Genomic DNA, 57,671 nt, shown 5'->3' with positions numbered 1-57,671 from the left:
GATGGCGCGAGTATAGGGTGAATTCCGTCGAAGTGAAGAATTGCGCTACTTGCAGCTATGTCGCCCACGCGCGTTCATGGGTTTCCAACGACCGCCGTCTGGCGCTCTGACGAGCCCCGGATACTCACAGGCGGCTGCGACATAGCGCCCCGCAACGATTGCCGCCTCCTTCCCGCCGGGCTGAATCGCCGACGTCGATCCGCAGGCAAAACCGGTTCGGCATTTCGTGTCTGCCCACGCGATCATGACCGGGAATCCGCAATGATTTTCCCAGAAGCTGACCCCGGTATCGTTCGCTGCGCTCAACGCGATGCAATGCGTCCCATCGCCAAAGTCGCGCGCCGCCTTGGTCGCAGGATTCGCTTTTGACGTACCGGCCGCCCGATTCACCCCCAACGCTTCCTCTGAGTAGCGCTTGACGCACTGGAAGTAAGCGATCTCGTCCGGATCGGTGTGTCTTTTCAATTCCTGGTCGGCTTCTGCCAGTAGCTTTTTCGGATCCTCGGCGCTCAAATTACCCGGATATCCCCAGGCCTGTCTGGACTCCTGCTCACACGGCCCAGCCGATGCGTGAGTACTAAGACATGTCAGCGCCAGAAACGCGAGCACGACACCTAAAGTGATTTTCATTGTTTTCTCCCGTCCAAAGGTCTCCCCGGACCTGGTCGCCCGCCGACGGTCCTGGGTGACACGTATTCGACCAAGCTCCGCGACGGCGATCATCCCCAAATCTGGTGATGCGGGAAGAAATTGGTGATAATCCGGCACAGCCCCCCAAAAAATCGAACGACGTCGCGCCAACGCGAACGTCGAGTGCAGCGATTTCCGGAGCGTGTCATGACGATTTCTGCCAACAGTGGCGAATTCGCCCCCCTGATCGACGATCTCTATGCCGCTGCACTGGGCGACCAGAGCTGGGACGCCGCGCTACAGCGGCTGCGACGCATGACCGGGACACGCCTGGTTTCGCTTCTGGCACACGTAGGGGCGCATCAACAGACGATCGTCAGTGCCTCTGCGGGCGACGATGATCGCTGGGCCCTGGAAGCTCAAAGCGCATACGCCACGCAATACCAAAGCACCGACCCCATGCTCTCGCGACTGCCGACCTGGCAACCCGGGCAGTGGGCAATCGACACCGAATTCACAACCGAACGTGAGCGAAGCCGAAGCGAGTTCTATCAGGACTACATGTGCGCCCACGAGTTGGGCAGTATTTCCGCGCTGCTCGCCACCGGCGATCAGCAAACGAAGGCATTTCTGAGTCTCGTCGGCGCCCCCGGCGCTGGTGGTGTCACCGACGAGTCACGTCGCCAGATCGCTGCGCTTTACCCGCATATCAGTCGTGCCCTACGTGTGCACCACCGGCTCGGTGAGCTAGCGGCCCGAGCCGATGTCGCTGAAGCCAGCCTACAGGCGTTGACCTTCCCGATCTGGCTGTTCGACGGGGAGCGAACGCTGGTCTGGATGAACCCTGCAGGTACTGCTTTCGCGCAGCAAGAATCTGCCCTGAGGTTCTCCAAGGGACGTCTGGCTATTCCGGGATGTTCAACAGGGACAGAGTGGCAGTCGGCACGCAATCTGGGAGGCGTACTTTTGCGCAGGACGAACGGGATGCTGCTACCGCTCGCGCTACTCCCCGTGCCGGAGCGATCGCAATTGAGCGGCGCCGGTCGAGGGCCCTTGACGATGATGACGGCGGCGGAACTCGGTCAGCCCCGTGCACGTCAGGAACGGCTGCGCGTGTACTTTCAGCTTACGCCCGCAGAGTCGGAGCTGGCCGTCCTGCTGTGTTGCGACGGGATGACACCCGAAGAGTGTGCCGCCGCAAGAGACGTGTCGATCAACACGGTGCGCTCGCAAATAAAGACCATCCAACAGAAAGTGGGCGTCACGCGAACGAGCCAACTGACGCGTCTCGTTGCCCAGATCTGACGCAGAGGCCATCGACTCGCGCCAATTCGCCCCCACGGGAGGTTGCGCGGCGTTGCGACACGCTGCGCAACGTCTCTCGTTATCGAATGCGAGAGGCGACGGCCACCGTATTCGGCGAGTCAGCCAGCGGGACGAACTTGCGGGTCTCACCGTCAAGCGCGTCGATGCCGCCGGTTTCGATGTCATACACCCATCCGTGCAGGTTCATCCGGCCCTGCTCAAGCGCAAGGGCTACCGACGGATGCGTGCGAATGTTCGCCAACTGCGCGATCACATTCTCTCTGACCAGCCCGTCCAGCTTCGCGCCAGGCGTGTCGTAGGAATGCGCTGCATTGATTGCCTTAGCGGCGTCGGCGTGACGCAGCCAGTTGGCCACTGCGGGCATATGGTCGAGGCAGGTGCAGCGCGAAATCGCGCCCATCGCGCCGCAGTCCGAGTGGCCGCAGATCACGATGTCCTGCACTCCCAGCACCGACACCGCGTACTCGACCGTGGCGGAAACCCCTCCCGGCTCCGGTCCGTATGACGGAACGATATTTCCGGCATTGCGAATGACGAATAGCTCGCCGGGCTCGCGCTGCGTGAGCAACTCGGGAACGACACGGCTATCCGAACAGGTAACAAAGAGGGCTTTGGGGTTCTGACTCGTGGCGAGCCGCTTGAAAAGCTCGACGCGCTGAGGAAAGGCTTCCCGCTGGAAACGCAGAAAGCCGTCAATGATGTCACGCATAGGAAATCTCTGAGTTAACACGTCAGTGCGAGGGCGATCATTTTGCGCAGTGATCCGCCCTCGAACGGTGCCCATTATCCCTCATCCGCCGCCACAAGCCCAATGGGCTGTCACCGCAGCCGTCGGCCATGAGCGCTGGTCGCCCCGGTGCCAATGCCGGTCACACGGCGCGAAGACCGCCGAATTCAAAAAAACGCGTCAAATGTGCATCCGGCGACGCCCCATCCTCGTATACATCGCAACGACACTCACCTGCCGGACATGTCACCGATGCTAACGACTGCCGTGATGGCCCTGTGCGGACTGATCATCGCCTTCGCTTTGGCCTGGGTATTACAGAAACGGACGAAAAACGCTGGCATGGTCGACCCCATATGGGCCGCCGCACTGGCCGCAGTGGCCATTTTCGTGGCGCTTCAGGGCACGGGGGATGCCCTCAACCGGATTTTCGTCGGTGTGGCCGGTGGTGTCTGGGGCGCGCGCCTTGCCATGCATCTGTGGCGTCGAAATTGGGGCAAACCGGAAGACGCACGCTACCGGGCCTTCCGCGACCGATGGGGGGCGGCGGCCGACCGCAACATGTTCTGGTTCTTCCAGCTCCAGGGCGTGATTGCGATGTTGCTCGCGGTCGCGTTCTTTGTACCGGCATTCAGTGCACAGCCCGCCTCGCCACTGAATGTGGGCGTCGCGGCGCTGGTCTGGGCGAGTGCGATCGCAGGAGAGACGACTGCTGATCACCAGTTGCGCAGCTTCGTATCCGATCCTGCACATCGGGAACAGGTCTGTCGCGCGGGCTGGTGGCGGTACTCGCGTCACCCCAATTATTTCTTCGAATGCCTGCACTGGTGCAGCTACACCGCGCTCTCCATCTCGATGCCGTGGGGATGGGCGACCCTCTTTCCCCCGTTGCTCATGGCATGGCTGCTGCTCAAGGTGTCGGGCATCCCGCTGCTGGAGGCGCACCTGATGGCCACCCGCCCGGCCTACCGGGAGTACATGAAGACCACCAGTTCACTGTTCCCCTGGCCGCCGAAAGCACCTCGCCAGATGTGATCTGACATGACAAACATTCGCAAGCACGGAGTTCGACGCTATGACTGTCTCTCTTACGCGGCCGCCTTCGCTCAGCGCCGGTGCCACAGAAGCATCGGGATTGATCCGGCTTTGTGAACTGGGTGTGGTGCCCGACGCGATGTTGCGCGCCGGAATGCGCCGATTGATACGTCAGCGGCTCAGGCAGGAGCACGCGTCCGACGTCGAACGCGGCGTGTCGGCGCTGGCCGAGCTCGTGACAGAACTGCGCGCGAGTCCCATTGCCATTGCGTCTCAAGACGCTAACGCACAGCACTACGAGGTGCCGAGCGAGTTTTTCCAAGCCCATCTGGGGCCTGCCATGAAGTACTCCTGCTGCTACTACGAGCACGAGGAGACAACGCTGGCACAGGCCGAACAAGGGATGTTGACGCGTTATGCCGAGCGCGCACGGCTTGCCGACGGACAGCGCATCCTCGATCTCGGCTGCGGATGGGGATCGCTCGCGCTGTGGCTGGCCACACGTTACCCCAACGCACAGATCGTTGGGCTTTCCAATTCCCATGGTCAACGGCGGTTCATCGAAGCGACGGCCGAAAAACGAGGGCTGCGCAACCTTCGGATCGTGACGGGCAACGTCGCCGACTTCGACTTTTCCGACGACGTCCCTGCCTGTTTCGACCGCGTCCTCTCCATCGAGATGTTCGAGCACATGAAGAATTACGGCGCGCTGATGCAGAAGATCGCGCACTGGCTCGATGATCGAGGAATGTTGTTCGTGCACATCTTCGCGCATCGCTATCTGGCCTATCACTTCCAGGATCGAGACGGCTCCGACTGGATGTCGCGGCATTTCTTCACTGGCGGCACCATGCCGAGCGCCGATCTGCTGCTGCACTTTCAGGACGACCTGCGCCTGACCGACCGGTGGTGGGTCGATGGGCGGCACTACGCACGCACGGCCAACGACTGGGGCAACGCGCTCGATGCCTCCCGGCCGGAGACAATGCCGCTGCTGGAAGCGGCCTACGGGGCACAGGCTCGTCTGCAATTTCAGCGCTGGCGCATGTTCTACATGGCCGTCGCGGAGCTGTTCGGCTATGCCCGGGGCCAAGCATGGGGCGTGGGCCATTACCTGTTCGATAAGCGCAGAGAGACCATCGGAGGCACGCCGTGATTCGACATTCGGCCGCAAGCGCGGTGCTCGCTTTCGCGACGCTGGCCGGTTGCTCCGGCTCTCAACCCAACCCGAATCCGCTCGCCGACGTGCCGCTCAAGGTCGCAGCGGTCGATTTGCCACGCTATATGGGCCGTTGGTATGTCATTGCCAATATTCCCTATTTCGCCGAGCGCGATTTCGTCGCAAGCCGGGCGGAATGGGCGCTACGCGAAGACGGACGCATCGACGATCACTTCTACGGTCGCAAAGGCGGGTTCGACCAACCCGAGCGCCACTACCAATTTGTCGACAGCGTTGTGCCCGGCAGCGGCGGCGGCCATTGGCGGGTGCGGCTCTTTTGGCCGATTTATGTCTCGCAACTCACTTTGTACGTGGACCCGGATTACCGCTACACGCTACTCGGCTATCCGGACAAATCGCTGGGCTGGATATTTTCGCGTACCCCAACGATGGACGACGCGACGTATCGCTCGCTACTGATGCGCTTGTCGGCCATGGGCTATGACACATCGCGCTTTCAGCGCGTGCCTCAGTTGCCGGAACAGCTCGGGAAGCCCGGCTTTGCCCCATCGGAAGGATCTGACTGACGGAGATCGTGCCATGAGTCCAACGACGGTTTTGCCTCCTGGGCAACGAATTGCGGTGATCGGCGCAGGGATCTCGGGGCTGGCGAGCGCCTATCTGCTTGCGCGCAAGCATCGGGTGACGGTATTCGAGGCGGGCGAACACGCGGGTGGCCACACCAATACCGTCGATGTCGAGCTCGACGGCATGCGCGCGCCCGTCGACACGGGCTTTCTCGTGTTCAACGAGCGCACTTATCCGAACCTCATCGCACTCTTCGACGAGCTTGGCGTGCGGTCCATCGCCAGTGACATGTCGTTCTCCGTCTCCATCGGCAGCGGCGCGCTCGAGTGGGCGGGGACCAATTTGAATACCGTCTTCGCGCAACGCAGGAATCTCTGTTCGCCGAGTTTTCTCGGCATGCTGCGTGACATCATGCGCTTCAATGCTGCGGCGCAACGCCATCTCGAGAGCGCGTCGCGCGACCGACAGTCCGTCGGCGAGCTGCTGCTCGCGCATGGTTATGGCCAGCCGTTCCAGCAGCACTACCTGTTGCCCATGGCGGCGGCTATCTGGTCAAGCCGCGCGACCGATATTCTGCGATTTCCGGCGGTCACGTTCCTGCGGTTCTGTCTGAATCACGCACTGCTGCAAATCCGGGATCGACCGCAGTGGCGCACGGTCGCCGGTGGTGGCCGCGAGTACGTCAGGCGGATTGCCGCCACGCTGGAGGACGTTCGACTCCGAACGCCGGTGAGGCAAGTGGCGCGCGACAGCAATGGCGTGACGATCCGTTTTGGCGACGCACAGACCGAACGCTTCGACGCAGTGGTGATGGCCAGCCATACGCCGACGAGTCTTCATTTGCTTGCGGACGCCGATCCCACTGAACGCTGCGTGCTTGGCGGCGTGCGCTATCAGCCCAACATTGCCGTGCTCCACACCGACCCGACGCTGCTCCCCCGAAGCCGACGCGTGTGGTCGGCATGGAACTATGTGAGCCACGCGAGCCGCACGACCGCCGACGCTCCCCCGGTTTGCGTGAGCTACCTGATCAATCAGCTCCAGGCCTTGCCATTCAGCACGCCGGTCATCGTGACGCTCAACCCGGTAAGGGAGCCCGCTCCGTCTACGGTGCTCGGCCGTTATGCCTACGAGCATCCGCTACTCGATCTCGCCGCAGTGGACGCACAGTCGCTCCTTCCCGCGTTGCAGGGCCGCCGACGCACCTGGTTCGCCGGGGCATGGACTGGCTATGGGTTTCACGAGGATGGCCTCAAATCCGCGCTGCGTATCGCCCGGGATTTTGACGTTCTGCCGTCATGGGCCTCCCTATGAACCCCACCAGCCCGACCGCACCGACCGATCCGAAGGACGCCCCGTCCGTCTGGCTGCTCAAGGGGCGTGTCATGCACGAACGTCTTGCCCCCGTCGCACATCGGTTCACGTACCCCTTGTTTCAGATCGCTTGTGACGTTGCGCAGATGAACACGCTGGTGCGTTGGTGGTTCGCCGTGGACCGACGTCGCCTCCTGAGCTTGAAGTCGGCCGACTACGGGCCGAGGGACGGCCGTTCGCTGGACATCTGGATGCGTGCGCGTCTCACCGAAGCCGCGATTCCTGCCGACGGCGTCATCTGGTTGCAAACCATTCCACGCATCGCAGGTTACGCGTTCAACCCGGTGAGCTTCTGGTATTGCCACGATCGCGCGGGGGACCTGCGCGCGATCTACGCGGAAGTGAACAATACGTTCGGCCAGCATCACGGCTACTTGTTGTGCGCACCAGGTGCCGTCCCCATTCGAGGCGATGTCGCGCTCCAATGTCGCAAGGAATTTCACGTCTCCCCGTTCTGCAAGGTCGAAGGGCAGTATGCGTTTCGCGTCAACCGACACGGGCGGGTGTGGTCGGTCGGTATCGATTACTACGTGGACGGCAAGCGGCTTTTGCAAACCGCCATCGGCATGCATGCCGAGCCGCTGACCGGCGTGGCAGTGCTCAAAGCCTTGCTCGGCGCGCCGCTCAACGCCCTGAGCGTCGTTATTCGAATTCATTGGCAGGCACTACAGCTATGGCGCAAAGGGGTGCCGTTCCACGGAAAGTTGCCATCCGATCAGGAAATCAGATCATGACCCTGCTTCGCCTTCTTTCCCCTCAGGCGGCAGTCCCGCTGGGTGCCCGCGTATTCTGTGCCCTGTTGCAGCGTCTTCGCACGGGCCATCTGACGCTCGTGACCCCCGACGGCGCGGTACAAGTTTTCGGCATATCCAGCGACTCGCCCGGCGCCACGCTTCAGATCCACGACTGGCGCGCCTGTCGTCAGATCCTGCGCGCAGGCGATATCGGCTTTGCCGAAGCCTATATCGCGGGATGGGTCGATACGCCGGACATCGCCGCACTGCTGCGCCTGGCGCTACGTAATCGGTCGTCGATTGAAAGACCGATCGTCGGATCGCGATTGAGTCGGATCTGGTTTCACCTGCGGCACGCGATGCGCCGGAATTCGCGCTCAGGCAGCCGCCGCAACGTCCATGCGCATTACGATCTGGGCAACCGGTTCTACGGCCTGTGGCTGGACCCGACCTGGACCTATTCGAGTGCGCTGTTCGAGGGCGACGCGCAACGCTCGCTGTCCGACGCGCAATGCGCCAAGTACCAACGCATTATCGATACGCTCGGACTGCGCCCTGGGGACGAAGTACTGGAGATCGGGTGCGGCTGGGGCGGATTTGCCTTGCACGCAGCGCGGCAAGGCATTTCGGTCCACGGCGTCACGCTGTCGCAGGAGCAGTTGACGCTCGCGCGCCGCCGGATCGCCGACGCCGGTCTGGCGCACGCGGCAACCGTCTCGCTCACCGACTACCGTGACGTTCGAGGACAGTTCGATGCCGTGGTGTCCATCGAGATGTTCGAGGCGGTCGGGCAGGCCTACTGGACGCCGTTCTTCAACTTACTGGCGCAACACCTTCGCCCTTCTGGCCGGGCGTTGATCCAGACCATCACGATTGCGGACGAGGCGTTCGAAGCCTATCGCGACTCCAGCGACTTCATTCGGGAATTCATTTTCCCGGGCGGTATGCCGCCGAGCGTGCCGCGCTTCGTCGCCTCAGCGCGAAGCAGCGGCTTGCATGCCCGCGAGACACTGGCGTTCGGCCCCGACTATGCCCGCACACTGAATCTTTGGCATGCGGCGTTCTCGTCCCGAATCGATGACGTCCTCGCGCAGGGATTCGACGAATCGTTCATCCGCACGTGGCGCCTGTACCTGAAATATTGCGAAGCGGCGTTCGACGAACGGCGCATCGACGTGAATCAGTTTCTGCTCACGCGAGACGACTGACTCGGTGACATCGGGAGCATTCCCCCCATTTTCGGTAAACTATCGGTTTCCGGGCGGCGTTGCCTCCCGCAGCTTATTCAGTTTCCCATGTCGAATACCCACGAAATCCGTCCCGGCCAGTCCATCGAGCTGCTCAAGGAACTCCACATCCTGACGCGCGACGGCAAGATGAATCAGGACAGCCGACGCAAGCTCAAGCAGGTCTATCACCTGTTTCAGTTCATCGAGCCGCTGCTCCAGGAAGTCAAGAACGACAACGGCCGCGTGACGCTCGTCGATCACGGTGCCGGGAAGTCCTACCTGGGCTTCATCCTCTACGATCTGTTCTTCAAGGCACTGGCGGACGACTCGCATATCTTCGGGATCGAAACCCGCGAGGAACTTGTCAAGACGTCCACGGCGCTGGCGCAACGCCTCGGCTTCCCGGGCATGTCGTTCCTGAATCTGTCCGTCGCGGATTCGATCACCTCGCCAGCGTTGCCCGAGACGGTCGACGTCGTCACCGCACTTCATGCCTGCAATACCGCAACGGACGACGCCATCCGCTTTGCGCTGGCCAAGCAAGCGCGTCATATCGTACTCGTGCCGTGCTGTCAGGCCGAAGTCGCCGCCGTCCTGCGCAAACATAAAGGTCAACAACTGGCGGGCAATCCGTTGACGGAAATCTGGCGTCACCCGTTGCACACGCGCGAATTCGGCAGTCAGGTCACCAACGTGCTGCGCTGCCTCCAGCTCGAAGCCCACGGCTATCAGGTCAACGTGACCGAACTGGTCGGCTGGGAGCACTCGATGAAGAACGAACTGATCGTCGCCCAGTACAAAGATCTGCCGCGTCGTCGGCCTGCCGAGCGCCTGGAAAGCGTGCTGGCGTCGCTGGGACTCGAAGAAATGCGTGACCGTTTCTTCACCACCGACGCGCCAGCCTCCGCCGCCGAAGCCTAAATCTCCACCGCGCGATACCCCGGTTGCCGGAACGGATGCGCTTCGGCAAATTCCGGCATCGCGAAGCAACGCTGCGTCAATTCAGCGACCCGGGGAAATTCGTCCATGTCGACCTGATACAGATCGGCAATGATTTTCTGACCGGCGATGCAGATGTCCGCAAGCGTGGGCGTCGTGCCGACGACGAATGGCTCGGCCGGGCGCGTCATCAGCATCCGCTCGTAGGTCGCCAGCCCTTCCCGTCCCCAATGCGCGCACCAGGCCTCGACGGCGTCCGTACCCACGCCGTACGTCTGCACCAGATGCTTGCGAACGCGCGGCACGACAAACGGATGTGAATCCGCTACGTGGACCTGCGCGACCGCACGGACATACGCGCGCTCACGCGCCGTGTCCGGCATCAGTCGCGGCTCGGGATACACCTCGTCCAGATACTCCATGATCGCCATCGACTGGAAGACGCGATGGCCGTCGTGAACCAGCGTCGGCACCACGCGCTCGGCGTTGACGTGCGCGTAATCGGTGTCGAATTGGCGTCCCGCAAGAATGTCGACCTCGATCTCCTCATACGGGAGTTGCTTCAATGCGAGCGCAACCTTCACGCGAAACGCAGCGTTCGAACGCCAGAATCCATAGAGCTGAATTGTCATTGCGATAGTCCAATCGTCGAGTTGTCGAAGAGGTGCAAATGCACCGTGCAGGCCTCAACGTCACGCACGATTGCATTTGCAATTCATTCGAAAGGAATGATGCCATTTGACGATTGCATATGCAACAGATAGCGCCCAACCGACAATCCCCTGCCTTCTCCATGGGCTTCTTGCATTGAATTCTATATTTCCATATTATTGGAAACATCAAATTTAACGCTAACGCCCTTTATGTCAATCGTGCCGCCTCAACCGACCGCTGCTCTGAAGCCGGAGTATCTCGACGAAACCATCGCGACCAGGCTCGGCCTCCCCGCCGACCCGCCGGTTCGCATCCTGATGTTGTACGGCTCCTTGCGCGAACGCTCTTACTCACGTCTTGTCACCGAGGAAGCGGCTCGACTCCTCACACGGATGGGCGCGGAGGTCCGCATCTTCGATCCGCGCGGTCTGCCGATGCCCGACGAGACGACTGGCGAACCCCATCCCAAAGTCAAAGAACTCCGTGACCTGTCGCTCTGGTCCGAAGGCCACGTGTGGTGCAGCCCCGAGCGGCACGGTACGATTTCCGCCGTCATCAAGAACCAGATCGATCACCTTCCCCTATCGATGGGCGGCATCCGTCCAACGCAAGGCCGGACGCTCGCCGTGATGCAGGTCAGCGGTGGATCGCAGTCGTTCAATTCGGTCAATCAGTTGCGGCAACTCGGCCGATGGATGCGGATGTTCACGATCCCGAACCAGTCGTCAGTGGCCAAAGCGTTTCAGGAGTTCGATGAGGACGGTCGCATGAAACCGTCGGCCTACCACGACCGCGTTGTCGATGTGATGGAGGAACTGGTGAAGTTCACGCTGTTGCTGCGAGGCAAGCGCGATTATCTGGTCGATCGTTACAGCGAGCGCGTGGAAGCCGGAACGCCGATCGATCCGGTGACAGACTTGTCCAGCATCGCCCCGCGCGCCTCACCGACCGCCAAGTAAGGCTGCGCACATCGTCGTCACATCAGCATTTTCGCGGCGACACCGGCTCGCACAGCCCCGGTACGCCGCCACAGCAGTTTTCGGTCAGGAATCCGATCAGCGCATTCATCTTGTCGATGGACGCCGCATAGTAGATATACCGGCCTTCCTGTCGTGCAGTAATCAGCCCGGCGTTCGCGAGTTCTTTCAAATGGAAGGACAGCGTGGCGTTGGCAAGGCCCAGCGATTCGGCGATGTTGCCGACGCTCAACCCGTCCGGCCCGGCAACGACCAGGAGCCGGAACACGGCGAGGCGATTGCCTTGCGCCAATGCAGCAAGGGCTTTTACGGCGTCAGTATCGTTAAGAGCAGTTTGCATAGCGTCAGACATTGAGGTCATCCGCATTCATCGCGGATTCATTATTTCTATATTTCCGGAATTTTAGATCAAATGATACAAGCAGACACCCCAAAGCGCCACGTGCTGTTCCTTTGCACGCACAACTCGGCCCGCTCGATTCTTGCCGAAGGCATTCTGAACGACCTCGGTAGCAATCGCTTCGTCGCCCACAGTGCGGGCAGCCAGCCATCCGGACAACCGAACCCATATGCACTGGAGTTGCTGTCGTCGCGCGGCATCGAGACATCGTCGATGCGAAGCAAGTCGTGGGACGAGTTCGCACAACCGGACGCACCGCGCATCGACTTCATCTTCACCGTCTGCGACAACGCGGCTGGCGAGACCTGCCCGATCTGGCCCGGGCATCCAGCCAAAGCACACTGGGGTGTGCCCGATCCGTCGCAAGCACAGGGCGAGCCGGAGGACGTGCGCAAAGCCTTTCTTCAGACGTATCTGCAACTCCGCACGCGCATCGAGCTGTTCCTCGACCTTCCCCTGGAAAAACTCGAATTGGCAGACGCACAACAACGTCTCCAGGAAATGGCGAAACGGCTGCGCGCCCAGGGACAGTGATGACCGATACCTCCCATCACAGTGTCAGCGACAACGGTGCGACGCCGCCCCCGATGCGTGCCTTCGAGCGATATCTGTCGATCTGGGTGCTCCTGTGCATGACGGTGGGCGTGCTTATCGGGCACGCTGCACCTGGGCTCGCCGAAATCGTGGCTCAGCTCGAATTCGCTCACGTCAACCTCGTGGTCGCCGCATTCATCTGGGTGATGATTGTTCCGATGCTGCTCAAAATCGACTTCAGCGCGCTGGGCCGTGTGTCAGAACACTGGCGCGGTGTCGTCGTCACGGTAGCGATCAACTGGCTTGCCAAGCCATTCTCGATGGCGCTTCTCGGCGGGTTGTTCGTCCGTCACCTCTTCGCGACGTGGTTGCCGACGGAATCGCTCGACAGCTATATCGCAGGCCTGATCCTGCTTGCCGCTGCACCTTGCACCGCGATGGTTTTCGTGTGGTCGCAACTGTGCCGGGGCGACGCCTACTTCACACTGTCGCAGGTCGCGCTGAACGACGCCATCATGGTTGTCGCGTTCGCGCCCATCGTCGCGCTACTGCTGGGCGTGTCCTCGATCACGGTACCGTGGGAGACGCTCGTGGTGTCAGTGTTTGCCTATATCCTGATTCCCGTTGGGATCGCACAGGGATTGCGTCGCGCCATGCTCCGACGCAGTCGCAAGACGCTCGATACCGTCGCGGCGGCCACCGCGCCATTCTCCATGGCGGCATTGCTCGCGACGCTCGTCCTCTTGTTCGCCTTCCAGGGAGAAACGATCGTCGCAAATCCTGTCGTAATCGGATTGCTCGCCATTCCTATCGTGGTTCAGGTGCTGCTGAACGCCGGACTTGCCTACCTGCTGAATCGCAAGCTCGGCGTCGCGCATTGTGTGGCTGGCCCGTCGAGCCTGATTGCAGCAAGCAACTTCTTCGAATTGGCGGTCGCAACGGCCATCAGCGTGTTTGGGTTGCGGTCCGGGGCAGCATTGGCGACCGTCGTCGGCGTGCTGGTCGAAGTCCCGCTGATGCTTGTCGTCGTTCGTGTCGTCAATCGTTCGAAGCATTGGTACGAACGAGCCTCGCGAGACACGTCGTCTGCGGCGCCCCGGGGAGACACGGAATGACGGAAATTCATCAGATCTTGAAATGGATGACAAACACGGGCATTTCAGACAGAATTTCCCCGGCTCGCTGGATTCGGTCAGAAGTGCTCGGCGTGCCACTTCCCGATGCACCGACCAATTCAGCAGAAGGCTCAAGAAATGTCACATCCTGTGTTTCTCGAGAGTCCGCCGTGGCCACGCATGCCGGAGGGCCGTAAGGGCGAATTGAAGACGTATTTCTCCGCCGACGGCCCGTCGTTGGAAGCCAACGCCTATCTCCCGCTGTTCTGGCGGGTGCTCTTTTCCGTCGAAGACATTCACTTTGTCTACGTCATCGACGAGTTCGACCCGGAAGACGAAGCCGTAGAAATCGAAGAGTTTCTGGAAGGCGCGACACAAGCGGAAAAGGATGCGAAGTACCCCTATCTGGTGACGACAAAGACGCTGGCGCTCGAACGTGCCGCCCGTCGTCGCGACCACGTGATCGAGCTGCTGGGCGAACGTTACCGGTCGATCTTCGACGCCTTCGTCAACTACCTCGGCACCGCGTACGGCGGCTTCATCCTCGTACGTACCGGTGGCCTGCCCGACGTGACCGACGCCACCGAGTGGATGACCACCGAGCTGGAACAGGTCACTGCACTGGATCACGGCACACACATCCAGGCCGCACTCGCAGACGAAATCGAAGACCTTCGGCGTATCCCTGATACCGATGCCGTCTGGCGCTCGACCGGCACCGGCAATCCGCGCGCCGAGGTGAACCCGTGGCCGAGCTTGTCGCTGGTGGAGGCCTTCCCGGCATGTGCACCACGCGCGCGTCCTGCGGCAGCAGAGCGCCCGCCCGCCGTCGGGAAGCATCAGTACCGGGATCCCAACGGGCTCGACAAGGCGCTCGAATGGGTGGCGATTCTAGTGTTTGCGGCGGTTGCCGTCGGTACCTGGGCGGTCACCCGGTCGGTCTGGAAGGCGGTTGTCGCGACGGTCGTTGTCACCGGCGTCATGGCGTGGCTGCTGGTGCGCGTGCGACGCAAGTGACGCACAACACCACGCTCGAATTGTCCGGACAGATCAGTCCGCGCCGATCATCCCATCGAGCGCTTTAAGCCATTGCACGCGGGCGGTCGTCTCTCTCGCCGCCTGTGCACTGCGGCACGTCTGCGCCTTCGGATTACCGTCCGACGGGCACACGGCGGCAATCAATCCCTTCTCAGCAGACGTAAAGTCGCGCCACTTCTCGTTAGACGTCCGCACGATATCGCGCGACGCCGACGGTAATCGCCGCGCCATTCGACGGCCCCAGCGCTCGACATCGGTAGTTTGTGCATGACCCGCCGCCTTCACGGACGCCGGGCGTGAGCGCTCCGACGCGGCCGACGCAACCTCGTCACGATACCGAGCGAGGGTCTGCGCCCGACGTTGTGTCAACAGCATGACGTCATTGGCGTTCGCCGGGGCGTACATCGTGCCGTGCACGGTGGCATAGACGGCGGCGATGAGCTTCAGATCGGCGTCCCGGCTCGCAAGCCATGCACGCTGCGCTGCGAGTAACACCGGGCGAGCTGTTTCCGGCAACGCATCGCGCAGCGATTGATAGGTCGAATTCAGACGGGCGTCCCAAGCATGGGTGGCGTCAACGATGCACTCGTCCTGCCCGCCAGTCGACTGCTTCTCAGGGTCGGCAAGGCATCGGGTGAGCGTTTGATCGATGTCAGCCGCAGTGCCGGACACCGGCGCATCGGCCGCCCCGGCCGCACAAGCTAGGCAGAGGGCCAGCGCAGGCAGGCCGAACAGCAGCAAGCGATTCACCATATCGGTCGTCGTTCCCGCAGGAATATCGGATTAGCGGATTCAAGCGCGTACACCATAAAAAATCAAGCATCCCCCAAATGGTGGATGCAACGAGCCCTCGCCCGCGACTATCCTCCTGTCAAAACAGCACCACAAAACGCAGGGGGAAAATATGGCACACGTACACAAGCGCGCATACCAAGCCTATCGCGCAAAACTCGCCTTGGCTGCCGCAAGCGCAGTCGGGCTATTTGCCATCGTCGGCAATGCACAAGCCGAGGACGGCGCGTTCATTCAGGCGGACGGCCCAAACCACTGCAAGGTCTGGTCGGACGCCAAGCCGGAAGAGCGTCCGGAGTGGACTTCCACCTGGACCGGGCCGTGCAACAAGAGTGGTATCGCCGATGGCCCCGGGGTCCAGGAATGGAGCCGTAACGGCGCCTTCTCGGCTCGCTTCGAAGGCACCATGGTCAATGGCAAACGCGGGGGTGTCGGCGTCTACACATGGGCGTCCGGCGACCGCTACGAAGGACCGTTCGCCGCCGACGGACGCACCGGCAAAGCCAAGTACTACTGGCCGAACGGCGACTTCTACGATGGCGACTTCATCGCAGGCAAGCGCACGGGCAAGGGTGTCTATGTCTGGGCCAGCGGCAAACGCTACGAAGGTGACTTCATCGACAGCGATATGACCGGCGAAGGCTATCAGTTGGAAACCAACGGAAACACCTATCGCGGCGGATGGCTGAAGAACCAGTTCAGCGGCAACGGCGTGATCGTCTTCGCGCAGGACGGTTCGATCCGCGCAGGCCAGTTCGTCAACAGCAAGATCGTTGAGGGTACCGATAGCCAGGCGGACGGCACGCTCATCGCGACGTACTCCAACGGCGTGCGCACCAAGGCGGCATCGGCGGATAGCGGCCCCGGCGTGTTCTCGTTCGTCGCCGGTCTGCTGGGCGCGGCCGCGCAAGGCGTTGCCAGCGGCGGCGGACGCAACGCCGCGCAGTATCAGGCCGCCGCCACTGCACTGCAAGCAGTCTCAGGCACGGGATCGTCCGGCGGCGGCACGATGCCGATGGCCCAACCGATACCGACGATGGCGTCGGCAGGCAATGGCAGCGTCGGAAGTGCGGTGGCAGGAACTGGGAAGACCTCGTCCAACGATCCGTTTGCCGGTCGCAAAGCCACCGAGCCCGTCCAAGGCTGCATGGAGCAGGTGCGCATCAAGCGTGGCGCGTCCGGCTGGGGCGGCTGGTACGACTACGAAACCGGCATCGTCAACAAGTGCGGCTACATCGTGAACACCGCCTGGTGCGTGACCAGCCTGAAGGGCGAAAGCGATACGGCGCAGTGCGAGAAGCATTACACCGGCATGTACGGCCTGAACCCGGGGCAGCAATCGTCGCTGCAAGCCGACCGGTTCGGCGAGCTGCAAATGCTCTCGTGCAAGGAGCCCGCCATGCCGCTCAAGATCCAGTGGAACGGCACGCGCTTCACCGGCACGTGCTACCTGCCGCCGGGGCAGTCATAACGTCAGTCGTAAGGCGACCTGCCCGGCTTGTCCGGCTTATCCCTTGCGCCCGGGGTTTCGGCACCGGGCGCATCGGACATGCGCCCGCCACTCCCCGCCTTCCCTCGCTCGCGATGCCCGTGATGGCTGAGCGCTTCGGCTAACGCCACACGCGCCGCCATCAGCATGGCGGTGAGTTCCTCTGCGCGCACGCGCAACGCACGATTTTCTCCTTCCAGACGCTGTAATCGCCGGTAGGCATCCATTGCGTCGAACGGGGCATCCGCAGGCGGATCGATCGCCGGGCGTCCTGTGCCGTCCGGGCCAAGCAGCGCCATGACACGCGCGACGTGCTGCGCCAGCGTCTGCTGTTCTGCGGCACGCATGCCGGGAGACATCCCATCACCTGCCGGTGAAATGCCGCCCGCCCCGAGCCGTGCCCGCGTAATCGCCCGCTGTACCGTGCCGGCACTGGGCAAGCGCTCGATGCCCGCGCCCGCCAATACGCGCAAGTAGGTTTGTGCGCTGTGCAGGCGATGCGTTGCGCCAGTGGCGTCGCGAATGAACTGGTCGAGAAATGCCGTGTTGGACTCGCGATGTGCTGCGTTGGCCCGTCGGGCAGCTGCGTGAAGGACTCCCAGCGTGACGTCGTCGAAGTGGGGGGAAGAACGTGGCATCGGAGCTCCTCGTCAATTGGGAGAGCGACGGCTGGGGCGGTGCGGCGGCACCGGGGCGTACAACGGCGGCAGATCGTCCGATGTGGACGACCGACGCGACGCTCGGATCATTTGTGTACGGACGACTTTCAATCGCTGCGCGAGCTGCGGGTCGACGGGAGCCTCGTGCGACGCGCCGGGCGCATACCGCGCATACACCGCACTACGAAGCGCCACCATGTCCTCCGAGCCATCCATCGTCAGCCCGCTTGAAGCATCTGTCCGGCGATCCAGCCAGGCGTATAGCGCCCCCACGAACGCGGGCCATGACCTGCCTCGCGCGGCATGCATCAACTGCCGCCACGCATGTGGTTCCCCGGTCGTCATCGTCCTACGCCAGACGGCAACGTGCTGCCTCGTACGGCGAGCCGCGCTCAGCAGCCGAGGGCCGAGCCACACAAGGGCAAACACGAGCGCGAGGCCCGCGCCTGCGATCCACAAGTCGGAGCGATCCAGCACAATCACGCGATGCGCCGCGCGGCCGACGGCATCGACTGGAATCTCGAACAGCGGCGTTTCATGGGCACCCCGGGCGCTCAGGGAAATCGCTGGCAACGACACGTGCTCGCGCCGGTGCGCCGTGGTGTTCCACCACTCGATCTCGATGGCCGGTAGCTCAATATGGCCGGACCGGTTGACGACGTACATCGCCGAGTCCGTGCGCACCCCGGCAACGAGACCGCGGCTGCCTTGCAGATCGTCGGACGTCTGCGCGGGTCGCATGTAACGCTGGAGACCATCGACCTCCTTCAACGGCGCGGGCGGAATCAGGATCGACTCGGTCGCTGTTGCCCGCTGGGTAATCGTGCGGGTGATGGTGTCGCCCACCTGAAGGTGCGACGGCGACGGTTCGATCTTCTGGCTCACGCTCAGCCCGCTCGTCGGGAAGAACACAGCCATGCCCTCCGCGCCGGGCGGCACGGTGGCGACGAAGGAAAGCGATGGCGTGTGGAGCGCGACCGGGCCCGTCGCGCCGCCCGGCAACACATGGATCACGAACGACGGCACGGTGTATCGCTGCCCTGCCTGCGGTGCGATGCGATACGCACGGCTCACGCCGAACCAACGCTCGTCGCCGATCATCTCGCTGAGGTTGCGGGCCTGCTCGTCCGGCAATGTGACGATGGCACCTGGCATGTCGAACAGCGGCCAGTCGGGGGCGTCGGTCAGCCACGTGGTGGTCAGAACATCGACGACGAGTTTGACCTGCGTCCCCGCCACCACATTGCCCGCCGGTTCGAGATGCGCACGAATCATCGTCTTCGGCGGCTCGTCGGCGTGGGCGCTGAGCACGAACAACGCGCTGACGGCGAGACACACCGCGCAAAGCCAACGTCCGATGGCTGGCCTCACGATGTGCACCATCACGCGTCGCATGATCGGCTGCATGATCTTCGTCATGGTGCGGCCGCCTTTGCACCGCCGATCGATGCAGACGATCCTCCCGCCACGGGCTTGACCGATGGCGTCGCGGCCTCCTGTTCGAAGCGCTGACGCAGGAACATCGCGGGCGACGTGTTGAGTCCCCGCAGCCAGACGTCCTCCGTCGGCGCCATCGACACCACCGTCTGCTGAGCGCCCTTCCCCTTCTTCGTATCTTCCTTGTCCTGCCCCTGAGATGGCTGCTGGTGGGCTTCTTCCGTCTGCTCGTCGGCCTTGAGCAGGTCTTTCATCAGCGCGATGTTCGCCGTCGCCTCCGCCCAGCCGGGATGCAGCTTCAACGCGATCTCGTAGGCCTTGATCGCGCCTTCGTAGTCGCCCAGATGCGCCAGCGAGTTACCCATGTAAAACGCGGCTGTCTCGTTCTTTTGCTGCGTGAATATCTGCGAGAACGTGGCGAGCGCGTCGCCGTAGTCCTTCGCCGCGTATTGGGCGCGACCTTTCCACATCGGATCCTCGAAGCGTGCCGCGGCCGTCGCGAAATCGCCTCGCTCGTAATACCAGCGGCCCTGCTGATCGCGCGTTGCGAAGGCGTCGATCCATCGCCAGCCGCTGTGTTGCGGCGCTGCATCGGCGGCACGAACGCCATCCGGCGTTGCCGCAAACGCCAGCGACAGCACTACGACCGGCAACCACTTCACCGTCCAGCCGCGACGAAACGACAGCAATACGAGCAACAGCACAGGGACGACCAGCCAGAACCCGTTCTCCTGCCAGCGCGCTTCGCGATGCGCTTCGTCCATCTCCGCGAGATAGGTCTGCGCGCGGCGCTGCACCCAGACGACGTCGTCGCCGTCCGCTCGCAAGCTCGCCAGCGGTATGCCTGCGGCGCTCGCCAGTTTGCGGATGCCGTCCGCATCGAATCCGGCAGTCACCGGCACACCGCTCGCATCGGTGGCGACAGTGCCATCGGCGTTGCGCACGGTTCCGCCCTTCGACGTGCCCGCCGCGAGCCATAGCAGTTGCTGCTTCGAGGCTTTCGCCCGTGCGACGAACGCCTCGCGCGACGCCGCATCCAAACCGTCCCCGATGAACACGATGGTGCCTGCGGCCTCGTCGCGTGAAAGCAGTCGCTCGGCCACGTCGAGTGCGAGATCCATGCGCTTGCCGTCCTTGGGCATCAGTCCTGTGGCCAGTGCAGGCGCGTAGAGTTCAAGCATCGCAGGGTCTTCCGTCGGCGGTACGACCAGATGCGACGTCCCGGCGTAGACGACGAGCCCCGTGCGGGCACCTTTGCGCGAGCGCGCGATATCCAGCACCTTCGCCTTAGCACGCTCCAGCCGCGTAGGCGGCACGTCGGTGGCGTCCATCGAACGGTTCAGCGCAAGCGCAATGACCATCGGAGCCTTGTCCTGACTGAACGGTGGTCGGACCTGCTCCCACGTCGGCCCCGCCGCAGCCACCGCGCCGAGCGCCAGCAGCACAGCCAAAGAATGCACCGGCTGAAGGCGGTACGTCCGCGTGTCCCCGACGAGCAGATGCTCCAGCAGTTCCGGCGCGATGAATTTGCGCCAACGTGCGCGAACATCGTTGCGTCGTCGCCAGACCAGCGGCAACAGGACAGCGGGCATGAGCAGCCACAACCAGAGCGGACGCAAAAAGTGGAACGCGCTCAGGTCAATTTCCATGCGCGGCTCCTGCCACTATTCGCCGCCGTGCCGCGCCGCGAATGATCGCGATGAGCAGCGCGCACAGGTGGTACGTCGTCACGATCAGCAAGGCCAGCCCCAACGGTATCCAGAAATACTCCGTCTGCGGTCGATAGACCTCCTGCTTGATGCGCTCGGGCGTCAGACGGTCAAGCTGGGTGTAGACGTCGGCCAGATCCTGTTCGCGGCCGAACGCCTGATACGACCGGCCACCGGTCGCCTTCGAGATGCGCTGCAAGGCCGCCAGATCGACGCGATCTTCGCCAGTCGCGTCGACGTCGCCGATGCCAATGGTGTGAATTACCAGCCCGTGCTCCTTCGCAATGCGCGCCGCCTGATCCGGGGGAATCTTGCTGGCGGTGTCGTTGCCGTCCGTCAGCAAGATCAACACCTTTTCCGGCGCTTTCGAGTCGGCCAGCAACTTGACGGTCAGCCCGATGGCATCGCCAATCGCCGTACGTGGACCGGCCATGCCGATCTGCATCTGATCGAGCAGGATCATCACGCTGTCGTGATCCAGCGTGAGTGGCGCCTGCGGGTACGCGGCGTCGCCAAATACCACCAGTCCGATGCGGTCGCCGCGCCGTTTTGCAATGAAGTCGGCCACCACGTGTTTCACCGCCGTCAGCCGGTCGGTCCGCTCGCCCGTGGCCGCACTGACGAAATCCGTCGTGCCCATCGACTGCGACAGATCGATGGCCAGCATCAGGTCGCGCGCAGGTGTCTCGCGCGTAATCGGCGCTTCGACGTGCACCGGACGGGCTGCCGCCATCACCACCAACAACCACACAAGCGGCAACAGCAGCCATTGCAGCCAGTTGCGCCGCAGACGCACACCGCCCGGCGACGGACGCTCTCCGGCGGCATCCGCCATCTCGTGGAAGAACGGCGTACGCAGCGCCAGCGCCATCGCCCGGTACGGCGGCACGAGCCACGCGACCAGTATCGGCAGCGGCAACAACGCCACCATCCACGGCAGCTCAAACTTCCACATGGTGGTCACGGATCCATTGACGAGCGCGCTGCATCAGCGCGTCGATATCGCCCTGCGGGCTGTCGTCCACGCCTCGCGGGGCATAGCTGGCCATCGCCAGGTAATGACCATCGGCCACCACGAACCGGCCGCGATGCCCGTTCAGGAATTCGATCCATGCGGCACCGCGCAGGCGGCCGACACCCGCGCCCGGGTAGGCGGCCAATGCCGTACGCTTGAGCAACGCGGCAAGCGATGCGACGGCAATCGTGCGGCGGGCCGGATCACGGGTCATCGACACCAGTGTTTCAAGTTCTGCCAGCGCCAGACGACGGTATCGGTCACGACGGTATCGCCGCCATGCGCGCCAGCCGCACCACGCCATGCCGAGCAGCAAGAGCAGCGCTACCACGCCACATCCCCACGTCTGCGGCGCATACGACACGGATGGCGGCAGCGAAAGTTCGTCCAGACCCGTCAATGCGAGCGAGGCATCCATCGTGTCCGGCACGTCGTCGGGCATGTCGTCCGCGATGTTGGGGGCCTGGGTGGCTGTCTGGGCAAGAACCCACGTAGTGCTCACAATCCACCTCCGTGCGTGCCCGAATGACGCGCGCCCAGCAACCGACGTACCTGATCTACCGCCGCTTCCGCACTGGAGAGTGGCATCCATGGCACACCGCTCGTGCGCAGCAGTTCTGCAACCTCGGCGGTGCGTCCTTTAAAAAATGCCGCGACGGGTGTCCGCACCCGTTCATTCGCGACGCGCAGCTCGACCTGCAAATGTCCTTCGCTCACGACCAGCGCACTGCGCTCGTCGACGTGCTGCCAAAGCGGGTCGAAGACCAGTCCGGCGACGACGTCGTTATGCACGCTCAGTTGCCGTAGTAACGCCTGTGTGCGCGCGTCAGCACCTGCGAAGTCGCTGACGATGCAGATCAGATGATCGTGCGGGGCCATATGCAGCAACTGACCCAGCGCCTGATTCAACTGCGCGTAGTCGGTCCGCACCGGACTGTCCGCGCGCAATTCGGCATTCATTTCAGCGATGGCGCCGAACAGTCGGGCAATACGGCTCAGACTCCGCAGGGGACGCACCCGCTCGATGCGCGCGTCGTTGAAGACCACGCCACCGACACGGTCCCCGGCCGCGTAACCCATCCATGTCGCCAGAGCCGCTGTCTCGGCTGCAACGACCGACTTGAACGCACGTTGCGAACCGAAATGCATGCTCATGCGCTGATCGACGACGACCTGCACGGGCCGGTCTCGCTCTTCCGTATAGGCACGCACAAGCGGTCGCGCAACGCGCATCGATGCGCGCCAGTCGATGTGCCGGATGTCGTCACCCGGCACGTAGCCACGAATCTCATCGAAATTCAGCCCCCGCCCACGCAGGCGCGACGCGTGATTGCCGGACAACACACTCCTGACCGGTGCAGGCGCGACGAAGCTCAGTCCGTGCACGCGGAACCGCAACCGCATCAGATGCGGCACGTCGACGTGCACCCTTCCGAGCATGTCGACGGAAACTTCGCGACGGCTGGCAGGCAATGGCGGCGATGCAGGCATGCGCACGCTCCCCCGAAGGTGTTCTGCTACCGGCGCAACGGTTTGATCGATGCGCCCGATCCACTCGTTACCCACGCTTTCAGGCGGGTACGGGCGTCGTCTCCACCAGACGGTCGACGACGCGATCGGCGTCGATGCCGTCCGCGTTCGCGTCGTAAGACAACACCAGACGATGGCGCAATACCGGATGCACGACCGCACGAACGTCGTCCGGCGTCACGAAATCGCGATCCTCCAGCCAGGCGTGCACGCGCGCCGCGCGGTCGAGTCCGATGGCCCCGCGCGGACTTGCGCCCACTTCGATCCAGCGCGAAAGATCGGCATCGCTGGCGATCCCGTGACGCGTGCCATTCACCAGCGCGACGATGTACGCGTCGACTGCGGGCGACACGCTGACGTCCTCAATTTCCCGTCGCGCGGCGAAGACTTCTTCCTGTGACAACGTCCCGCCCACGGCAGATGGCTGCTTCGTCTCGTTTCTAAGCAGTTGCAACATCGCCTGCTCGCTTTCCTGCGTCGGATACGTAATGAGTATTTTTAAAAGAAAGCGATCCATTTGTGCTTCCGGCAATGGATACGTACCTTCCTGCTCAATCGGATTTTGCGTAGCCATCACCATAAACAGATCAGCCATCGCATGCGTTTTCCCCGACACCGACACCTGTCTTTCCTCCATGGCTTCAAGCAATGCCGACTGCACTTTAGCGGGCGCACGATTAATTTCGTCCGCAAGAATCAGATTGCCGAAGATCGGCCCGGGCTGAAACTGAAGCACTCGTTCCGTTCCCGATTGAAGCAGCGTTTCGCCGCCGGTGATATCGGATGGCAGCAGGTCCGGTGTGAATTGAATGCGACGCATCGTGACGGCCAGACGCGCCGCAATCGCCTTCACTGTGCGGGTTTTGGCAAGCCCGGGCAGGCTTTCCAACAGGACGTGCCCGTCAGCAAGCAACGCGATCAGGATCTGACGCACCACCGTCTGCTGCCCGACAACGGCATCGCCGATATTTTTTTCGAATTCAATAATGGTATTTTTCATAATGCCGATAATTTAAATTACTTTAAAAATAACTCGGCAATTCGCAATTCAATCAGATGCCATACGAACCTTAAGCAAACAAACTAATCGCGTCAAAGATTAATTTTCATAAGCATTGAAAATTTCAATTGAGTTTACGTAAATTAGATAATAGTCTTTAAGCCAATCATCAGGCGGGCGACTCACTGTTTCCATTGCGACGGCATTTGCCTCGCGCATGCCCACATGAAAAGGGCCAGGTACGCCAGCGCGTATTGCGGGAGCTTCAGCACATGTCACGACGCAAGCGAATCGCGCAACACGACACGTCATCCGGCAAAGCACCTGCCGCATCGCCTCCGGTGCGCGGCCGTCGGACGTTTCTTCTTTGGGCTGGCGCAGCGCTTGGCGTCTCTGTCGCAGCGGGCGGTGCGATGTCCTGGGCGATGACGCGCAACGACGCCGCGAGCCCGCGCGATATCAAAATCGTCATGGGCGACGGCGTCCGTGGCCCCGAAGGCATGGCGTGGATTCCCGGCGGCGGGTTCCTGATGGGCAGCGACAGCCGTATGGCGCAGCCCAACGAGAAGCCCGCCCATCCTGCACGCGTGCACGGCTTCTGGATGGACGCACATCACGTCACGAACGCGCAGTTCCGTCGCTTCGTCGCGGCGACGGGCTATGTCACGACCGCCGAGCGAAAGCCGGACTGGGAGACGCTCAGGGTGCAGTTGCCGCCGGGCACGCCGCGTCCGCCCGAGAGCGCACTGGTTGCCGGAGCGATGGTGTTCGTCGGCACCGACAAGCCCGTCCCGCTACAGGACTATTCGCGCTGGTGGCGTTTTGTGCCGGGTGCGGACTGGCGGCATCCGGGTGGACCGGACACCGGCATCGCGGGAAAGGACGACCATCCCGTCGTGCAGGTCTCGTTCGAAGACGCGCAGGCCTATGCAAAGTGGGCAGGCAAGCGTCTGCCGACCGAGGCCGAATGGGAATTCGCCGCGCGTGGCGGACTGGAGCAAGCGACCTATGCGTGGGGCGAATCCTTTGCACCGAACGGCAAGCAGATGGCCAACGTCTGGGAAGGCGAACAGGCGCAGCCGTTCCCCGTCGTCAACCCGAAGGCCGGTGGCGCTGTCGGTACGAGTCCGGTCGGCACGTTCCCGCCGAACGGGTATGGCTTGTCCGATATGACGGGCAATGCCTGGCAGTGGGTTGCCGACTGGTACCGCGCCGATCAATTCCGGCGCGAAGCGGCAGCCAGCAAACTCGCGGACAACCCGACCGGTCCGTCCGACTCATGGGATCCGGCCGATCCCGGCGTTCCCGTGCAAGCCCCCAAGCGCGTGACGCGCGGTGGCTCGTTCCTGTGCAACGAAGCGTACTGCCTGAGCTATCGCCCAAGCGCACGACGAGGCACCGACCCTTACAACAGCATGTCGCATCTCGGCTTCCGACTGGTGATGGACGAGAGCGCGTGGCAGGTATCACGCCGTGCGTCCCAGAACAAGCTCGCATCGGTGACATCGAGTACGCCTTCGCGCTGACGCTTCACCGCTTCACGCCGACAGACCCGCACCATGACAACGATCAAGGATTGGGGGATGGAGAGACTTCGCTCGCGTTTTTGTCGGGCAGCCGCCGCCGTCGTGGTGGCGCTGTCCCTTGCCGCCTGCGCTACACAGACGCCGACGCCGCCTGAGCAGCAGGCCACCGCACCTGCATCGTCGCCTGCCCGCGCGGCCGACGCCTTACCCTCCTGGCGTGACGGCGCGGCCAAGCAGGCCATCGTGCGCTTCGTGGCCGACGTCACTCGCAACGGTTCCGCCAGCTATGTCCCGCCGGCCGAACGCATTGCCGTGTTCGATAACGACGGCACGCTGTGGAGCGAACAGCCGATGTACTTCCAGATTGTCTTCATGGTGGATCAGGTGAAGGCGCAGGCAGCGGCACATCCGGAATGGAAAGACAATCCGGCGTTCCGCGCCTTGATGACCGGTGATCTGCGCGAGCTGAGCGCACAGAAAGAGCCCTTCCTGCAACTGCTTGCGCAGGCGAGCAGCGGCATGACCGTCGACGACTACGACGCGCGCATCGACACATGGCTCGCGTCGGCAAAGCACCCGACGTTGCACCGCCCTTATACGTCGCTAGTGTTTCAGCCGCAACTCGAGCTGCTGACGTATTTGCGCGCGAACGGTTTCAAAACGTACATCGTCTCCGGCGGCACGACGCAGTTCATGCGCGCATGGGTCGAGCGCGTGTACGGTGTGCCGCCCGAACAGGTGATCGGCACCTACGAAGGCCTCAAGTACGAAAGCCGTAACGGTCAGGGGCAACTCATTCGTGAGCCCAAGATCGACTTTGTCGACGACGGTGCGGGCAAACCGATCGGCATCTACCGCCGCATCGGACGCAAGCCGATCCTCGCGTTCGGCAACTCCGACGGCGATCTGGAAATGCTCGAGTACACCACCACGGGCCAAGGTCCGCATCTGGCGCTGCTCGTGCATCACGACGACGCTGCCCGCGAGTTTGCCTACGACCGTCAGTCGAAAATCGGCCAGCTCGACCGCGCATGGGATGTCGCCGTCACCCGAGGTTGGACAGTCGTGAGCATGAAGGACGACTGGGCCACCGTGTTCCCGCGTTCTTCCCAATGACCTCACCGGAGACGACGATGTCATTCTCACTCAGACGAGTCTTCAGCTTCACCAGCACAGCGATGGTCGCCGTAACGGCCGCGTACGTGCTGGTTGCGCCCGGCGACGCGCCAGCGCAAAGCGGCACCAAGCCCCCGAACATCCTTGTCATCTTTGGCGACGATATCGGGCAGAGCAATATCAGCGCCTATTCCAACGGGCTGGTCGGCTATCGCACGCCGAACATCGACCGGGTCGCCAAGGAAGGCATGATCTTCACCGACTACTACGCCGAGAACAGCTGTACGGCGGGACGCTCCTCGTTCATCACGGGACAGTCACCGTTGCGCACGGGCTTGTCGAAGGTCGGCATGCCGGGCGCGACGGTGGGCCTCCAAAAGGGCGACATCACCATCGCGGAAGCGCTTAAGCCGCTCGGTTATGCGACGGGGCAGTTCGGCAAGAACCACCTCGGCGACCGTAACGAGTATCTGCCGACCGCGCACGGCTTCGATGAGTTCTTCGGCAACCTGTACCACCTGAACGCCGAAGAGGAACCCGAACGCCCGTACTGGCCCAAGGATCCGAACGACCCGTATGTGAAGAACTTCTCGCCACGCGGCGTCATTCACAGCACGTCGGACGGCAAGGTTCAGGACAGCGGCCCGCTCAACAAGAAGCGCATGGAAACCATCGACGACGAGACGGGCGCCAAGGCCGCCGAGTTCATTCAGAAGCAGGTCAAGGCCAACAAGCCCTTCTTCGTCTGGATGAACTTCACGCGCATGCACATCTACACGCACGTGCGGCCGGAGTTCAAGGGCAAGAGCGGCATGCCCGGCAACGAGTACGCCGACGGCATGTGGGAACACGATCAGGACGTGGGCAAGCTGCTCAAGCTGCTGGACGATCTGAAGATCACGGACAACACGATCGTGATCTACACGACGGACAACGGCCCGAACATGTTCACGTGGCCCGATGCCGCCATGACACCGTTCCGCAGCGAGAAGGACTCGAACTGGGAAGGCGCATTCCGCGTACCGGCGATGATTCGATGGCCGGGCAAGATCAAGCCCGGCAGCGTCTCTAACGACATGTTCTCCGGCATGGACTGGTTCCCCACGCTGCTCGCAGCTGCAGGCGACGACGGCATCAAGGACCGGCTGCTCAAGGGCTGGACGCCCAAGGGCAACAAAACCAAGTTCCGCAATCACCTGGACGGCTACAACCAGTTGCCGTATCTGACGGGCAAGGCACCCAAGGGTGCGCGTGACGAGTTCTACTACTTCAACGACGACGGCGAACTGGTGGCCATGCGATTCGGCAACTGGAAGGCAGTCTTCTGCGAACAACGTGCGCCGGGCAACCTGAATATCTGGCAGGAGCCGTTCATCTGCCTCCGATTGCCGAAGATATTCAACTTGCGCATGGATCCTTACGAGCGGGCGGATATTACTTCCGACCAATACAACGACTGGTTGGCCAAGAATGCGTATCTGACGGCCATCGCCTCGATGAAGTCGACCGCGTTCCTCCAGACGTTCGTCGACTATCCGCCGAGCCAGCGGCCTGCGAGCTTCAGCATCGATCAGGTGCGCAAGCAGGTCGACAAGAAGATTGATCAGTCCTTCAAGAACCGCGGACTGGAGTAAGTCCGACCGTAGACCTCGCCGTGCCGGAATTTGACGTCTCTCCGGCCCGGCGGGGTTGTTTCACCCGCCTCACATCCGACCTCCACTGCGCGCCATGACCGATATGCTGACTTCTCCGTCGATTTCCGCGCCTCGCGGTCGCCGCAAGGACGCATCGCCGTCTGCGTCACCTGCCATTGGCTTACCTGATTCTCCCCCTGTGCCCACAAGCACGCCTGCGCCGTCGCTTGCATGGCCCGCGTTGTTGCTCGTGCTCTCGGGCGCATCGGCACTCGTCTTTCAGATGGTATGGATTCGGCAGCTCTCGCTCGTCGTGGGCGTCGAAGTGCATGCCGTGTCCATTGCGATCAGCGCCTTCTTCGGCGGCCTCGCGTTCGGTGGCTGGTATTTCGGACGGCGCGCCGATGGCGTTGCCAACCCCATGCGGCTCTACGCCGCGCTTGAAGCTGCTGTCGCGCTGACGGCTATCGTCAGCACCCTGATCCTCGCGCGCGCCGCAGCGCCCTTCGCCTGGCTCGAAGCCCATGTGGGCCTCGCCGCGTGGGTGTTGCCGTTCGCGCTTGTCGGTGTGCCCGCCGTTTTCATGGGCGGCACGTTGCCGGTCCTCATGCGCTCGCGCGGCGGTATCGACGGCTACGTCGGACATGCGGGTGCGCGTCTGTACGCGGCCAATACCGTCGGCGCAGTCGTCGGCGTGCTGGCGGTCCCGTTCTGGCTGATTCCGGCGTTCGGTATGCAAGGCGCGGCGAGTGCTGCGGCCGGGCTGAACGTCCTGCTGGCGCTGGCGGCGGTCGCGGCGTCGCGACGTCCGTCGGCGACGATGTCAGAGGCGTCGGCAACGGTCGAAACGCTTGCCGACACCACCGACGCAGCCACATCGCGTGCGCGTCGTCGGGGCGCGCTGGCCGTCTGGCTGTATGCCGTCGCTGGCGGCGTCGCGCTGGGCTACGAAGTCATGTGGTCGCAAGCCATCGTCCAATTCGTCAGCACCCGCGCATTTGCTTTTGCCATCGTGCTCGCCACCTATCTCTGTGGGCTGACGCTCGGCAGTGCCCTCGTGTCACGACGCGTGGAGCGTTCCCGCGATCCGTGGGGCGTATTCGCGCTGCTGATCGCCGGTGCGGGCGTGGTCGCCGCCGTCACGCTGTACGGGCTGGGCGACTGGATTTTCGTCGCTCAGGGCAAGCTCGGGAGCATGGTCTATGCGACGTCGCAAAGCGCCACGCTCGCAATGTGCGCCCGCTTTCTCGTGGCGGGTCTGGGTATTGTCTTCCTGCCGACGCTGCTGCTCGGCGCGGCCTTCCCCTACGTGCTGCGTCTGGCGGTGGACGCCGGTTACGTCGGCCAAGGGGTCGGCCGGGTCGTCGCGCTCAACACGGCGGGCGGCATCGTCGGCTCGCTCGCGACGGGCTTCTGGCTGGTCCCGTCATTCGGGCTCGTTCGAACGCTCGGCGTACTCGCTGGCATTGCGTGTGTGGTGGCACTGATCGCCGTCTGGCGCGGTGCAGGTGTTGGAAAGGTAGCGCGTGTGGCTGTCGTCGGACTCGCCGTGCTGCTGGGTGTCGCCACCGTCGCCACGCCGCCGCAGCGGCTCGCGACCTTGCTGACCGACGCACGCGGCGGCGAACTGACGTTCTATGAGGAAGGCCGGGGTGCCACGGTCGCCGTGCTGCGTCAGTCGTCCGGTTCGAACCGATTCGAGCGTCTCTATATACAAGGCGTGTCGAATTCGGGAGACGCCATGACGTCGCTGCGCTACATGCGGCTTCAGGCGCTGCTGCCGCTCATCGTCGCCAAGACTCAGCCGCAAAACGCGCTGGTCATCGGCCTCGGCACTGGCATCACGGCCGGTGCCCTGCTCCAATATCCGGGACTCACACACCGTGTGACGGCAGAACTCCTGCCTGCGGTCGTCAAGGCGTCGTCTCACTTCAAAGGCAACTATGGCGTGGCCGACGACAAGCGCATGGACATTCGCGTGCGCGATGGCCGTCGCGAACTGCTGCGTAGTACGGATCGCTACGATCTCATCACGCTGGAACCGCCGCCGCCGAGCGCTGCGGGTGTGGCTAACCTCTACTCCACCGACTTCTACAAGCTGGCGTCGTCGCGACTGAAAGACGGAGGCGTCGTCGCGCAATGGCTGCCGTTGCCGACACAGAACGAAGCCGAAACAAAGGCGCTGATCGCTAGTTTCATTGCCGTCTTCCCGCATGCAAGCCTCTGGACGACCGAACTGCATGAAATGTTGCTCGTCGGCAGCCAGTCGCCGCTGGTACTCGACGCCGCATCGATTCGCCAGCGCTTCGCGCAGCCGGGCGTGGCGCAATCGCTTCGGGAAGTCGGCATCGATTCTCCGGGCGCGCTACTGGCGACATGGATGACGGATCGCTCAGGGCTCGCCTATTACGCGGAAGATGCCGCGCCCGTGACCGACGACCATCCGCGCATCGAATACGCGCCGTGGGTCGGACGTCAGGCCTTCGCCCCGACGCTGCGCAACCTGCTGGCACTGCAAAGCGAACCGCCGGTGACCGGTGCCGACGCGGCACTCACCGCCGAGATCGCCCGGTCGAGACAGGCATTACTGGCGTTTTACGGCGCGTCGCTGTCCGCCCTCGACGGCGACCGCAATACCTGGGCGCGCCAGTTGGGTACCGCATTGCAACTGGAGGCCGATAACCCTTACTTCCGCTGGTTCGCCGGACAACGATAAGACACTGACAGCCGTTCCCACTCATGCCACCCGACGCCAACAACATGCCGCTATCGCGCCTCTCGCCTGCTTCATCGACTCACAACCCATCCGCCACGCGTGACCGGCGACGCCTCACTCCGCTGGCGCTCGCAGCGACACTCGCCGCACTGGCCGCCGTCCTACCGCACGCCAACGCCACGGAAGGCGCGCTCGGGCGTCCGGTCAGCGGCACGGGCGTGCAGACGAATGCGGGCGTCGTTTCACCGGAGCCGATCTGGGCAGTCAATCTCTCGGAAATCTATTTCGACGGGAGCATCAGCGGCAACCGTCAGGCGCCGATTGCCGGAACGACGTCGCTCGGGCTGAACGGTGAACTGTCGTTCACGCTCGCCACGCTGATGAAGACGTGGAAGACCGACACCGGCGCGTGGAACTTCGCATCGAGCTTCACGCTGCCATATCTGTGGACCAAAACGACAGCGACGCTCAGCGGCGGCCGGGGTAATTCGGTCGGTACGTCACAGACGGCATCGAACCTGTTCGACATCACCTTCACCCCGATCATCGCTGGCTACCACTTCTCGCAGACCGATCACATGTCGTTCTCGGTCGCGATCTGGGCACCGACCGGCCGTTACGATCCCAATGCCCTGGCGAACCCGAGCCTGAACAACTGGACGTTCATTCCTCAAGTGGCCTACACGAAGTTCGTGCCGTCCTACGGACTGGAGTTCGACGTCATCGCCGGTGTGCAGTTTTATACGCGCAACACCGCAACCAATTACCAGAACGCGCCACTCTTCACGCTCGACGTCATGGGCCTGAAGAAATTCTCGAACGGACTGGGGATCGGGCTGGTTTTGGGGACGACCCAGCAGTTGGGCAGCGACAGCGGCCCGACCGCCGATCAGCTGAACGGCTTCCGGGGTCATGACTTCGCATTGGGGCCGATCGTCACCTACGACACAAAGATCGACGGCAAGCACCCGTTGTCGTTTTCCGCGCGCTGGGTGCCGACGATCACCGCCACCAACCGTCTCAAGAGCACGAAGACGTTCATGGCGACGGCGACGCTGATCTTCTGATCCCTACGATTCGCACACACGGGCTTCACCGTCGGCAACCCATCGGCCAGACGGTGAAGCCGCGCCGCCTTACAGCGTGACGACTTCCAGAATCGCGTCGGCGAACGCCTTCGGGGCTTCCTGCGGCAGGTTGTGACCGATGCCGCCGCCGATATCGCGGTGCTGATACTTGCCGGTGAACTTCTTCGCGTAGGCGGCCGGTGCCGGGTGCGGCGCGCCGTTGGCATCGCCTTCCATCGTGATCGTGGGCACGGTGATCGCCGGGGCCGTCGCGAGACGCTTTTCCAGTGCATCGAAGCGCGCCTCACCTTGCACGAGGCCCAGACGCCAACGGTAGTTGTGGATCACGATGTCTACGTGATCGGGGTTGTGGAACGCAGCGGCGGAGCGCGCGTACGTCGCGTCGTCGAACTGCCACTTCGGCGAAGCCAGTTGCCAGATCAGCTTGTTGAACGCGTCGGTGTTGGCGGCGTAGCCCTTCGCACCGCGCTCGGTCGCGAAGTAGAACTGATACCACCATTGCAGCTCGGCTTGCGGCGGCAGCGGCACGGCGTTGCCCGCCTGACTGCCGATCAGATAGCCGCTCACGGAAACCATCGCCTTCACGCGCTCGGGACAGAGCGCCGCGACGATGTTCGCCGTGCGTGCGCCCCAGTCGTAGCCGCCGAGAATGGCCTGATCGATCTTCAACGCATCCATCAGGGCGATGACGTCGGCCGCCACCACGGCTTGCTGACCGTTGCGCGGCGCGCTGGCCGAGAGCAGACGCGTCGTGCCATAACCGCGCAGGTACGGCACGATCACGCGGTAACCGGCGGCAGCCAGCAGCGGCGCAACGTCCACGTAGCTGTAGATGTCGTACGGCCAGCCATGCAGCAGGATGACGACCTTGCCATTTTTCGGTCCGGCTTCGGCGTAACCGACGTTCAGGTCGCCCGCGTCGATCTGACGGAGGGCTTCGAACGACGTGTGGCCGCCGACCGAGCCCGACGCACCGGCGGACGACGCCGCGTTAGCCAGTTGCGACAGCCCCAGCTCGGCGAGCGTGACGCCTGCGAGCGTGGTGCCAAGAAGACGACGACGGCGAAGATTGACCGGATCCGACATGACTGATGACCTCTCTGAGTGATATTCCGGCGGCTGCCGGGGGGAGCTCTTGCGTCACACCTGCGGTGCGTGCCGAGCGCTTACCCGTAGTTATATCGGCGAGTTCATCGTGGTTTATGTCCGAATGTATCTGGCCGGACAAGCTACACATACGGATTCAAAAAACCCCGGTTTCCCGGGGTATTTCGAGGGACGGAGCGGCGCTGGCCGTCCCGGCTCCCCTAAAGACGGGGCTTACTTGACGCTGGCAACCGCGTCCAGAATCACCTTCGCCACGTCGGCCGGACGCGACTGCTGCGGCACGTGGCTCGTCGGAAGCTCCGTCACCTTTGCGCCGATCGTGCGCGCCATGATGCGCTGAGCTTCCGGGTTGATCATGCGGTCGTTCTGGCTGATCACGAACCACGACGGCTTCTGGTGCCACGAGGCGACGCTGATCTTCTCGCCGAACGCCGATCCCTTGATCGGGCCCTGCGTCGCGGCCATCACACGTGCCTGCTTCGCGGGCACGTCCTGCGCGAAGAACTTGGCGACGTCGGCAGGCGGCAGGCTCAGCCAGCCGCTGGCGTCGGCCACGATGTGATCGATGCCCGGCGCCTTGGGCAGGTCTTTCGAGAGCGTTTCGACCGACTGACCGGCGTCCGGCGCAAAGGCGGACACGTAGACGAGGCTGGCGACCTTGTCGTCCTTACCCGCTTCGGTGATGACCGCACCGCCCCACGAATGGCCGACGAGCACGACCTTGCCCGGCTGATTGTCGATGGCACGCGTGGCGGCTGCGACGTCGCCGGAGAGCGAGTCGAGCGGGTTCTGCACGGCCGTCACGTGGACGCCCTTGTCCTGAAGGATCGCGACGACCTTGGCCCAGTCGGAGCCATCGGCGAACGCGCCGTGCACGATCACGACGGACGGTGCGCCGTCGCGGGCGGTGGCCGCAGGCGCGGCACTTGCCGAAAATGCAGCGCCCAGCAAACCAGCGCTAAGCAACATGGCGGCGAGAGTAGAATGGCGGTTCATCGAAAGCTCCTTGATTTGGTAAAACGAGCCACGAGGTTGGCTCGACTGGTTGCCAGTGTCGTCGTCTCGCGCTCGCACCGGTATCGGACGATCGACCGATACGGACACCCGATGACCGATAGCGCCCCCTTCCTTTCGCCTCTCATCCACGTCCAACATGTCATCGAGTACCGCCGGCCTCACCGACGCGATTCTTGCGCTCGCCTTCATCGGCGATCTCAGCATGGGCCGCTCGACGGACCACTCGCGCCGCGCCGCCTGCCTCGCAGGCTGGCTAGCGCAGGAATGCGGCGCCGACCTCGACGCGCAGAATCATGCCCGCGCCACGGCACTGCTGCGCTGGTCCGGTTGTACGGCAAACGCAGGTGGCTTTGCCGAGTTGCTGGGCGACGACGTCGCCGCGCGCGAGGCCATGATGGCGCAGACGCTGCCGCCGCTCTCCGCGCAAACACAGTCGCTCATCGTGCCGTTGGCCCTGATTCACTGTGAAGTGTCGGGCGACGTTGCCGCGACGATGGGGATGCCGTCACGCGTGGTCGATGCACTGCGCAACGTCTTCGAACGCTTCGATGGTAAGGGCATGCCCGCCGGGCACGATGGCGATGCGATTCCGGAGACGGTGTTCTTCGTCAATGTCGCGAGCGATCTGGAAATTCTGGCGCGTGCTCATGGACGCGAAAGCGCCCTCGCCTTCCTGCGAAGTCAGTCGGACGCCAAATATCCCGCGCGACTGGTGGATGCGGCTCTGCGTCAGGCGAACCGCTGGCTGGATGCGCTGGACGCTGCCGATCCCGATACCGGCACGTGGCAACTCGCTGAGCCTGAACTTCATGCCGACGTGCCACTCTCGCTGCTGGCAGACGTCACCGAACTGAAGCTGCCCTGGCTCGCCGGTTTCTCGCGTCGCACCGCAGATCTGGCGTCGCGCACGGCGCAAAGTCTGGCCTTCGACATCGACGTCCAGACGCAATTGCACTCAGCGGCCCTGTTACACGGCATCGGCCGCGCAGCCTTGCCGAACCGGCTTTGGGAGACAGACGGCAAACTGTCTGTCGATCAGTGGGAGAAGGTTCGTCTCGTCCCTTATTGGAGCGCGCGCGCAGCCAAGCAGATCGACGGACTGCGGCATGTGGCCGACCTAGCGTCCTACGCTTATGAGCGGCTGGACGGTAGCGGCTATTTCCGTGGCGTCGACGGCTCGACACTGACGACGCCGCAGCGTGTTCTCGCCACATCGGTCGCGTTCGAAGCGTTGCTGGCGACGCGTCCGTGGCGACCCGCCCACACGTTCGACGAAGCGGTGGGACTGATCGAACGCGAAGCCGCCGCCGGAAAGTTCGATGCGGAAATCGTAGCGGCAGTCGTCGCAACGTCGCAGGGGCAAACAGTGCGACCGCGTGCGACGTCACCGGGCGCCGCCTCGCTGCTCTCACCACGTGAGATCGACGTGCTGCGTCAAATCAGCGCAGGGCTGAGCAACAAGGAAGCCGCCCGCGCGCTGGCGCTGAGTCCCAGTACCGTGCGCACACACGTGGAAAGCATCTTCCGCAAGCTGGATTGTTCGACGCGCGCGGCCGCGACGCTCAAGGCGCTCACGGCAGGCATGATCTGACGCCTCGCGTGATAGCATTTCGGCTTTAACGCCCCAGCCCACCGCAATCTACGGCCCACTGACGCATGACATCGTCCTCCCGCAAACGTCTCACTGCATGGCTCGGCCTCGCCGCCATGTGGCTGGCGATTTGCATGCCGATCGTCAGTCAGGGACTCGCGGCGCATCGCGCCGGACAGGCGCGTGTGCTGGACGCCGCGTTCTGCACCGTCGACGGTGCCACGCATGCTTCGTCCGCCATGCTTGTGGCAGCCACGACTCACGGGCACGACGGCGACGCGACGCACGGCTCGGGCATGTCACATGCCGCGCATGAGAATCAGGGCGACCTTTGCGGCTACTGTTCGCTGCTCGCCAATCATCCGCCGCTCGTCATGCCCGCACTCGCCGGTGCGATCTCGTTCGCATGGATCGCACGCGCCGGTCCGGTCACGGACGCCGTCCCGTCGAACATCCAACTTGCTTACACGCCGCCTGCGCGTGCCCCGCCTGCCGTTTCCTGATCTCGCGTTCAGCCCGATGCCTCGCCACGCCCGGTGACGGCGTCGCTCCTCATTCGCGCCCAATGCCTGCCTGACGCTTGCGCCAGCGGCATGCGCGCGCCGCTGCCATGCAGTGGCGACACGAGACGGAATCGTCGCAACATGCAGACCTCTCATCCGCCGTACTCCCAGACGCCTCACACCCGTGAAGCGCAATCGACGGCCGCCGCCGGTCAATACCGCACCCTCTGGCGCTGGCACTTCTACGCCGGACTCTTCGTGATGCCCTGGCTCATGGTGCTCGCCATCACCGGCACGATTTACGTCTTCCAGCCGCAGATCGAATCGTGGCTCTATCAGGACCGGCTGATCGTCGCGGCGTCCACCGAGCCGCGTCTGGCCGAGCAGACGCTGATGGAACGCGCGGCGGCGGCGCTACCCGCAGGCGCGAAAGTCAGCTCCATCGAAGTCAATCGCGATCCGACGCGCAGCGCCGAGTTCATCTTCCGTCTGCCCGGTGGCGAGCGTGAGAGCGTCTATCTGAATCCGTACACGGGCGCAGTGCTCGGCACACTCAGCGTCGAACACCGGCTGATGGCGCAGGCGCGTGCGTTGCATCGCTCGCTCATGCTGGGCAAGCCCGGCGAATTGCTTATGGAACTGGCCGGGTGCTGGACACTCGTCATGCTCATGACCGGACTCGCGCTCTGGTGGCCGCGTGCGGGCGCGACGTGGGCGAATGCGCTGCGTCCGCGCTTGCAGTTGCGCGGGCGTCCGCTGCTGCGCAATCTGCACGGCGTCGCGGGCTTGTGGCTCGCCGCGGGTGGCCTGGCGTTCGTGCTGTCGGGGCTGCCGTGGTCCGGCTCGTGGGGGGCACAGTTCAAGGTGCTGACATCGAAGATCGGCATGGGCTCGCCGCCCGGTGTCTGGGGTGAAGCACCGGTGCGCTCGCAGGTACCGGTCAAGCCCATGAAGATGGACGACCTGCCGATCGCCCAGATTCCGTGGGCGGTGGGCAACACGCAGGTGCCGCAGTCGACGCCGCCTGCAAGTGCGGATGGAATGGCCGGAATGCCGGGGATGACCGGGATGGCGAACATGCCGGGCATGAACCATGCCGCGCATGACACGAAGGGAGCGGCCGACGAACATGCAGCCCACAACGGACACAGCGCCTCGGGTGACGCAGGCCTGTCGCCCGCCGCGTTGCGCGCAGAAGGCGCGCTGCCCGTCGACGACGTGATGGCCATTGCCTCGCGTCTGGGTGTGCAAAGCGGCTATAGCCTCGTCGTCCCTAAGCGCCCGGATGGCGTCTACACCGTGTCGTACTTCCCTGCCGACCCGAAGGCCGAGCGCACGATTCACATCGATCAGTACAGCGGCAAGGTACTTCGCGACATCGATTACAACGCTTACGGTGCCGTCGCACAGGCGGTTTCTTACGGCACCGCGCTGCACATGGGCCGGTACTTCGGCGCGGCCAATCAATGGTTGTGCGCGGCGATTTCAATGGGACTGTTTGCCATGGCGATGACGGGCGCGATCATGTGGTGGATGCGCCGTCCGGCACGGGCGCTGGGTGCGCCGTCCCGTCCGCAGACGCGTCCGCCGATGCGCGGGTGGACCGCCGGTATGGTGGCGCTCGGCTGCGTCTTCCCGCTGATGGGCGCGACGATGGCGCTCGTCTGGGCCGGTGACCGGGCGGTGTTCGGACGACGTTCGGGCGCTTAGGCTGCAGGCGACGGTTCTGGTCGCGCGCCGACATAGGCGGCACGCGGCCGAATCAGTTGCGTGCTCTCACGTTGCTCTCTGGCGTGCGCGATCCAGCCGATGGTGCGTCCTAGGGCGAAGAGACCGAACGCGGCCCCGACCGGCAATCCAAGGTGACGGCGCACCGCCACAAGGGCGAAATCGAGCGACGGGCGTTGGCCGATGAGTGCGTCTGCCGAGTCGATCATCGTTAGCCATGCGGGGTGTGCAGGCAATACCCGCGCGAGCATCGCACTCGCCCGCACATCCCCCGCCGGATAGAGATGGTGGCCGAAGCCGGGTAACTTCTCTCCCCTCGCGAGCCGCTCTCGCATGCGCGCCGCGGGATCGATCTCACCGACTTCGTCCCACATCGCTTCATTGCGTGCGGTGGTGCCACCGTGACGGCCGCCGGTCAGCGCGGACAGCCCCGCGACGATTGCCGCGCGCAAGCTCGCGCCGGTCGATGCCACGCAGCGAGCCGTGAAGCTCGATGCGTTCAACTCATGGTCCGCGCACAACACCAGCGCCATGCGGATGAGATCGGCACCCTCAGCGTCTTTCACGCCCCATGCGGCAGCGCATTGTTCGTGGATCGGGGTGTGGCTCGGCAATGTGCCCAGCAGGCAAGCCGTCATCGTACGCAGCAACGCGGCACTGCCCTGCGCCACACGCACGGGATCGCGTTGCCAGATCGCGGTCGACGCGTCGTCGCTCGCAACGGTGAATGCGGGCAATAGCGCATCTTCGGCACGGCGGTCGCGATACCGTTCGAGCAGCATCACAGGCCAGTCGTCGGCGAGGTGTCTGATTGAGGCGGTTGCGTCGTCGCCGAATGCGGACGCTTCGTCGCATTGCCACAGCCACGCCGCCGTGGCTTCGACGCTGGCCGTCTGCGCCATCTGCAACGCGTCGCGTCCCCGGTAATAGCACCGTCCGTCTTCGATCAACGTGATGGAAGACTCCAGCACCGGCATGCCCCAGTCGAGCGCGGCCTTGACGACCTCCTTCGGCTTGCGTCCGCGGGTGCGCTGCGTCGCCAGGCGCTCCACGTCCGATACGCGATAGCGACGGTCACGATGCGTCTTGCCAGGCTCTGCATGCAGCAGGCCACGACTGACGTACGCGTAGAGGGTTTGGAGCGACACACCGAGATGCTCGGCCGCTTGTTTTGCAGTGAAGTATTGCATCGTCGAAGCCGGTGGATGACCAACAGATTGATTAAGTTAATCAATATTGACAATAAAATCCATCGGCTTAAGCTTCAATGCGCCGGCAGTCTTGCATCGCGACTCATTGCGATGCCACGTATCGAATCGTTCGAGGACTCCCCATGCGTTCCCCTGTTTCAGAGACTTCCCCTGCGACGTCCCCGACGTCCCATCGCGCACTTCCATTGGCGGAAGACACTGGTGTCGTCGCGTCCTACCTGCGCGAAATGCGCCACGCCGTCGACGGCGGCAAGCATGCGGCGGCCGAGCTCACGCTGAGTGGCACCGGTGCATTGCCTTGCACATTTCCGTACACCGACTTCGCGACAGCGTCGATCGCTACCGCGACACTCGCCGTAGCCGGTCTGACCACAGGAGCGGCGGGCGACTATGGCCTGAGCGCGCACGCCGTTGCACCGCACGTCAATGTCGACCGGCGGCTGGCGTCGTTCTGGTTTCAGACGTCGTTGCGCGCACAGGGTTGGTCGTCAGCGCCGATGTGGGATCCGATTGCTGGCGACTACCGGACGGCCGACGGATGGATTCGTCTGCACACCAATGCCCCGCATCATCGTGCGGCCGCACTGTCGGTTCTGGGTGTCGAAGCCGACAGAGACGCCGTCGCGCGGATCGTCTCGACGTGGCAGGCCGACGCGCTCGAAGCGGCCGTCGTGGCGCAAGGCGGTTGCGCTGCCGCCATGCGTTCGCTCGCACAGTGGCGTGAGCATCCGCAAGGAATGGCCGTCGCAAAAGAACCGTTGCTGCATTGGGAGACGTTCGACATCGGAAGCGCCAGCAACACGCGACGCAACACATGGCAGCCCATGCGTGAACGGCCGCTGAGCGGCATTCGCGTGCTGGATCTGACGCGCATCCTTGCAGGGCCGACGGCCACACGTTTCCTTGCGGGCTTCGGTGCACAGGTGCTACGCATCGACCCGCCGGGCTGGGACGAGCCCGGCACGGTGCCGGAAGTCGTGCTTGGCAAACGCTGCGCACGGCTCGATCTGAAGCACGCCGATGGACGCGAAGCACTTGAAAAATTGCTGCGCGACGCCGACATCGTCGTTCACGGCTATCGTCCCGACGCATTGGAACGCCTCGGACTCGGTGCAGCGCGTCGTCGTGAACTCAATCCGATGTTGATCGACGTTTCGCTCGACGCGTACGGGTGGCAAGGCCCGTGGTCCACACGACGCGGCTTCGACAGTCTGCTGCAGATGAGCGCAGGCATTGCCGACGCAGGGATGCGTGCTGCCGGTGCCGAACGTCCGGTGCCGTTGCCCGGGCAAGGCATCGATTACGCGAACGGGTACCTGATGGCGGCGGCGGCCGTGCATGCGCTGGCGCTTCGTCAAACGCAGGGAGTAGGAAGTACGGTGAAGGCTTCACTGGCCAGAACGGCCAGCTTGCTTGTGACGCACCGTACGCCGGAGAACGCACCGCCACCGTTGGCCGCCGAGACGACAGACGATCTGTCACCGCGCATCGAGGACACCTCGTGGGGGCCGGTCCGACGTGTCGCCACGCCGATGTCGGTGGCGGGTACGCCCGTCGACTGGGCATTGCCTGCGCTGGCCTTGGGAACGGCAACGCCGCAGTGGACGTAGCCGTCTGTGACAGGGTGCGCGGTGATCGCCGCTCGCCCTGCCGCGTGCCGTGCCGTCAGTCGATGGCGTGCCGCTTCGCCTGACGCGCCGCGTGCAGTTGGCGTTCTGCCTGACTCAGCAAAACTGACACGCTCGCGGGTGCGCCAGTGCGCGCGCCGGTGACGTCGAAGGTGGCGGGATCCGCCATCGCAATGCCGAAACTGGCGGTCAGCGTCAGCTTTTCCCCGTTCGGCAAGGCAAGCGTCGTGGCTTCGATGCGTCCGCGCAGCAATTCCGCGAACTGCCGGGCGCGCGACTCGTCGAGCACGCGCGCCAGAATCACGAACGCATCCGCACCGAGGCGCGCCACGACGTCCCCCGGTTGGCACGTATTCAGACAGACGGCACCTACACGGCGCAGCACGTCGTCGCCCACGCTGTGGCCCCACGTGGCATTGAGTTGCGTGAAGTTGTCGATATCGAACTTGATCAGCGCAATGTGGCCGGGCGCGCGCATCGCACACAGCGCCTGCGCCTGACGCTCGAAGGCGCGCCAGTTCATCAGACGCGTGAGCGGATCGGTATCCGAACTCATCTCCAGCTCGCCGACCAGTCGCGCACGCTCACGGCGCAACTGCACCAGTTCGACGGCGTTGAGCCGCAACACGCGCAACGCGTCGAACACGGCGCGCACCTGTGCGCGCTTCATCGGAACGCCGTCGACCGGCACCGTTGCATCGAGATTACCTTGTGCGAGATCGTCGACGTAACGGGTAGCGGACTCAAACGGCAGCACCACGGTGCGCCGGAAGTTGCGCATCGCCACGATGATGACGAACACCAGTACCGCTTCCGCCAACGACGTCAGAATCAGCCATCGCAACGCACGCTCGCGCTGCAACTCGACCTCGCGTTGCGCGAGCTGCAACATGCTATCGCGCAGGTCCGTGATGGCGCGCATCGTCGGCACATACTGACGGGCGAACTCGGCCGTTGTGAGCACGGGCGGCTTCGGCTGCGCGGCCAGCGTGCGAACCGTCGCCACGTAATGCAACCCCGTCCCGAAATATTGGGCGTTCAGGGCGTTCAGTGATTCGGGGCCCAGCTCCGGCGGTTGATTGACGCGCGCTGCGATCATGTCGCGCAACTGGTCGATACGGCCAAGCGTGCGCTCGATGGCACGCTGATCGGCTTCGGTCAGAGTCTGTCGGGTGGTGAGTGCGGCGGTGAAGTGCGATCCGAGTTGTCCGGCGTACTCCCGGAGATCGGCCGCAAGACGCGCGAGGATGACGTAATGCAGTGCGCCTGGTGCGCCGCGCGACACGACATCGATGCGCGACGACGCCACAGGCGTGAAGTCGGCGATGACGCGAACCATGCGATCGACCGCATCGCGTACCGAGGCGTCGCTGCGCATTTCGCGCGGGCGTTGCACCAACAGATCGACGTTCGCGCTGGCCGCAGCGAGATCGAGCCGCGCCCGTTCGACGGCACGCAGACCGCTCGCACATTGATTGCAGTCGTCCGAAGACAGCGCCGAAAGCAGCTCTTCCAGTCGTTCGTTGGTCGCTTCGCGCGCGTTGCGCAAAGCGGTGACAGACGATGCTGGCAGCGGGAGGTCGGCGCCCAGAACGGCATTGGCCGGCCCGCGCTCGGCGGACGCCTTCTCCATCGCCAGCAACGTCGCGCGCAAGGCGTCGAGCGCGAGCGCTGCATCGCTGGCCCGCCGGTACGTTCCCCACGCCAGGCACAGCAATCCGCTGCAAAGCATGACAACGGCGCAGACGATGGCGAGATTCTGTAACCGGAGACGGCCCGTGAGCGAAATGGCCGAAAGTAACTTGCGCTTCATCGACGATGACACCGTCGGCCACACGGTACGGAGTCCCACTGAGGCCGCGACGGATGCCCCGTGATGGTGGCAATCCGGGGCGTGCCTCGGAAACGTCGTGCCCGGCACTTGGCACACACGCTTGGCATCGCAAAAACCGCCTTCGGAAGGCAGGAATCACGAGGCGCCATTGTCGCACACCGGTATGCCGCGCCCCGTGTAGCTCCCTAAACTTATAGGTCGATCGCCAGCTCCGTGCCTTGCTTGATGGCGCGCTTTGCGTCGAGTTCCGCCGCCACATCGGCCCCGCCGATGACATGCACACGCACACCCGCCGCCTGCAAGCCTTCAGCCAATTCCCGCAGCGGTTCCTGTCCCGTGCACAAAACTACGTTATCAACGGGCAGCACATGCGGTGCATCGTCAATGGTGACGTGAAGCCCCTCGTCGTCGATACGCCGATAAGTCACGCCCGGGATCATTTCCACGCCGCGATGTTTAAGCGACGTGCGGTGAATCCAGCCGGTGGTTTTCCCCAGACCGTCACCGACCTTCGAGGTCTTGCGCTGCATCAGGAAGACTTTGCGCGGCGAGGTCTCGGGAACGGGAGGACGCAGACCACCCGCATGGGCGTATGACGGATCGATGCCCCACTCGGCGTAGAACTTCTCGGGCACCAGCGTGGCGCTCTCGCCCGCTTGCGTGAGGAATTCGGCCACGTCGAATCCGATACCGCCCGCACCGAGTACCGCGACGGTTCGGCCGACCTTGGCACCCCCGCGAAGCACATCGATATAGCGCAGCACCTTCGGATGATCGACGCCTTCGATGTCCGGCGTACGCGGCAAAACGCCGGTCGCGAGCACCACGTCGTCATAGCCGCCACTGCTAAGCGAATCCACCGTCGCGCGGGTGTTCAGTTGGACGCTGACGCCGCTGGCGTCCAGCTCGTGCCGGAAGTAACGCAGCGTCTCGAAGAACTCTTCCTTGCCGGGAATGCGCTTGGCCATATTGAACTGGCCACCGATCTCCGCGTCGGCTTCGATGAGCGTGACGTCGTGTCCGCGTCGCGCGGCCACCGTAGCCGCCGCCAACCCCGCAGGCCCCGCGCCAACGACCGCCACGCGGCGTCGACGCCCGGTCGGCTCGATGCGCAACTCGGTCTCGTGGCAAGCACGCGGGTTGACCAGACACGAGGTGATCTTGCCGCTGAACGTGTGGTCGAGACACGCCTGATTACAGCCGATACACGTGTTGATCGTCTCCGCACGGTCTGCGGCCGCCTTGTTGACGAATTCGGGATCGGCCAGCAGCGGGCGCGCCATCGAAACCATGTCGGCCTCGCCGTCCGCCAGAATCCGTTCGGCCACATCCGGCATGTTGATGCGGTTGGTCGTGATAAGCGGAATGCCCACGTGGCCCTTGAGCTTGCCCGTCACCCACGCGAAGGCGGCGCGCGGCACGCTTGTGGCAATCGTCGGGATACGGGCTTCGTGCCAGCCGATGCCCGTGTTGATCAGCGTCGCACCGGCGGCCTCGATCGCGCGGGCGAGCCGGACGACTTCGTCAAACGTGGAGCCGCCCTCGACCAGATCGAGCATCGACAGACGGTAGATGATGATGAATTCGCGCCCGACGCGCTCGCGCACACGGCGAACGATCTCCACCGGAAAGCGCATGCGATTCTCATAGCTGCCGCCCCATTCGTCGGTGCGATGGTTGGTCCGGGCGGCGATGAACTCGTTGATCAGATACCCCTCGGAGCCCATGATCTCGACGCCGTCGTAGCCCGCGCGCTGTGCAAGTGCCGCGCAGTGCACGAAGTCGTCGATGGTCGCCTCGACCTCGTCGCTCGTCAGCTCGCGCGGTTTGGCCGGTGTGATGGGGGCCTGCAAGGCGCTCGGGGCGACGAGATCGGGATGGTAGGCGTAGCGGCCGAAATGCAGGATCTGCATGGCGATCTTGCCGCCAGCGGCGTGAACGGCGTCGGTCACGACACGATGCTTGTCCGCTTCATCTTCCGTGCTGAGCTTGGCGCCCCCCGCGTACGGACGGCCCGCCTCGTTCGGCGCGATACCGCCCGTCACCATCAGCGCCACGCCGCCACGGGCGCGCTCGGCGTAGAACTCGGCCATCCGGGCAAAGCCGTTGCGCGCTTCTTCCAGTCCCACATGCATCGAACCCATCAGCACGCGGTTGCGCAACGTCGTAAAGCCCAGATCCAGGGGCTGCATCAGGTGGGGGTAGCCGCTTGTCGCGCTCATGGTTGTCTCTCTCGTCGTCCGGCCCTGAGATAGCGGGCCGTGGGTCTTGTGGGATTGGGGGATGACCACGTAGATGACCGGTTATGCAACCGGTTGCATAGTTTGATGGCGATTCTAGCGCGTCCCGACGACTATGCAACCAGTTGCATAGTGCGATTAGAGTGCCTAGACTACCGGGCATGCCGCTCGCCCACGCCCTGATGACCTCGCTGCTGGAGAAATCCTCCTCGGGGTACGACCTTGCCCGCCGCTTCGACAAGTCCATCGGCTTCTTCTGGCACGCCACGCACCAGCAGATCTATCGCGAACTGGCGCGCATGGAGACCGCCGGGTGGATCGCGTCGACGGCCGCTCCAGACGGCGGACGCACGCGCAAACGCGTCTATCGGGTGCTCGACGGCGGACGCGACGAACTCCTCGCCTGGGCCGCCACGCCAACCGAGCCGTCGGACCTGCGCGACGACCTCATGGTCCGATTGCGCGCCGATGCCGCCGTTGGCGCTCTCGGCCTCCAGCCTGAACTAACGCGGAGCGCGGCGCTTCACGCGCAGAAACTGGCCGCCTATCAGGCCATCGAAGCACGCGACTTCCCGGCAGAAGCACCGCTGACACGCGAAACCGCCTTGCAACGTCACATCCTGCAACTGGGCGTGCGCTATGAACAAGGATGGCTCGACTGGACCCACGAGGCGCTGGCCCTGCTGGCGCAGTGGGACGGTCCTGCGACCGGTGCGCCCGACGAAGCCTGATCAGGCCGCCTGATGCCATCGAACGTCACCGCGAATTCGTCCCATTTTCTTGTCAACGGACGGGGTGTCTGGCGCGTTTAACGTGAGAATCGACGTTAAGCTTACCGGCGAACGTCACCGTTTTTCGCCCCACCCTAGGCATTCATGGTGTTTTCTTCCAAGCGCTCCAAGCTTTCCCGGCTGGCCGGCCGCGCCAGCGTCGCGACGCTCTCCCTGCTGGCTGCCGCCGCACTCCCGCTGACGTTCTCGTCCGCCCACGCCGGCACGGTCATCGTGCTCGACTCGGGCGCCGCGCAGCTTTCCCTCATCGATCAGGCGTCACACAAGGTCATTGGCACGATGCCCACGGGCAAAGAGCCGCATCACCTGATGATTACGCCCGACAAGCGCTCGCTGATTGTCGCCAATTCGGTCTCGAACAGCCTGATGTTCCTCGACCCGAACACCGGCAAGTTCCAGCGTCAGGTCGCGGACATCGACGATCCCTACCAGCTCGGCTTCTCGCCCGACCACAAGTGGTTCGTGACGGCGGCATTGCGTCTGGATCGTGTCGATCTGTATCACTACGACGGTGAAAACGTCACGGTCGCCAAGCGCATTCCGCTGGCCAAGACCCCCAGCCACATGACGTTCTCGTCCGACAGCAAGACGGTGTTCGTCACGCTTCAGGACTCGAACGAGCTGGCCGCCATCGACCTGGCGACGCAAACGGTGAAATGGCGCATGCCGGTCGGCAAGACCCCGGCGGGCCTGTGGATGACGCCCGGCGACAAGTATCTGCTCGTCGGCATGACGGGCGAGGACGACGTGGCTGTGGTCGACTGGCGCGCGCAGAAGGTCGTCAAGCGCATCCAGACAGGCCGTGGCGCACACAACTTCCGCTCGTTGTCCGACGGGCGCCATATCGCTGTCAGCAACCGTGTGGAAAGCACCATCAGCATTCTCGATTACGAGTCGCTGACCAAGGTGGCCGATATCACCGGTCTGATGCCGGGACCGGACGATATGGAATTGTCCGCAGATAAACGCTATCTTTGGGTAACGTTCCGATTTGCCCGCCACGTTGGCGTGATCGACCTGACCACACGTCAACTGGTCGACAAGATTGCAGTGAACCGTTCGCCGCACGGCATCTATTTTGCCGACCGCGCCCCGGTTCTCTCGCCGAATCCGGACTAACAAGGCCGATAGATGATTCAGGAAGCCCTCAACTTCGTCGATAGCGGCATTTCCGCCGTCCAGACGCTCGTCTACGTGGACGTGGTGCAGCCGCTGCTGTTCCACTTCAACCTGATGGGCTACGACGACGATATCTACGACGCCCTTTATCTGGTGATCATCGGCGTATTGCAGGTTGGCCTGACGTACCTGCTGTTGCGCCCGCTCGAAGCGCTGCGTCCGCTCGAGCAGTGGCAAGACCGCAAGCAGGTGCGGGCGGACGTCATCTACACGTGGATCGCCAAGCTCGGCATTCTGAATCTGTTGTTCTTCGTGGTGTTGCAGCCGTTCTTCAACAACTTGCAGAGCCAGATGGTGATTCACGGGCTGCCCAGCGTCGATCTGGACGGCCTCGTCCCCGGCGTGACCGACCAGCCGATTGTCTCGTTCCTGCTGTATCTGACGGTGCTCGACTTCGCTGGCTATTGGTATCACCGCTGGCAGCATCGCTTCGGCGTGTGGTGGGAGCTGCATGCCGTGCATCACAGCCAGCAACAGATGTCGCTGTGGTCGGACGACCGCAATCACTTCCTCGACGACATCGTGCAGGCTGCGTTCTTCGCCGCCATCGCCCTGTTCATCGGCGTGCAGCCTGCGCAGTACGTCGTGCTGGTGGCCGTGGGCAACTTCCTGCAAAGCGTGCAGCACGTCAACGCCCGCCTGCCGTATGGCCCGGTGCTCGAACGCCTGATCGTGAGCCCGACGTTCCATCGTCGCCATCACGCCATTGGCTACGGACACGAAGGCACGCGCTATGGCTGCAACTTCGGTGTGCTCTTCCCGTGGTGGGATATGTTGTTCCGCACGGCATCCTGGGAACGCACCGTGGAGCCGACCGGCATTCGCGACCAGTTGCCCGCCCCGGCAGGACGTTCGCGCCGCTACGGTCTGGGCGTCGTTGCCCAGCAGGTCCGAGCCTTCGGCCGCATCGTCAAGCGACTCGCACCGCGCCGTACGTCGCCCCGTCAGCCGGTCTGAACCGCCTTCCCGGCGTGGAAAGGCTTCCGACCCCTTACCGGCAAGCCCCGCAGTAACACGATGTAACAGGGGGACGACGACCGTCCCCCTGCCTCCCGAGCCCCTTCTCGCTCACACCATTCCAGCGCGACTTCCTTGTCCCGACAGGCTTTCACGAGGGTTTTCGACCCGACGCCGCCCTCCCATTTCAAACAGCCGCAGGTAACACGCCGTAACGTCGGGTGTCCGTTCGCATCGCCAAAACCGGCATGCCCCTAGCTAGACTGCTAAGCGTAGTCTTCCCGGTGGGCCGGGGAGCTTCCCGGCATGCTCGCCGGGCGGAGAGGCGAAGATGGAAAATACGTCGAACACAACGGCGTCACCCCAGGAAACGAAACCCCCGAAGCGACGTCGCACGGCGCTCTGGATCGGCATTGTCATCCTTGTGCTGGTGGCATGGGTCGCATGGCATCTGCTGCACCGCCCGGCGACCAAGCGCGGCGCGCAGCCGCAAATCGTCTCTGTCGCCAAGGTCGCATACGGCGAGATGCCGGTCACGATCACCTCGCTCGGCACGGTCACACCCGAAGCCACGGTGACGGTGTTGCCGCAGTTGAGCGGCTACCTCACGCAGGTCGGCTATCAGGAGGGGCAGGACGTCAAACAGGGCCAGTTCCTCGCCCAGATCGACCCCCGTCAGTACGAAATCAGCAAGGAACAGGCGCAGGCGCAACTAGCCAAGGACCGCGCAGCCCTCGCGCAGGCGAAGGCCGATCTGGCCCGTTACACCCAGCTCCACGAGCAGAAGTCGATTGCAGAACAGACGTTCGTCGACCAGCAGTTCACCGTCGCGCAGGACGAAGCCGCAGTGAAAGCCGATCTGGCCAACATCAAGCAATTCGAACTCGATCTGACGTACTGCCGCATCACGGCGCCAGTATCGGGGCGTGTCGGTCTGCGCCTCGTCGACCCGGGCAACTACGTCACCGCGACGAGCACGACAGGCATCGCCGTCATTACCAGCATCAAGCCGACGACAGTCGAGTTCACCGTCGCTCAAAACGCCCTGCCCGCCGTCATGAAGCGCTACCGCACCGGCGAGCCGCTGGCGGTCACCGCGTATTCCAGCGACAACCGGGAGCAACTCGCGACCGGCACGCTCTACGCCGTGAGTAACCAGATGGCGACGGCGACCGGCACGGTCACGCTGCGCGCACGTTTTGCAAACGACGACGAAGTACTGTTCCCGCAGGAATTCGTCAACGTGAAGCTGCTCGTCGACACGATGCAGCACGCCGTGCTGGTGCCGACACCCGCCGTCCAGAGCGGCGCACCGGGCGATTTCGTCTACGTGGTCACGCCGCAAAATACCGCGTCGCTGCGCAAGGTCACAATCGGGCCGAGCGACGGCAAACACACGGTCATTACCGCGGGCCTGAAAGTCGACGAAACGGTGGTTACGGACGGTATGGACCGGCTCAGCGACGGTGCCCACATCGCCCTTCCCTCGACGGCGAGCGGCGCGAGCGCGGCAGTACCAACGGGGACGACGGGACCGGCCACCGAGCGTCATGGCGGCCATCGCGGCGCGAACGCTTCGGGGGCATCGGCGGCATCGAGCCCGTCCGCCCAATGATCCGGGTGCCCCGGTCTGATTCCACGTCGACAAACGCCCGCCCATGAATTTTTCGCGAATCTTCATCCTGCGCCCGGTCGCGACCTGGCTGCTGATGATCGCGCTCGTGCTGATCGGCCTCGTGGCGGTGCGGGTATTGCCGGTGTCGTCGCTCCCGAGCGTCGACTACCCGACCATCCAGGTGCAAACGTTCTACCCGGGCGCCAGCCCGTCGGTGATGGCGACGACCGTCACCGCGCCGCTCGAAGTGCAGCTCGGCCAGATTCCCGGCCTGCAACAGATGATCTCGTACAGCGCGGAAGGATCATCCGTCATCACGCTGCAATTCGATCTGGCGCTCAATCTGGACGTCGCCCAGCAGAACGTGCAACAGGCGATCAACGCCGCGAACAGCCTGCTGCCGAGCGGGCTGCCTGCACCGCCGACCTATGCCAAGGTCAACCCCGCCGACCAGCCGATCATCACGCTGGCCGTTACGTCGTCCACGCTGTCGCTCACGCAGTTGCAGGACGCCGCCAACAACCGGCTCGCCGCGAAAATCTCGCAGGTGGCGGGCGTCGGCTTCGTGACGCTCGCGGGCGGCAACGTGCCTGCGGTGCGCGTGGAAGCCGATCCGCAGAAGCTCGCGGCGTACGGCCTGAATCTGGACGACCTGCGCACGCTGCTCGCGAACGTCAACGTCAGCCAGCCGAAGGGCAACTTCGACGGCCCCGAACTCGATTACACGCTCGACGCCAACGACCAGATTACCGATCCGCAAGACTATCTGGACACGGTCATTGCCTATCAGAACGGCAACCCCGTCTATCTGCGCGACGTCGCGCACGTCGCCAAGGCCGCGCAGGACGTCGAACGCGGTGCGTGGATGAACAAGACCCCGGCCATCGTGCTGAACGTGCAACGCCAACCGGGGGCGAACGTCATCGCCACCGTGGATCAGATCAAGCGGGCGCTGCCGCAATTGGAAGCCACCCTGCCCGCCGGTATGAACGTCAGCATCGTCTCCGACAGCACGGGCGTGATCCGCGCATCGGTCAGCGACGCCGCGTTCGAACTCGTGCTCGCCGTGGTGCTCGTGGTGGCCGTGATCTTCGTCTTCCTGCGCAACGTCCCGGCCACCATCATCCCGAGCATTTCGGTACCCGTCTCGCTGATCGCCACACTCGCGGTCATGTACGAGCTGGGTTACTCGATCGACAATCTCTCGCTCATGGCGCTCATCATCGCCACGGGCTTCGTCGTCGACGACTCCATCGTCATGATCGAGAACGTCGTACGCTATCTCGAAGCGGGCATGGCACCGCTGGAAGCCGCACTGGCGGGCGCGGGGCAGATCGGCTTCACGATCATGTCGCTGACGATCTCGCTGATCGCAGTGCTGATTCCGCTGTTGTTCATGGGCGGCGTGATCGGACGACTGTTCGGCGAATTCGCGGTGACGCTCGCCGTGACCATCGTGATATCGGCCATCGTGTCGCTCACCGTGGTACCGATGTTGTGCGCGCGCATTCTCCGGGCACAGGAAGCACGCCATCCGAGTCGCTTCGAGCGCTTGAGCGAGCGAGTGTTCGACAAGACGCTGGCCGCCTACGAGCGCGGACTGAAATGGGTGCTCGACCATCAGTTCCTGACGCTGATGGTCGCGCTCGTCACGGTGGCGCTGACCGTCGTGCTGTACGTCGCGATCCCGAAGGGGCTTTTCCCCGTGCAGGACGTCGGGGTGCTGCAAGGCATCACGGTGGCGGACAACTCGGTCTCCTACGCCGCGATGGTCAAGCGACAGGCCGCGCTGGCCGACGTCGTGCTGCAAGATCCGGACGTGACGTCCATCACTTCCTACGTCGGCATCGACGGGATCAACACCACGCTCAACAACGGCCGGTTCCTCATCAACCTGAAGGCACGTGACGACCGTTCCGATAGCGCCGTCGAGATCGGACGTCGGCTGCAACAAGCCACGGCGAAGGTGCCAGGCATCCGGCTTTATGTGCAACCGGCGCAGGATCTGACGCTCGACACCACCGTCTCGCCTAACCAATACAAGTTTGTGATGCGCGGCCCCGATCAGGCGACGCTCGCGCAATACGTCCCGCCGCTGATCGCCCGGATGAAACAGATTTCCTCGATCACAGACGTGGCGAGCGACCTCGATACAAGCGGTCTGTCGATTCAGGTGGAAGTGAACCGCCAACTCGCGGCCCGCTACGGCATTACGCCTGCGACCATCGACAATGCGTTGTACGACGCCCTCGGCCAGCGCATTGTGTCGACGATCTTCGAGCAGTCGGCACAGTACCGCGTGATCCTCGTGGCGAAGCCCGAATCGATCAATTCGATCCAGTCGCTCGGCACGATCTATCTGCCGAGCCAGACGAGTTCGAGCGGTCAGGTACCGCTCTCGGCCATCGCGTCGCTCAAAATTGTTCGCACCCCGCTCGCGATCAGCCACCTCCAGCAATTCCCGGCGGTCACGGTGTCGTTCAATCTCGCGCCGGACGCCTCGCTGTCGAGCGCCGTCAAGGAGATCCGCAGCGCGCAGCAGGCAGTGCATCTGCCGCCGTCGATTGCCTCGTCGTTCCAGGGCGCGGCGCAGGCGTTCGAAGATTCGCTCTCCAGCGAGGTTTACCTGCTCGTGGCCGCACTGGTCGCCGTCTACATCGTGCTTGGCGTGCTGTACGAGAGCTTCATCCATCCCGTCACCATTCTGTCGACGCTGCCGTCGGCAGGGATCGGCGCGCTGCTCGCGCTGATGCTCACGGGCAGCGATCTCGATGTGATCGGCATCATCGGCATCGTGCTGCTGATCGGGATCGTCAAGAAGAACGCCATCATGATGGTGGACTTCGCGCTGGACGCCGAACGCACGCATAACAAGCCGCCGCGTGAGGCCATCTTCGAGGCGTCGCTGCTGCGTTTCCGGCCGATTCTGATGACGACGCTTGCCGCCATGCTCGGCGCGTTGCCGATGTTGCTCGGCTCGGGCACGGGGTCGGAATTGCGGCGGCCGCTGGGGCTGGCGATCATCGGCGGTCTGGCGCTGAGCCAGTTGCTCACGCTGTTCACCACGCCCGTCATCTATCTGTACTTCGACCGCCTTGCCGCCCGAGTCCGTGAGCGCCGTGCCGCGCGACGCGAACGCCGGGCGAAAGACAGTCAACCGGGCACACCGCCGGACGACGGACCGGGAGGCCCGCCGTGAACCTCTCGGCGCTCTTCATCAAAAGGCCCGTCGCGACTACTCTCTTAGCGGTCGCCGTGCTGATTTCGGGGCTGCTCGCGTATCTGCGCCTGCCAGTCGCGCCCTTGCCCAACGTCGCCTTCCCGGTGATCGCGGTGCAAGCGAGCATGGCGGGGGCGAGCCCCGAGGTGATGGCGGCGACGGTGGCCGCACCGCTGGAGCGACGGCTGGGGGTGATCGCCGACGTCACCGAACTCACGTCGACGAGCACCGTCGGCTCCGTGTCGATTCCGGTCGTCTTCGGCTTGAAACGCGATATTGAGGGCGCGGCACGCGACGTCGAAGCCGCCATTCAGGCTGCTCGGGCCGACCTGCCGAGCACGCTGCGCAGTAACCCCAGCTACCGCAAGTTCAATCCGGCCGATACGCCGGTGATGGTGATCGCACTGACCTCCGCCACGCTCACCACGGCGCAGCTCTACGATTCGGCCGACTCGATCATCCTGCAGCAGTTGTCGCAGGTCGATGGCGTGGGCCAGATCACGGTCGGCGGCGGTGCACTGCCCTCGGTGCGGGTTGAACTGGAGCCGGGCAAGCTCAATAGTTACGGAATCGGACTGGAAGACGTGCGGGCCGCCCTCTCCGCCGCCAACGCCAACAGCGCCAAGGGCCATCTGGATCAGGGCGACCAGCGTTTCGAAGTCACCTCCAACGACCAGATCAGCAAGGCCGACGGCTACAAGGACCTGGTCGTCGCGTATCGCAACGGCGCGCCTGTGTTGCTGCACGACGTCGCCCTCGTGCGCGACAGCAACGAGAACATCCGCAACGCCGGGCTGTTCAACAACAAGCCCGCCGTGCTGGTCATCGTCTATCCGTCGCCCGGCAGCAATGTGGTCAAGACGGTCACGCAGATTCGCCAGATCCTGCCGCTCGTGGAAGCCACGCTGCCGCATGACATCAAGGTGGGCGTCGCGCTGGACCGTTCCGTGTCAGTCGAAGCGTCGCTCAAGGACACCGAACGCACCCTGATTCTCGCGGTGCTGCTGGTCATCGGTGTGGTGTTCGTGTTCCTGCGCTCGGCCAATTCGACGCTGATCCCCGCCGTGGTACTGCCGCTCTCGATCATCGGCACGTTCGGCCCGATGTACCTGCTGGGCTACAGCCTGGACAACCTGTCGCTCATGGCGCTCACCATCGGCACCGGCTTCGTCGTGGACGACGCGGTCGTCGTGATGGAGAACATCGTGCGCCATCTGGAACTGGGCGTGCCGCCGAAGGAAGCCGCCCTGCTTGGCGCAGGCGAAGTCGGTTTCACCGTGTTGTCGATGAGCCTGTCGCTGATCGCCGTATTCCTGCCGATTCTGCTCATGCCCGGCATCGTCGGCCTGCTATTCCATGAGTTTGCGGTCACGTTGTCCATCGCTATTCTGATATCGATGGTGATCTCGCTCACCGTCACGCCGACGTTGTGCGCCTATGTGCTCACGCGGGAATCGGCTACGTCCGAAGCCCGCTGGTCGCAGTGGATCGGCCGTCAGTTCGACCGGTTCCGCGATGCCTATGCGCGCTCCCTCGCCGCTGTACTCGACCATGCAGGGCTTGTCGGTCTGGTGATGCTGGGCCTGCTCGTCGGCAATCTGTTCCTGTTCCGCCTGCTGCCCGCGACGTTCTTCCCCGAGCAGGACACGGGCATTCTGATCGGTCAGATCATGGCGGATCAGAGCATTTCGTTCCCGGCCATGCGCAAGAAGCTGGAACAGTTGCAAACCATCGTGCAGACGGATCCTGCGGTCGCATCGGTCGCGGGCTTCACTGGCGGACGCTCGCTCAACTCGGCGACCGTCTTCGTCCAGTTGAAACCGCTGGCGGAACGCCACCTGACGGCGGACGCCGTAGTGAACCGCCTGCGTCCCAAGCTCAATGCCGTATCGGGCGCACGACTATTCCTTCAGGCCCAGCAGGATTTGCGCATTGGCGGACGTCAATCGGCCGCCGAATACCAGTACACGTTGACGAGCGACGACGCTCAGGCGCTCTATACCTGGGTGCCGAAGCTTGTGACGGAACTGGGCAAGCATCGCCAGAATGTACTCGACGTCAACACCGATCTTCAGCAGAACGGTTTGCAGATGTACGTCGATATACATCGTCAGATGGCCTCGCGATTCAATCTGCAACCGAATCAGATCGACAACGTGCTGTACGACGCCTTCGGGCAACGCACCGTCTCTACGATCTACAACCCGATCAACCAGTACTTCGTGGTGATGGAAGTCGCACCGCAGTATTGGCAATACCCGACGTCGCTCGATCAGATCTATCTGAGTACGGCGGCGGGCAACGCCAGCGGCACCGGCCAGACGCAGATGTCAGGCAAGACGGTGAGCGGCACGACCGTGAAGGCGGTGGTATCAGGGACCAATGCCCTGAACGCGAACGCCGTGGCCAACCAGCAGAACAACGCCATTTCGAACAGCCGGGGCGGGAATTCGAGCGGCAGTGCAGACAGCACCGCCTCGGAAACCATGGTGCCGCTGAGTGCGCTCGCCAGCTTCTCGGCGCGTCACACCGCCACGCAGGTCAACCATCAGGGCGGCATGGTGGCGGCCACGATCTCGTTCAACCTTCCGGCGGGCGGGTCGCTGAGTGAGGCGCAGGTCGCCATCGACGACGCTGCACGTGCGATCGGCATGCCCGCGTCCGTGCACGGCGCGTTCGCAGGCGCAGCGCAGGCGTTCTCGCAGTCAGTCGGCACGGTTCCGCTACTGATCCTCGCCGCGCTCGGCGTCGTCTACATTGTGCTCGGCGTGCTCTACGAGAACACGATCCATCCGCTCACCATCCTCTCGACACTGCCGTCGGCAGGCATTGGCGCGACGCTCGCGCTGCTCATCTTCGGCACACCGTTCTCCGTCATCGCACTGATCGGGATGATTCTGCTGATCGGCATCGTGAAGAAGAACGGCATCATGATGGTCGACGTGGCGATCCAGTTGCAGCGCAACCAGAACATGCCCGCCAAGCAGGCGATTCACGAGGCGGCCGTCGTGCGTCTGCGTCCGATCATGATGACGACGTTCGCTGCCGTGCTCGGCGCGGTGCCGCTTGCCATCGCCCTCGGTCAGGGGGCGTCGCTGCGCCAGCCCCTCGGCGTGACGGTGATGGGCGGTCTGCTGCTGAGTCAGGTCTTCACGCTGTACACCACCCCGGTCATCTATCTGTATCTCGACCGCCTGCGCGCCCGGCTGGCGCGCTGGTCCACGCGCCTTCCCTGGCATCGCGATTCCGGCCCGGAGGTTCGATCATGACGCCCACCAGAAATTCTCACCGAATGTCCCCACGCCCGATGCATCGGCTGACGCTCGCCTGCCTCGCTAGCCTTGTCCTGCTGGGCGGCTGCGCCGTCGGCCCCGACTATCAGCGGCCCCTCGTCGACATGCCCACCCATTTCACGGAACTGGACGGCTGGACACAGGCGCGCCCTGACGCCGAAGGCCCCAAAGGGGAATGGTGGAAGGCGTTCCACGACCCGCTGCTCGACGAGTTGGAGCCTCAGGTGCAGGTCTCGAACCAGACAGTGCGCCAGAGCTACGCCAATTATCAGCAGGCGCTCGCCGAGGTGCGTCAGGCACGCGCAGGCCTGTTCCCGACGCTCGGCATCGACGGCTCGGCCAGCCGCTCGCGCGGCAGCAGCGGCGGCGCGAGTACCACGGCAGCGCTGGCGTCGCGCAGTGGCGCGAACATCGTGAACTCGGCATCGGCGGAAGGCAGCGTCAGTTGGGCACCGGACATCTGGGGGCAGGTGCGGCGAACCGTCGAACAAAGCAGCGCGACGGCGCAGGCCAGTCAGGCGACGCTGGCGAACGCGACGCTGTCCGAGCAGATCGCACTTGCGAACGCCGTCATCGACTTGCGCATCACCGACGCCAACATCGACCTGCTGACACAAACGGTGGCTGCCTATACCGAATACCTGCGCGTGGTGGCCGATCAGGATCGAGCGGGCACAGTGCCGCCCTCTGACGTCATCACGGCACGCACGCAGTTGGAGAACGCCCGGGCCAGCCTGATTGCATTGGGCGTTTCGCGCGCCCAGTATGCGCACGCCATTGCCGTGCTGGTCGGACGCAACCCGGAATCGCTGACAATCCCGCACAGCACAGCGCTCCCGACATTGCCGGACGTGCCGATCGGATTGCCGTCGACGCTGCTGCAGCGGCGTCCGGATATCGCGGTGGCAGAGCGACAGATGGCTGCCGAGAATGCCGCCATTGGCGTGGCCATCGCGGCTTACTACCCGAATATCACACTCTCGCTCACGGACGGCTTCTCCGCCGCGCCCGTCGCAGGACTCTTCAAGATCGCCAACTACGTGTGGTCGCTCGGCGCGAGTGCATCGGAGACGATCTTCGACGGCGGCGCGCGCAGCGCCAAAGTCGATGCCGCCCGGGCCGCCTACGACGCCGCCGTCGCCAACTATCGCGGCACGGTGCTCACGGCATTGCAGGGCGTGGAGAACGATCTGTCGTCGCTGCGGATTCTGGAACAGCAGGCGCAGGCGCTGGACGCCGCCGTGCGCGATTCGACCGACGGCGCGCGCATTGCCATGAACGAATATCAGGCCGGAACGGTGGACTACACGACGGTCGTCACCGCGCAAACGACACAGCTCAACACGCGGCAAAACGCTCTGACGGTGCAGGAGTCGCGCTTGCTGGCGGCCACGTCGCTCATCGGCGACCTCGGCGGTGGCTGGTCGGACGAATCACTCGCGCAGGACACCAGCCCCCACCCAATACAGACGAACGGGGCAACGGAGACGACAGAGACGACAGGGGCAAAGGTGCCAGCGTCGGCCCGCTGACCTAGCGGGACTTGTTCGCGGCCGGACCGAAATCCGGATCCGAGCCGAACGTCTT

47 protein-coding genes (1 of these 47 cut by a window edge) are annotated in these 57,671 nt (G+C 63.7%); 29 read left to right on the top strand and 18 right to left on the bottom strand.

Going from position 1 to position 57,671, the window contains the following annotated elements; all coding sequences use genetic code 11:
- Positions 1-45: 45 nt before the first annotated feature.
- On the bottom strand, positions 46-630 hold the full coding sequence (locus ACIQWO_RS04720; protein ID WP_402819809.1) for a hypothetical protein: 585 nt from the start codon (positions 628-630) through the stop codon (positions 46-48).
- A 207-nt stretch (positions 631-837) separates the two neighbouring features.
- On the opposite strand from ACIQWO_RS04720, the gene ACIQWO_RS04715 reads away from it, so the two are divergent.
- Positions 838-1,935: a helix-turn-helix transcriptional regulator gene (locus tag ACIQWO_RS04715; RefSeq protein ID WP_402819806.1), complete on the top strand. Its 1,098-nt coding sequence runs from the start codon at positions 838-840 to the stop codon at positions 1,933-1,935.
- A 79-nt stretch (positions 1,936-2,014) separates the two neighbouring features.
- Here ACIQWO_RS04715 and ACIQWO_RS04710 read toward each other — a convergent pair whose 3' ends face one another.
- The gene (locus ACIQWO_RS04710; protein ID WP_150574052.1) at positions 2,015-2,665 is read right to left on the bottom strand and encodes a carbonic anhydrase; all 651 of its coding nucleotides are present in this window, start codon (positions 2,663-2,665) and stop codon (positions 2,015-2,017) included.
- Between the two features lie 270 nt (positions 2,666-2,935).
- Here ACIQWO_RS04710 and ACIQWO_RS04705 point away from each other — a divergent pair, with 270 nt between their 5' ends.
- The 7 genes from ACIQWO_RS04705 to ACIQWO_RS04675 all read left to right on the top strand — a co-directional run bounded on the left by ACIQWO_RS04705 (position 2,936) and on the right by ACIQWO_RS04675 (position 9,723).
- On the top strand, positions 2,936-3,718 hold the full coding sequence (locus tag ACIQWO_RS04705; RefSeq protein WP_402819802.1) for a DUF1295 domain-containing protein: 783 nt from the start codon (positions 2,936-2,938) through the stop codon (positions 3,716-3,718).
- A gap of 40 nt (positions 3,719-3,758) precedes the next feature.
- Complete coding sequence (locus ACIQWO_RS04700) at positions 3,759-4,874, top strand: SAM-dependent methyltransferase (RefSeq protein WP_402819799.1); 1,116 nt, start codon at positions 3,759-3,761, stop codon at positions 4,872-4,874.
- Positions 4,871-5,464, top strand: a complete 594-nt coding sequence (locus ACIQWO_RS04695) for a lipocalin family protein (protein ID WP_402819796.1) — start codon at positions 4,871-4,873, stop codon at positions 5,462-5,464. The genes ACIQWO_RS04700 and ACIQWO_RS04695 overlap by 4 nt, the downstream gene beginning before the upstream one ends.
- 13 nt (positions 5,465-5,477) lie before the next feature.
- On the top strand, positions 5,478-6,779 hold the full coding sequence (locus ACIQWO_RS04690; protein ID WP_402819793.1) for an NAD(P)/FAD-dependent oxidoreductase: 1,302 nt from the start codon (positions 5,478-5,480) through the stop codon (positions 6,777-6,779).
- The gene (locus ACIQWO_RS04685) at positions 6,764-7,573 is read left to right on the top strand and encodes a DUF1365 domain-containing protein (protein WP_402819790.1); all 810 of its coding nucleotides are present in this window, start codon (positions 6,764-6,766) and stop codon (positions 7,571-7,573) included. Before ACIQWO_RS04690 ends, ACIQWO_RS04685 begins: the two co-directional genes overlap by 16 nt.
- Positions 7,570-8,781: a class I SAM-dependent methyltransferase gene (locus ACIQWO_RS04680; protein ID WP_402819787.1), complete on the top strand. Its 1,212-nt coding sequence runs from the start codon at positions 7,570-7,572 to the stop codon at positions 8,779-8,781. The genes ACIQWO_RS04685 and ACIQWO_RS04680 overlap by 4 nt, the downstream gene beginning before the upstream one ends.
- An 87-nt stretch (positions 8,782-8,868) precedes the next feature.
- The gene (locus ACIQWO_RS04675; RefSeq protein ID WP_402819783.1) at positions 8,869-9,723 is read left to right on the top strand and encodes a class I SAM-dependent methyltransferase; all 855 of its coding nucleotides are present in this window, start codon (positions 8,869-8,871) and stop codon (positions 9,721-9,723) included.
- Here ACIQWO_RS04675 and maiA read toward each other — a convergent pair.
- Positions 9,720-10,373, bottom strand: a complete 654-nt coding sequence (maiA, locus tag ACIQWO_RS04670; protein ID WP_402819781.1) for a maleylacetoacetate isomerase — start codon at positions 10,371-10,373, stop codon at positions 9,720-9,722. The two genes, ACIQWO_RS04675 and maiA, sit on opposite strands and share 4 nt — an antisense overlap.
- A 231-nt stretch (positions 10,374-10,604) precedes the next feature.
- Between maiA and arsH the strand changes: the two genes are divergently transcribed.
- Positions 10,605-11,354, top strand: coding sequence for an arsenical resistance protein ArsH (gene arsH / locus ACIQWO_RS04665; protein WP_402819778.1), 750 nt, complete (start codon positions 10,605-10,607; stop codon positions 11,352-11,354).
- A gap of 22 nt (positions 11,355-11,376) precedes the next feature.
- Here arsH and ACIQWO_RS04660 read toward each other — a convergent pair whose 3' ends face one another.
- Entirely contained in the window at positions 11,377-11,724 is a 348-nt protein-coding gene (locus ACIQWO_RS04660) for an ArsR/SmtB family transcription factor (RefSeq protein WP_402819775.1), read from the bottom strand.
- Positions 11,725-11,784: 60 nt separating this feature from the next.
- Here ACIQWO_RS04660 and ACIQWO_RS04655 point away from each other — a divergent pair, with 60 nt between their 5' ends.
- The 3 genes from ACIQWO_RS04655 to ACIQWO_RS04645 all read left to right on the top strand — a co-directional run bounded on the left by ACIQWO_RS04655 (position 11,785) and on the right by ACIQWO_RS04645 (position 14,438).
- A complete protein-coding gene (locus ACIQWO_RS04655) occupies positions 11,785-12,306 on the top strand; it encodes an arsenate reductase ArsC (RefSeq protein WP_402819772.1) in 522 nt (173 codons plus the stop codon).
- Positions 12,306-13,421 (top strand): ACR3 family arsenite efflux transporter, encoded by a 1,116-nt coding sequence (gene arsB, locus ACIQWO_RS04650; RefSeq protein ID WP_402819769.1) that lies wholly within the window; start codon positions 12,306-12,308, stop codon positions 13,419-13,421. The genes ACIQWO_RS04655 and arsB overlap by 1 nt, the downstream gene beginning before the upstream one ends.
- Positions 13,422-13,559: 138 nt before the next feature.
- Positions 13,560-14,438, top strand: a complete 879-nt coding sequence (locus tag ACIQWO_RS04645; protein WP_402819766.1) for a hypothetical protein — start codon at positions 13,560-13,562, stop codon at positions 14,436-14,438.
- 33 nt (positions 14,439-14,471) lie between these two features.
- Here the strand turns inward: ACIQWO_RS04645 and ACIQWO_RS04640 are convergent, their stop codons facing one another.
- On the bottom strand, positions 14,472-15,212 hold the full coding sequence (locus ACIQWO_RS04640) for a lysozyme inhibitor LprI family protein (RefSeq protein ID WP_402819764.1): 741 nt from the start codon (positions 15,210-15,212) through the stop codon (positions 14,472-14,474).
- A gap of 151 nt (positions 15,213-15,363) precedes the next feature.
- Between ACIQWO_RS04640 and ACIQWO_RS04635 the strand changes: the two genes are divergently transcribed.
- Positions 15,364-16,722 (top strand): MORN repeat-containing protein, encoded by a 1,359-nt coding sequence (locus tag ACIQWO_RS04635; protein ID WP_402819761.1) that lies wholly within the window; start codon positions 15,364-15,366, stop codon positions 16,720-16,722.
- A gap of 2 nt (positions 16,723-16,724) precedes the next feature.
- Here ACIQWO_RS04635 and ACIQWO_RS04630 read toward each other — a convergent pair whose 3' ends face one another.
- The 7 genes from ACIQWO_RS04630 to ACIQWO_RS04600 all read right to left on the bottom strand — a co-directional run bounded on the left by ACIQWO_RS04630 (position 16,725) and on the right by ACIQWO_RS04600 (position 24,090).
- Positions 16,725-17,378 carry a hypothetical protein gene (locus tag ACIQWO_RS04630; protein WP_402819758.1) on the bottom strand — a complete coding sequence of 218 codons (654 nt, stop codon included), beginning with the start codon at positions 17,376-17,378 and terminating at the stop codon, positions 16,725-16,727.
- A 12-nt stretch (positions 17,379-17,390) separates the two neighbouring features.
- Positions 17,391-18,818, bottom strand: a complete 1,428-nt coding sequence (locus tag ACIQWO_RS04625) for a hypothetical protein (protein WP_402819755.1) — start codon at positions 18,816-18,818, stop codon at positions 17,391-17,393.
- On the bottom strand, positions 18,815-20,485 hold the full coding sequence (locus ACIQWO_RS04620; RefSeq protein ID WP_402819752.1) for a VWA domain-containing protein: 1,671 nt from the start codon (positions 20,483-20,485) through the stop codon (positions 18,815-18,817). The genes ACIQWO_RS04625 and ACIQWO_RS04620 overlap by 4 nt, the downstream gene beginning before the upstream one ends.
- Complete coding sequence (locus tag ACIQWO_RS04615) at positions 20,475-21,500, bottom strand: vWA domain-containing protein (protein WP_402819749.1); 1,026 nt, start codon at positions 21,498-21,500, stop codon at positions 20,475-20,477. Before ACIQWO_RS04615 ends, ACIQWO_RS04620 begins: the two co-directional genes overlap by 11 nt.
- Entirely contained in the window at positions 21,487-22,062 is a 576-nt protein-coding gene (locus tag ACIQWO_RS04610) for a DUF4381 domain-containing protein (protein WP_402819746.1), read from the bottom strand. Before ACIQWO_RS04610 ends, ACIQWO_RS04615 begins: the two co-directional genes overlap by 14 nt.
- Positions 22,059-23,000, bottom strand: coding sequence for a DUF58 domain-containing protein (locus ACIQWO_RS04605; RefSeq protein WP_402821827.1), 942 nt, complete (start codon positions 22,998-23,000; stop codon positions 22,059-22,061). Before ACIQWO_RS04605 ends, ACIQWO_RS04610 begins: the two co-directional genes overlap by 4 nt.
- 130 nt (positions 23,001-23,130) lie before the next feature.
- A complete protein-coding gene (locus ACIQWO_RS04600) occupies positions 23,131-24,090 on the bottom strand; it encodes an AAA family ATPase (RefSeq protein WP_402819743.1) in 960 nt (319 codons plus the stop codon).
- 272 nt (positions 24,091-24,362) lie between these two features.
- Between ACIQWO_RS04600 and ACIQWO_RS04595 the strand changes: the two genes are divergently transcribed.
- From ACIQWO_RS04595 to ACIQWO_RS04575, 5 genes are all read left to right on the top strand, one after another.
- Complete coding sequence (locus ACIQWO_RS04595) at positions 24,363-25,616, top strand: formylglycine-generating enzyme family protein (RefSeq protein ID WP_402819740.1); 1,254 nt, start codon at positions 24,363-24,365, stop codon at positions 25,614-25,616.
- Positions 25,617-25,673: 57 nt separating this feature from the next.
- On the top strand, positions 25,674-26,732 hold the full coding sequence (locus tag ACIQWO_RS04590) for an HAD family hydrolase (protein WP_402819737.1): 1,059 nt from the start codon (positions 25,674-25,676) through the stop codon (positions 26,730-26,732).
- A gap of 62 nt (positions 26,733-26,794) precedes the next feature.
- Positions 26,795-28,366: an arylsulfatase gene (locus tag ACIQWO_RS04585; RefSeq protein ID WP_402821824.1), complete on the top strand. Its 1,572-nt coding sequence runs from the start codon at positions 26,795-26,797 to the stop codon at positions 28,364-28,366.
- Positions 28,367-28,469: 103 nt separating this feature from the next.
- The gene (locus ACIQWO_RS04580; RefSeq protein ID WP_402821821.1) at positions 28,470-31,082 is read left to right on the top strand and encodes a fused MFS/spermidine synthase; all 2,613 of its coding nucleotides are present in this window, start codon (positions 28,470-28,472) and stop codon (positions 31,080-31,082) included.
- Positions 31,083-31,105: 23 nt separating this feature from the next.
- Positions 31,106-32,149 carry a transporter gene (locus tag ACIQWO_RS04575; protein WP_402819734.1) on the top strand — a complete coding sequence of 348 codons (1,044 nt, stop codon included), beginning with the start codon at positions 31,106-31,108 and terminating at the stop codon, positions 32,147-32,149.
- 69 nt (positions 32,150-32,218) lie between these two features.
- Here the strand turns inward: ACIQWO_RS04575 and ACIQWO_RS04570 are convergent, their stop codons facing one another.
- Complete coding sequence (locus ACIQWO_RS04570) at positions 32,219-33,256, bottom strand: alpha/beta fold hydrolase (protein WP_402819732.1); 1,038 nt, start codon at positions 33,254-33,256, stop codon at positions 32,219-32,221.
- A gap of 234 nt (positions 33,257-33,490) precedes the next feature.
- On the bottom strand, positions 33,491-34,273 hold the full coding sequence (locus tag ACIQWO_RS04565) for an alpha/beta fold hydrolase (RefSeq protein ID WP_402819729.1): 783 nt from the start codon (positions 34,271-34,273) through the stop codon (positions 33,491-33,493).
- Between the two features lie 157 nt (positions 34,274-34,430).
- Here ACIQWO_RS04565 and ACIQWO_RS04560 point away from each other — a divergent pair, with 157 nt between their 5' ends.
- From ACIQWO_RS04560 to ACIQWO_RS04550, 3 genes are all read left to right on the top strand, one after another.
- On the top strand, positions 34,431-35,885 hold the full coding sequence (locus tag ACIQWO_RS04560; protein WP_402819726.1) for an HD domain-containing phosphohydrolase: 1,455 nt from the start codon (positions 34,431-34,433) through the stop codon (positions 35,883-35,885).
- Between the two features lie 65 nt (positions 35,886-35,950).
- A complete protein-coding gene (locus ACIQWO_RS04555; protein WP_402819723.1) occupies positions 35,951-36,388 on the top strand; it encodes a DUF2946 domain-containing protein in 438 nt (145 codons plus the stop codon).
- 141 nt (positions 36,389-36,529) lie between these two features.
- On the top strand, positions 36,530-38,098 hold the full coding sequence (locus tag ACIQWO_RS04550) for a PepSY-associated TM helix domain-containing protein (RefSeq protein ID WP_402819720.1): 1,569 nt from the start codon (positions 36,530-36,532) through the stop codon (positions 38,096-38,098).
- Here ACIQWO_RS04550 and ACIQWO_RS04545 read toward each other — a convergent pair.
- Positions 38,095-39,306 (bottom strand): citrate synthase family protein, encoded by a 1,212-nt coding sequence (locus ACIQWO_RS04545; protein ID WP_402819718.1) that lies wholly within the window; start codon positions 39,304-39,306, stop codon positions 38,095-38,097. The genes ACIQWO_RS04550 and ACIQWO_RS04545 overlap by 4 nt on opposite strands.
- Before the next feature lie 248 nt (positions 39,307-39,554).
- Here ACIQWO_RS04545 and ACIQWO_RS04540 point away from each other — a divergent pair, with 248 nt between their 5' ends.
- On the top strand, positions 39,555-40,937 hold the full coding sequence (locus ACIQWO_RS04540; protein ID WP_402821818.1) for a CoA transferase: 1,383 nt from the start codon (positions 39,555-39,557) through the stop codon (positions 40,935-40,937).
- A 55-nt stretch (positions 40,938-40,992) separates the two neighbouring features.
- On the opposite strand, the gene ACIQWO_RS04535 is transcribed toward ACIQWO_RS04540, so the two are convergent.
- Positions 40,993-42,768 carry a diguanylate cyclase domain-containing protein gene (locus tag ACIQWO_RS04535; protein ID WP_402819715.1) on the bottom strand — a complete coding sequence of 592 codons (1,776 nt, stop codon included), beginning with the start codon at positions 42,766-42,768 and terminating at the stop codon, positions 40,993-40,995.
- A gap of 212 nt (positions 42,769-42,980) precedes the next feature.
- The gene (locus ACIQWO_RS04530) at positions 42,981-45,011 is read right to left on the bottom strand and encodes an NADPH-dependent 2,4-dienoyl-CoA reductase (protein ID WP_402819712.1); all 2,031 of its coding nucleotides are present in this window, start codon (positions 45,009-45,011) and stop codon (positions 42,981-42,983) included.
- A gap of 179 nt (positions 45,012-45,190) precedes the next feature.
- Here ACIQWO_RS04530 and ACIQWO_RS04525 point away from each other — a divergent pair, with 179 nt between their 5' ends.
- From ACIQWO_RS04525 to ACIQWO_RS04495, 7 genes are all read left to right on the top strand, one after another.
- Positions 45,191-45,760, top strand: coding sequence for a PadR family transcriptional regulator (locus ACIQWO_RS04525; RefSeq protein ID WP_402819709.1), 570 nt, complete (start codon positions 45,191-45,193; stop codon positions 45,758-45,760).
- A 144-nt stretch (positions 45,761-45,904) separates the two neighbouring features.
- The gene (locus ACIQWO_RS04520) at positions 45,905-46,939 is read left to right on the top strand and encodes a beta-propeller fold lactonase family protein (protein WP_402819706.1); all 1,035 of its coding nucleotides are present in this window, start codon (positions 45,905-45,907) and stop codon (positions 46,937-46,939) included.
- Positions 46,940-46,951: 12 nt separating this feature from the next.
- Positions 46,952-47,956 carry a sterol desaturase family protein gene (locus tag ACIQWO_RS04515; RefSeq protein ID WP_402819703.1) on the top strand — a complete coding sequence of 335 codons (1,005 nt, stop codon included), beginning with the start codon at positions 46,952-46,954 and terminating at the stop codon, positions 47,954-47,956.
- 331 nt (positions 47,957-48,287) lie between these two features.
- Positions 48,288-49,571 carry an efflux RND transporter periplasmic adaptor subunit gene (locus ACIQWO_RS04510; protein WP_402819700.1) on the top strand — a complete coding sequence of 428 codons (1,284 nt, stop codon included), beginning with the start codon at positions 48,288-48,290 and terminating at the stop codon, positions 49,569-49,571.
- Between the two features lie 43 nt (positions 49,572-49,614).
- Positions 49,615-52,770, top strand: a complete 3,156-nt coding sequence (locus ACIQWO_RS04505) for an efflux RND transporter permease subunit (protein WP_402819697.1) — start codon at positions 49,615-49,617, stop codon at positions 52,768-52,770.
- Entirely contained in the window at positions 52,767-56,060 is a 3,294-nt protein-coding gene (locus ACIQWO_RS04500) for an efflux RND transporter permease subunit (RefSeq protein WP_402819694.1), read from the top strand. The genes ACIQWO_RS04505 and ACIQWO_RS04500 overlap by 4 nt, the downstream gene beginning before the upstream one ends.
- A gap of 23 nt (positions 56,061-56,083) precedes the next feature.
- Positions 56,084-57,616, top strand: coding sequence for an efflux transporter outer membrane subunit (locus ACIQWO_RS04495; protein WP_402819691.1), 1,533 nt, complete (start codon positions 56,084-56,086; stop codon positions 57,614-57,616).
- A 1-nt stretch (position 57,617) separates the two neighbouring features.
- Here ACIQWO_RS04495 and ACIQWO_RS04490 read toward each other — a convergent pair whose 3' ends face one another.
- A protein-coding gene (locus tag ACIQWO_RS04490) for a hypothetical protein (protein ID WP_402819688.1) crosses the window boundary here: on the bottom strand, positions 57,618-57,671 show its end. The gene runs 345 nt beyond the window's last position; 54 of the gene's 399 nt are visible here — the last part of the coding sequence; the start codon falls outside the window, past its right edge — the gene reads right to left on this strand; its stop codon occupies positions 57,618-57,620.

Origin of the sequence: Pandoraea sp. NPDC090278 (genome assembly GCF_044772185.1) — a bacterium.
GTDB lineage: Bacteria > Pseudomonadota > Gammaproteobacteria > Burkholderiales > Burkholderiaceae > Pandoraea.
This window is presented reverse-complemented; position numbering and strand designations above follow the sequence as displayed.

Coding starts and splice junctions, on each gene's coding strand:
- ACIQWO_RS04625 (WP_402819755.1), bottom strand. CDS start 18,818: ATGACGAAGATCATGCAGCCGATCATGCGACGCGTGATGGTGCACATC.
- ACIQWO_RS04510 (WP_402819700.1), top strand. CDS start 48,288: ATGGAAAATACGTCGAACACAACGGCGTCACCCCAGGAAACGAAACCC.
- ACIQWO_RS04555 (WP_402819723.1), top strand. CDS start 35,951: ATGACATCGTCCTCCCGCAAACGTCTCACTGCATGGCTCGGCCTCGCC.
- ACIQWO_RS04640 (WP_402819764.1), bottom strand. CDS start 15,212: ATGGTGAATCGCTTGCTGCTGTTCGGCCTGCCTGCGCTGGCCCTCTGC.
- ACIQWO_RS04675 (WP_402819783.1), top strand. CDS start 8,869: ATGTCGAATACCCACGAAATCCGTCCCGGCCAGTCCATCGAGCTGCTC.
- ACIQWO_RS04580 (WP_402821821.1), top strand. CDS start 28,470: ATGCTGACTTCTCCGTCGATTTCCGCGCCTCGCGGTCGCCGCAAGGAC.
- ACIQWO_RS04660 (WP_402819775.1), bottom strand. CDS start 11,724: ATGTCTGACGCTATGCAAACTGCTCTTAACGATACTGACGCCGTAAAA.
- ACIQWO_RS04710 (WP_150574052.1), bottom strand. CDS start 2,665: ATGCGTGACATCATTGACGGCTTTCTGCGTTTCCAGCGGGAAGCCTTT.
- ACIQWO_RS04615 (WP_402819749.1), bottom strand. CDS start 21,500: ATGTGGAAGTTTGAGCTGCCGTGGATGGTGGCGTTGTTGCCGCTGCCG.
- ACIQWO_RS04525 (WP_402819709.1), top strand. CDS start 45,191: ATGCCGCTCGCCCACGCCCTGATGACCTCGCTGCTGGAGAAATCCTCC.
- ACIQWO_RS04655 (WP_402819772.1), top strand. CDS start 11,785: ATGATACAAGCAGACACCCCAAAGCGCCACGTGCTGTTCCTTTGCACG.
- arsH (WP_402819778.1), top strand. CDS start 10,605: ATGTCAATCGTGCCGCCTCAACCGACCGCTGCTCTGAAGCCGGAGTAT.
- ACIQWO_RS04645 (WP_402819766.1), top strand. CDS start 13,560: ATGTCACATCCTGTGTTTCTCGAGAGTCCGCCGTGGCCACGCATGCCG.
- maiA (WP_402819781.1), bottom strand. CDS start 10,373: ATGACAATTCAGCTCTATGGATTCTGGCGTTCGAACGCTGCGTTTCGC.
- ACIQWO_RS04620 (WP_402819752.1), bottom strand. CDS start 20,485: ATGGAAATTGACCTGAGCGCGTTCCACTTTTTGCGTCCGCTCTGGTTG.
- ACIQWO_RS04600 (WP_402819743.1), bottom strand. CDS start 24,090: ATGAAAAATACCATTATTGAATTCGAAAAAAATATCGGCGATGCCGTT.
- ACIQWO_RS04705 (WP_402819802.1), top strand. CDS start 2,936: ATGCTAACGACTGCCGTGATGGCCCTGTGCGGACTGATCATCGCCTTC.
- ACIQWO_RS04685 (WP_402819790.1), top strand. CDS start 6,764: ATGGGCCTCCCTATGAACCCCACCAGCCCGACCGCACCGACCGATCCG.
- arsB (WP_402819769.1), top strand. CDS start 12,306: ATGACCGATACCTCCCATCACAGTGTCAGCGACAACGGTGCGACGCCG.
- ACIQWO_RS04680 (WP_402819787.1), top strand. CDS start 7,570: ATGACCCTGCTTCGCCTTCTTTCCCCTCAGGCGGCAGTCCCGCTGGGT.
- ACIQWO_RS04635 (WP_402819761.1), top strand. CDS start 15,364: ATGGCACACGTACACAAGCGCGCATACCAAGCCTATCGCGCAAAACTC.
- ACIQWO_RS04520 (WP_402819706.1), top strand. CDS start 45,905: ATGGTGTTTTCTTCCAAGCGCTCCAAGCTTTCCCGGCTGGCCGGCCGC.
- ACIQWO_RS04550 (WP_402819720.1), top strand. CDS start 36,530: ATGCAGACCTCTCATCCGCCGTACTCCCAGACGCCTCACACCCGTGAA.
- ACIQWO_RS04595 (WP_402819740.1), top strand. CDS start 24,363: ATGTCACGACGCAAGCGAATCGCGCAACACGACACGTCATCCGGCAAA.
- ACIQWO_RS04535 (WP_402819715.1), bottom strand. CDS start 42,768: ATGAAGCGCAAGTTACTTTCGGCCATTTCGCTCACGGGCCGTCTCCGG.
- ACIQWO_RS04590 (WP_402819737.1), top strand. CDS start 25,674: ATGGAGAGACTTCGCTCGCGTTTTTGTCGGGCAGCCGCCGCCGTCGTG.
- ACIQWO_RS04700 (WP_402819799.1), top strand. CDS start 3,759: ATGACTGTCTCTCTTACGCGGCCGCCTTCGCTCAGCGCCGGTGCCACA.
- ACIQWO_RS04495 (WP_402819691.1), top strand. CDS start 56,084: ATGTCCCCACGCCCGATGCATCGGCTGACGCTCGCCTGCCTCGCTAGC.
- ACIQWO_RS04560 (WP_402819726.1), top strand. CDS start 34,431: ATGTCATCGAGTACCGCCGGCCTCACCGACGCGATTCTTGCGCTCGCC.
- ACIQWO_RS04690 (WP_402819793.1), top strand. CDS start 5,478: ATGAGTCCAACGACGGTTTTGCCTCCTGGGCAACGAATTGCGGTGATC.
- ACIQWO_RS04515 (WP_402819703.1), top strand. CDS start 46,952: ATGATTCAGGAAGCCCTCAACTTCGTCGATAGCGGCATTTCCGCCGTC.
- ACIQWO_RS04570 (WP_402819732.1), bottom strand. CDS start 33,256: ATGTCGGATCCGGTCAATCTTCGCCGTCGTCGTCTTCTTGGCACCACG.
- ACIQWO_RS04545 (WP_402819718.1), bottom strand. CDS start 39,306: ATGCAATACTTCACTGCAAAACAAGCGGCCGAGCATCTCGGTGTGTCG.
- ACIQWO_RS04585 (WP_402821824.1), top strand. CDS start 26,795: ATGGTCGCCGTAACGGCCGCGTACGTGCTGGTTGCGCCCGGCGACGCG.
- ACIQWO_RS04565 (WP_402819729.1), bottom strand. CDS start 34,273: ATGAACCGCCATTCTACTCTCGCCGCCATGTTGCTTAGCGCTGGTTTG.
- ACIQWO_RS04575 (WP_402819734.1), top strand. CDS start 31,106: ATGCCACCCGACGCCAACAACATGCCGCTATCGCGCCTCTCGCCTGCT.
- ACIQWO_RS04605 (WP_402821827.1), bottom strand. CDS start 23,000: ATGCTCGGAAGGGTGCACGTCGACGTGCCGCATCTGATGCGGTTGCGG.
- ACIQWO_RS04630 (WP_402819758.1), bottom strand. CDS start 17,378: ATGCCACGTTCTTCCCCCCACTTCGACGACGTCACGCTGGGAGTCCTT.
- ACIQWO_RS04720 (WP_402819809.1), bottom strand. CDS start 630: ATGAAAATCACTTTAGGTGTCGTGCTCGCGTTTCTGGCGCTGACATGT.
- ACIQWO_RS04540 (WP_402821818.1), top strand. CDS start 39,555: ATGCGCCACGCCGTCGACGGCGGCAAGCATGCGGCGGCCGAGCTCACG.
- ACIQWO_RS04530 (WP_402819712.1), bottom strand. CDS start 45,011: ATGAGCGCGACAAGCGGCTACCCCCACCTGATGCAGCCCCTGGATCTG.
- ACIQWO_RS04715 (WP_402819806.1), top strand. CDS start 838: ATGACGATTTCTGCCAACAGTGGCGAATTCGCCCCCCTGATCGACGAT.
- ACIQWO_RS04505 (WP_402819697.1), top strand. CDS start 49,615: ATGAATTTTTCGCGAATCTTCATCCTGCGCCCGGTCGCGACCTGGCTG.